47 protein-coding genes and 1 tRNA gene (2 of these 48 cut by a window edge) are annotated in these 57,671 nt (G+C 64.3%); 19 read left to right on the forward strand and 29 right to left on the reverse strand.

Annotation, left to right across the window (positions count from 1 at the left end):
• A protein-coding gene (locus tag AB7Z56_RS35485) for a CHASE2 domain-containing protein (protein ID WP_441256750.1) crosses the window boundary here: on the forward strand, positions 1–1,474 show its 3' portion. It extends 677 nt beyond the left edge of the window; 1,474 of the gene's 2,151 nt are visible here — the last part of the coding sequence; its start codon lies off the left edge, out of view; the stop codon is at positions 1,472–1,474.
• Between the two features lie 26 nt (positions 1,475–1,500).
• Here AB7Z56_RS35485 and AB7Z56_RS35490 read toward each other — a convergent pair whose 3' ends face one another.
• Positions 1,501–2,565: an SDR family oxidoreductase gene (locus tag AB7Z56_RS35490; protein ID WP_063985249.1), complete on the reverse strand. Its 1,065-nt coding sequence runs from the start codon at positions 2,563–2,565 to the stop codon at positions 1,501–1,503.
• Between the two features lie 177 nt (positions 2,566–2,742).
• A complete protein-coding gene (pobA, locus tag AB7Z56_RS35495; protein ID WP_231144289.1) occupies positions 2,743–3,915 on the reverse strand; it encodes a 4-hydroxybenzoate 3-monooxygenase in 1,173 nt (390 codons plus the stop codon).
• A 51-nt stretch (positions 3,916–3,966) separates the two neighbouring features.
• On the opposite strand from pobA, the gene AB7Z56_RS35500 reads away from it, so the two are divergent.
• Both AB7Z56_RS35500 and AB7Z56_RS35505 read left to right on the forward strand, forming a co-directional pair.
• Positions 3,967–4,872 (forward strand): helix-turn-helix domain-containing protein, encoded by a 906-nt coding sequence (locus AB7Z56_RS35500; RefSeq protein ID WP_063986646.1) that lies wholly within the window; start codon positions 3,967–3,969, stop codon positions 4,870–4,872.
• Positions 4,873–5,272: 400 nt separating this feature from the next.
• Complete coding sequence (locus AB7Z56_RS35505) at positions 5,273–5,887, forward strand: LabA-like NYN domain-containing protein (RefSeq protein ID WP_063985251.1); 615 nt, start codon at positions 5,273–5,275, stop codon at positions 5,885–5,887.
• Between the two features lie 24 nt (positions 5,888–5,911).
• Here AB7Z56_RS35505 and pcaG read toward each other — a convergent pair whose 3' ends face one another.
• Entirely contained in the window at positions 5,912–6,538 is a 627-nt protein-coding gene (pcaG, locus tag AB7Z56_RS35510; protein WP_063985252.1) for a protocatechuate 3,4-dioxygenase subunit alpha, read from the reverse strand.
• Positions 6,539–6,542: 4 nt separating this feature from the next.
• Complete coding sequence (gene pcaH / locus AB7Z56_RS35515) at positions 6,543–7,325, reverse strand: protocatechuate 3,4-dioxygenase subunit beta (RefSeq protein ID WP_063985253.1); 783 nt, start codon at positions 7,323–7,325, stop codon at positions 6,543–6,545.
• 95 nt (positions 7,326–7,420) lie between these two features.
• On the opposite strand from pcaH, the gene AB7Z56_RS35520 reads away from it, so the two are divergent.
• The 4 genes from AB7Z56_RS35520 to AB7Z56_RS35535 all read left to right on the forward strand — a co-directional run bounded on the left by AB7Z56_RS35520 (position 7,421) and on the right by AB7Z56_RS35535 (position 14,195).
• Positions 7,421–8,350 carry a LysR family transcriptional regulator gene (locus tag AB7Z56_RS35520; RefSeq protein ID WP_063985254.1) on the forward strand — a complete coding sequence of 310 codons (930 nt, stop codon included), beginning with the start codon at positions 7,421–7,423 and terminating at the stop codon, positions 8,348–8,350.
• A gap of 80 nt (positions 8,351–8,430) precedes the next feature.
• Positions 8,431–9,735: a nicotinate phosphoribosyltransferase gene (pncB, locus tag AB7Z56_RS35525; protein ID WP_028159033.1), complete on the forward strand. Its 1,305-nt coding sequence runs from the start codon at positions 8,431–8,433 to the stop codon at positions 9,733–9,735.
• Between the two features lie 246 nt (positions 9,736–9,981).
• A complete protein-coding gene (locus AB7Z56_RS35530; protein ID WP_041955081.1) occupies positions 9,982–11,295 on the forward strand; it encodes a GGDEF domain-containing protein in 1,314 nt (437 codons plus the stop codon).
• Between the two features lie 311 nt (positions 11,296–11,606).
• Positions 11,607–14,195 (forward strand): autotransporter outer membrane beta-barrel domain-containing protein, encoded by a 2,589-nt coding sequence (locus AB7Z56_RS35535; RefSeq protein WP_231144288.1) that lies wholly within the window; start codon positions 11,607–11,609, stop codon positions 14,193–14,195.
• 13 nt (positions 14,196–14,208) lie between these two features.
• On the opposite strand, the gene AB7Z56_RS35540 is transcribed toward AB7Z56_RS35535, so the two are convergent.
• Positions 14,209–14,841 (reverse strand): TetR/AcrR family transcriptional regulator, encoded by a 633-nt coding sequence (locus AB7Z56_RS35540; protein ID WP_283018848.1) that lies wholly within the window; start codon positions 14,839–14,841, stop codon positions 14,209–14,211.
• 51 nt (positions 14,842–14,892) lie between these two features.
• Here AB7Z56_RS35540 and AB7Z56_RS35545 point away from each other — a divergent pair, with 51 nt between their 5' ends.
• The 3 genes from AB7Z56_RS35545 (at position 14,893) to AB7Z56_RS35555 (ending at position 19,613) form a co-directional block, all read left to right on the forward strand.
• On the forward strand, positions 14,893–15,159 hold the full coding sequence (locus AB7Z56_RS35545) for a hypothetical protein (RefSeq protein WP_063985255.1): 267 nt from the start codon (positions 14,893–14,895) through the stop codon (positions 15,157–15,159).
• 361 nt (positions 15,160–15,520) lie between these two features.
• Positions 15,521–18,925: an acyl-[ACP]--phospholipid O-acyltransferase gene (locus AB7Z56_RS35550; protein ID WP_063985256.1), complete on the forward strand. Its 3,405-nt coding sequence runs from the start codon at positions 15,521–15,523 to the stop codon at positions 18,923–18,925.
• Positions 18,918–19,613 (forward strand): esterase/lipase family protein, encoded by a 696-nt coding sequence (locus AB7Z56_RS35555; RefSeq protein WP_063985257.1) that lies wholly within the window; start codon positions 18,918–18,920, stop codon positions 19,611–19,613. The genes AB7Z56_RS35550 and AB7Z56_RS35555 overlap by 8 nt, the downstream gene beginning before the upstream one ends.
• On the opposite strand, the gene AB7Z56_RS35560 is transcribed toward AB7Z56_RS35555, so the two are convergent.
• From AB7Z56_RS35560 to tcuA, 4 genes are all read right to left on the reverse strand, one after another.
• Complete coding sequence (locus AB7Z56_RS35560) at positions 19,606–20,172, reverse strand: disulfide bond formation protein B (protein ID WP_063985258.1); 567 nt, start codon at positions 20,170–20,172, stop codon at positions 19,606–19,608. The two genes, AB7Z56_RS35555 and AB7Z56_RS35560, sit on opposite strands and share 8 nt — an antisense overlap.
• Positions 20,173–20,182: 10 nt before the next feature.
• Positions 20,183–20,341: a DUF5993 family protein gene (locus tag AB7Z56_RS35565; RefSeq protein ID WP_187387802.1), complete on the reverse strand. Its 159-nt coding sequence runs from the start codon at positions 20,339–20,341 to the stop codon at positions 20,183–20,185.
• Between the two features lie 71 nt (positions 20,342–20,412).
• The gene (tcuB, locus tag AB7Z56_RS35570; RefSeq protein ID WP_063985259.1) at positions 20,413–21,519 is read right to left on the reverse strand and encodes a tricarballylate utilization 4Fe-4S protein TcuB; all 1,107 of its coding nucleotides are present in this window, start codon (positions 21,517–21,519) and stop codon (positions 20,413–20,415) included.
• Complete coding sequence (gene tcuA / locus AB7Z56_RS35575) at positions 21,506–22,897, reverse strand: FAD-dependent tricarballylate dehydrogenase TcuA (protein WP_063985260.1); 1,392 nt, start codon at positions 22,895–22,897, stop codon at positions 21,506–21,508. Before tcuA ends, tcuB begins: the two co-directional genes overlap by 14 nt.
• 150 nt (positions 22,898–23,047) lie before the next feature.
• Here tcuA and AB7Z56_RS35580 point away from each other — a divergent pair, with 150 nt between their 5' ends.
• The gene (locus tag AB7Z56_RS35580; RefSeq protein WP_063985261.1) at positions 23,048–23,731 is read left to right on the forward strand and encodes a GntR family transcriptional regulator; all 684 of its coding nucleotides are present in this window, start codon (positions 23,048–23,050) and stop codon (positions 23,729–23,731) included.
• 10 nt (positions 23,732–23,741) lie between these two features.
• Here AB7Z56_RS35580 and ybaK read toward each other — a convergent pair whose 3' ends face one another.
• The 8 genes from ybaK to mobB form a co-directional block, all read right to left on the reverse strand.
• Entirely contained in the window at positions 23,742–24,215 is a 474-nt protein-coding gene (ybaK, locus tag AB7Z56_RS35585) for a Cys-tRNA(Pro) deacylase (protein ID WP_063985262.1), read from the reverse strand.
• A 246-nt stretch (positions 24,216–24,461) separates the two neighbouring features.
• Positions 24,462–27,230 carry a formate dehydrogenase subunit alpha gene (gene fdhF, locus AB7Z56_RS35590; protein ID WP_063985263.1) on the reverse strand — a complete coding sequence of 923 codons (2,769 nt, stop codon included), beginning with the start codon at positions 27,228–27,230 and terminating at the stop codon, positions 24,462–24,464.
• Positions 27,227–28,930 carry an NADH-ubiquinone oxidoreductase-F iron-sulfur binding region domain-containing protein gene (locus AB7Z56_RS35595; RefSeq protein ID WP_063985264.1) on the reverse strand — a complete coding sequence of 568 codons (1,704 nt, stop codon included), beginning with the start codon at positions 28,928–28,930 and terminating at the stop codon, positions 27,227–27,229. The genes fdhF and AB7Z56_RS35595 overlap by 4 nt, the downstream gene beginning before the upstream one ends.
• Positions 28,931–29,082: 152 nt before the next feature.
• Positions 29,083–29,355, reverse strand: coding sequence for a hypothetical protein (locus tag AB7Z56_RS35600; protein WP_063985265.1), 273 nt, complete (start codon positions 29,353–29,355; stop codon positions 29,083–29,085).
• Between the two features lie 110 nt (positions 29,356–29,465).
• Positions 29,466–31,121, reverse strand: coding sequence for an OFA family MFS transporter (locus AB7Z56_RS35605; RefSeq protein ID WP_063985266.1), 1,656 nt, complete (start codon positions 31,119–31,121; stop codon positions 29,466–29,468).
• Positions 31,122–31,442: 321 nt separating this feature from the next.
• Positions 31,443–31,706, reverse strand: coding sequence for a sulfurtransferase TusA family protein (locus tag AB7Z56_RS35610; RefSeq protein ID WP_014497569.1), 264 nt, complete (start codon positions 31,704–31,706; stop codon positions 31,443–31,445).
• Between the two features lie 43 nt (positions 31,707–31,749).
• Positions 31,750–33,006 carry a molybdopterin molybdotransferase MoeA gene (locus AB7Z56_RS35615; RefSeq protein WP_063985267.1) on the reverse strand — a complete coding sequence of 419 codons (1,257 nt, stop codon included), beginning with the start codon at positions 33,004–33,006 and terminating at the stop codon, positions 31,750–31,752.
• Between the two features lie 9 nt (positions 33,007–33,015).
• Positions 33,016–33,543, reverse strand: a complete 528-nt coding sequence (mobB, locus tag AB7Z56_RS35620) for a molybdopterin-guanine dinucleotide biosynthesis protein B (protein WP_063985268.1) — start codon at positions 33,541–33,543, stop codon at positions 33,016–33,018.
• A gap of 107 nt (positions 33,544–33,650) precedes the next feature.
• Here mobB and fdhD point away from each other — a divergent pair, with 107 nt between their 5' ends.
• Together fdhD and mobA are read left to right on the forward strand one after the other, a co-directional pair.
• On the forward strand, positions 33,651–34,541 hold the full coding sequence (fdhD, locus tag AB7Z56_RS35625) for a formate dehydrogenase accessory sulfurtransferase FdhD (protein WP_063985269.1): 891 nt from the start codon (positions 33,651–33,653) through the stop codon (positions 34,539–34,541).
• Positions 34,528–35,163, forward strand: coding sequence for a molybdenum cofactor guanylyltransferase MobA (gene mobA, locus AB7Z56_RS35630; protein ID WP_063986649.1), 636 nt, complete (start codon positions 34,528–34,530; stop codon positions 35,161–35,163). The genes fdhD and mobA overlap by 14 nt, the downstream gene beginning before the upstream one ends.
• Positions 35,164–35,196: 33 nt before the next feature.
• On the opposite strand, the gene AB7Z56_RS35635 is transcribed toward mobA, so the two are convergent.
• The 4 genes from AB7Z56_RS35635 to AB7Z56_RS35650 are packed head-to-tail and all read right to left on the reverse strand — an operon-like array spanning position 35,197 to position 40,342.
• Entirely contained in the window at positions 35,197–36,327 is a 1,131-nt protein-coding gene (locus AB7Z56_RS35635) for an FAD-dependent monooxygenase (RefSeq protein WP_063986650.1), read from the reverse strand.
• Positions 36,328–36,373: 46 nt separating this feature from the next.
• On the reverse strand, positions 36,374–38,323 hold the full coding sequence (locus AB7Z56_RS35640; protein ID WP_063985270.1) for a molybdopterin biosynthesis protein: 1,950 nt from the start codon (positions 38,321–38,323) through the stop codon (positions 36,374–36,376).
• A gap of 12 nt (positions 38,324–38,335) precedes the next feature.
• Entirely contained in the window at positions 38,336–39,454 is a 1,119-nt protein-coding gene (locus tag AB7Z56_RS35645; protein ID WP_063985271.1) for a molybdopterin-binding protein, read from the reverse strand.
• A 54-nt stretch (positions 39,455–39,508) separates the two neighbouring features.
• Positions 39,509–40,342 carry a substrate-binding domain-containing protein gene (locus tag AB7Z56_RS35650; RefSeq protein WP_063985272.1) on the reverse strand — a complete coding sequence of 278 codons (834 nt, stop codon included), beginning with the start codon at positions 40,340–40,342 and terminating at the stop codon, positions 39,509–39,511.
• A 323-nt stretch (positions 40,343–40,665) separates the two neighbouring features.
• On the opposite strand from AB7Z56_RS35650, the gene AB7Z56_RS35655 reads away from it, so the two are divergent.
• Together AB7Z56_RS35655 and AB7Z56_RS35660 are read left to right on the forward strand one after the other, a co-directional pair.
• Complete coding sequence (locus AB7Z56_RS35655; RefSeq protein WP_063985273.1) at positions 40,666–41,559, forward strand: helix-turn-helix transcriptional regulator; 894 nt, start codon at positions 40,666–40,668, stop codon at positions 41,557–41,559.
• Positions 41,560–41,657: 98 nt separating this feature from the next.
• Positions 41,658–42,887 carry an ABC transporter substrate-binding protein gene (locus tag AB7Z56_RS35660; protein WP_063985274.1) on the forward strand — a complete coding sequence of 410 codons (1,230 nt, stop codon included), beginning with the start codon at positions 41,658–41,660 and terminating at the stop codon, positions 42,885–42,887.
• A 125-nt stretch (positions 42,888–43,012) separates the two neighbouring features.
• Here the strand turns inward: AB7Z56_RS35660 and AB7Z56_RS35665 are convergent, their stop codons facing one another.
• Positions 43,013–43,990, reverse strand: coding sequence for a TAXI family TRAP transporter solute-binding subunit (locus tag AB7Z56_RS35665; RefSeq protein WP_063985275.1), 978 nt, complete (start codon positions 43,988–43,990; stop codon positions 43,013–43,015).
• A 107-nt stretch (positions 43,991–44,097) separates the two neighbouring features.
• Between AB7Z56_RS35665 and AB7Z56_RS35670 the strand changes: the two genes are divergently transcribed.
• From AB7Z56_RS35670 to AB7Z56_RS35680, 3 genes are all read left to right on the forward strand, one after another.
• Positions 44,098–45,075, forward strand: coding sequence for a Bug family tripartite tricarboxylate transporter substrate binding protein (locus AB7Z56_RS35670; RefSeq protein WP_063986651.1), 978 nt, complete (start codon positions 44,098–44,100; stop codon positions 45,073–45,075).
• 343 nt (positions 45,076–45,418) lie between these two features.
• Positions 45,419–45,494 (forward strand) — tRNA-Ile (locus AB7Z56_RS35675).
• 420 nt (positions 45,495–45,914) lie between these two features.
• Positions 45,915–47,237 carry an epoxide hydrolase family protein gene (locus AB7Z56_RS35680; protein WP_231144285.1) on the forward strand — a complete coding sequence of 441 codons (1,323 nt, stop codon included), beginning with the start codon at positions 45,915–45,917 and terminating at the stop codon, positions 47,235–47,237.
• Here AB7Z56_RS35680 and AB7Z56_RS35685 read toward each other — a convergent pair.
• The gene (locus AB7Z56_RS35685) at positions 47,218–47,766 is read right to left on the reverse strand and encodes a hypothetical protein (RefSeq protein ID WP_187387803.1); all 549 of its coding nucleotides are present in this window, start codon (positions 47,764–47,766) and stop codon (positions 47,218–47,220) included. The two genes, AB7Z56_RS35680 and AB7Z56_RS35685, sit on opposite strands and share 20 nt — an antisense overlap.
• A gap of 261 nt (positions 47,767–48,027) precedes the next feature.
• Here AB7Z56_RS35685 and AB7Z56_RS35690 point away from each other — a divergent pair, with 261 nt between their 5' ends.
• Positions 48,028–51,411: an adenylate/guanylate cyclase domain-containing protein gene (locus tag AB7Z56_RS35690; RefSeq protein ID WP_084795286.1), complete on the forward strand. Its 3,384-nt coding sequence runs from the start codon at positions 48,028–48,030 to the stop codon at positions 51,409–51,411.
• On the opposite strand, the gene AB7Z56_RS35695 is transcribed toward AB7Z56_RS35690, so the two are convergent.
• From AB7Z56_RS35695 to AB7Z56_RS35720, 6 genes are all read right to left on the reverse strand, one after another.
• A complete protein-coding gene (locus tag AB7Z56_RS35695) occupies positions 51,401–51,655 on the reverse strand; it encodes a hypothetical protein (protein WP_231144284.1) in 255 nt (84 codons plus the stop codon). The genes AB7Z56_RS35690 and AB7Z56_RS35695 overlap by 11 nt on opposite strands.
• A 9-nt stretch (positions 51,656–51,664) precedes the next feature.
• Positions 51,665–52,363, reverse strand: a complete 699-nt coding sequence (locus AB7Z56_RS35700) for a VOC family protein (RefSeq protein WP_063985278.1) — start codon at positions 52,361–52,363, stop codon at positions 51,665–51,667.
• Between the two features lie 188 nt (positions 52,364–52,551).
• Complete coding sequence (locus tag AB7Z56_RS35705; protein ID WP_354233807.1) at positions 52,552–55,527, reverse strand: FAD-dependent oxidoreductase; 2,976 nt, start codon at positions 55,525–55,527, stop codon at positions 52,552–52,554.
• Positions 55,528–55,713: 186 nt separating this feature from the next.
• A complete protein-coding gene (locus tag AB7Z56_RS35710) occupies positions 55,714–56,181 on the reverse strand; it encodes a hypothetical protein (RefSeq protein WP_187387804.1) in 468 nt (155 codons plus the stop codon).
• A gap of 126 nt (positions 56,182–56,307) precedes the next feature.
• Positions 56,308–57,213 carry an encapsulin gene (locus AB7Z56_RS35715; RefSeq protein WP_063985281.1) on the reverse strand — a complete coding sequence of 302 codons (906 nt, stop codon included), beginning with the start codon at positions 57,211–57,213 and terminating at the stop codon, positions 56,308–56,310.
• 126 nt (positions 57,214–57,339) lie between these two features.
• Positions 57,340–57,671: the 3' portion of a DUF3237 domain-containing protein gene (locus AB7Z56_RS35720; protein WP_084795288.1), read on the reverse strand. It continues 751 nt past the right edge of the window; the window shows 332 of its 1,083 coding nt (coding positions 752–1,083); its start codon lies off the right edge, out of view; its stop codon occupies positions 57,340–57,342.

Genomic DNA, 57,671 nt, shown 5'->3' on the forward strand with positions numbered 1-57,671 from the left:
CGGCTACACGATCCCGAGCGCGGTCCCCAACACGTTGACGCTCAACTACCGTGGCATGGGCCGCGACGTCCCGGCCTATTCTTTCGCCGACCTGCGTGCCTGCGTCGAGAAAGGCGACCGCGATTTCTTCCGCCGCGCCTTCGACGGCAAGGTTGTGCTGCTCGGCACCGTCCTGAACTTCGAGGACCGCAAGCTCACCTCGATGCGGCTTTCCGGCGGATATGACGGCTCGCCCGCACCGCGTTGCGCCCTGCCCGCCCCGGCCGGCACCGCGCAGAAGGCCCGCAGCGACATCGCCGGCGTGTTCGTGCATGCTACCGTCGTGCGAAACCTGATCGAGCGCGACGCCGTGACGGAGCTCGGCTTTCCGGCGCGGACCGTCCTCACGATTGCGTTCGCGGCGATCATCGCCTGCGCGGCCTGCATGCTCGCACCCGGCGGCGCGGTGATCGCCTGGCTCGCCCTCACCGCCGTTTACGCCGCCGTGGCGGTCGGCGCGTTCGTGCATGCCCTGGCGCTGCCCTTGACAGAGCCCGCGCTCGCGAGCCTGGCGGCGCTCGCGATGATGATCGGCTACCGCTTCATGCTGGCCGATCGCGACGAGCGTTTTCTGCGCAAGAGCTTCGCCTTTTATCTCGCGCCCGAAGTGATCAACACCATGGTTGCCTCCGGCAAGATGCCGGCGCTCGGCGGCGAGATGCGCAACGTCACCATGTTCTTCTCCGACCTCAGCGGCTTCTCCTCGATCGCAGAGACGATGACGCCGGGCGAGCTGGTGACCCTGATGAACGAATATCTCTCGGCCATGACCGACATCATCGAGAGCCATGGCGGCTATGTCGACAAATATATCGGCGATTCCATCGTCGCGATGTTCGGCGCGCCGGCCGACGATCCGGCCCACGCGCGCAACGCGGTTCACGCCGCGCTGAAGTGCCACGAGAAGCTCGCGGAATTGAACGCCAGCAATCCCGCCTTCGCAGGCCACGGCCTGTCGCACCGCATCGGGCTCAACAGCGGCGAAGCCGTGGTCGGCAATATCGGCTCGCGCCGCCGTTTCAACTACACCGTGATGAGCGACACCGTGAACGTCGCCTCGCGCCTCGAGGGCGCCAACAAATATTACGGCACCGCCATCATGGCCTCGGAAACGACGATGGCGCAGACCGGCGACACTTTCGCCTGGCGTGAGCTCGATGCGATCAGGGTGCTCGGCCGCGGCGAGGCGATCCAGGTGTTCGAGCCGCTCGCGGACAAGGGCGCGGAGAGCGCCGAGCAGACGAAGGTGGCCAGAGCGTATGCGGAGGGGCTGGCGTGCTGGCGGGCAAGGGAGTTTGCGAAGGCGGCCGAGGCGTTCGACGGCGTCGCGAAGATCGACCCGGCGTCGGCGCTGTTCGCCAAGCGCGCAAAAGCCCTCGCCGCAAATCCACCATCGCCAGAGTGGACGCCAGTCAATACGCTGGAAGGAAAGTAGCGGTTGTTTACTCTTCGTCAGAAGGCTCAAGGAATGACGTTCGCGGCACGCAACCTGCTGAAGAGATCGAAAAAACTGTCGTCCGTCGCCTGATATTCAAGGAAACCGAGCTTACGGCTCTTGCTCATATCGGTGACGACTTCGATAGGTCGGCCCAAGTCGGCATCGGTGTGCCATGCCGACGAAAGGACGGAGAGGTCTCTTTCGACGAGATCATACTTGAGCGCGATATCAGCCCATATACGACCTGAATCGGCAAGCTGACGCTCAAGCGGCGAAATTTCCTCTGGAAAGGGGGCAGGCTGCAACCCGAACCAGCCGGCCAGTCGCGCCCACATCCAGCTCCATCGGAAGACATCGCCATTTACGACGTTGAATGCCTGGTCTCGCGCGACCGTCGTCGTCGCGGCCCATTCCAGGTGCCGCGCCAGCAATCTGGCATCCGTCATATCCGTCAAGCCGGTCCATTGCATCGCCGAGCCTGGAAAGAGAAATGGCCGCCCCGTTTCTCGACAGATCGTCGCGTAGACGGCAAGCGTCGTTCCCATGTTCATGGCGTTGCCTATCGCATAACCGATGATCGTGTGCGGGCGGTGAATGCTCCAGCTGAAACCACCGCGCCTGGCCGCATCGAATAGTTCGTCCTCCTGAGCGTAGTAGAAGTTCTCGACATCGAGCCGCGGTTGCTCCTCGCGGAATGGCGTCGCGGGCAGCCTGCCTTTACCGTAGGACTCGAACGGTCCCAGGTAATGCTTTAGCCCGGTGACCAGCGCGACATGAGAAAGCGTATCTGCGCCGGAAAGTGCCCCCAGCACGTTGCGCACCATCGCAGCGTTAACGCGGATATTTTCCGCCTCGGTTGGCTGACGTAGCCATGTGGCGAGAAACACGTGAGTGGGACGAAGGCTCGCCAGGATGTCGCGAAGCGAGGCCGGATCCTGCAGATCGGCCGCGATGGGACGAACACCATCGAGGCCGCTTGGTGGGCGCCTTGCGAGCCCAAGCACCTGCCAGCCGCGATCGCTGAGATGGCGGGCGAGATTGCTGCCGACAATACCGCTGGCGCCGACCACAAGCGCTGTGTTCGTCATCGCTACGCCCTCCTGTTCGGTTGAGGAGGTAGGAACGATCGCACGAGGCAACAGAGCATTTCGGCGTCCGTCACCACTTATTGAAAGGGAACCGGCCTGACAGGCGAACTCGCCTCGTGCCGCGAGGAGAGCTCCCCTTTGGAGCGGCAACGTCAGCTGAGCGGTCACAAACCGTCGCTAAAACGGCAATCCCACATAATTCTCCGCGAGCAGCCGCTGCGCCGTCTCGGACGAGAGCAGGTACTCGAGCTCCGTCTGCTGAAGCCGGTCCTCGTATTCGGAACGGTCGGGAAAACGATGCAGCAGCATCGTCATCCACCACGAAAAACGCTGCGCTTTCCATATCCGCGCAAGCGCCTTGGCGGAATAGCCCGCAAGGCCGGAATCGTCGCCGTGCTGATAATGCGCAAGCATGGCGTGGTAGAGATAGTAGATGTCGGAGGCGGCGCTGTTGAGCCCGCGCGCGCCGGTCGGTGGCACGATGTGGGCGGCATCGCCGGCGAGGAACAGGCGGCCGTAGCTCATCGGCTCGGCGACGAAGCTGCGCAGGGGCGCGATGCTCTTCTCGATCGAGGGCCCGGTGATCAGGTGGCCGGCGACCTCGTCCGGCAGGCGACGCTTCAGCTCCGTCCAGAACGCATCGTCGCTCCAGTCCTCCACCTTGTCGGTCAACGGCACCTGGACGTAGTAGCGGCTCAGCACTTGTGAGCGCAGCGAGCAGAGCGCAAAGCCGCGTTCATGCTTCACATAGATCAGCTCGGGCGACACCGGTTTCGTGCGCGACAGCACGCCGAGCCAGCCGAACGGATAGACCTTCTCGTATTCGCGCAGCACGTCCTTCGGGATGGACCTGCGGCTGACGCCGTGAAAGCCGTCGGCGCCAACGACGTAGTCGCAATCGATGCGGACGATCTCGTCGTTCGATCGATAGGTCACGTAGGGCCGGTCCGACGTCAGATCGTGTGGCGTCACGTCCTCGGCGTTGTGCACGACCTTGCCGCCGAGGCGATCGCGCGCCTCGTAGAGGTCGCGCGTCAGCTCGGTCTGGCCGTAGACCAGCACCGAATTGCCGCCGGAATGCTTGTGCAGGTCGATGTGGGAGAGCACGCCGTCATGCGCGATCTCGAAACCGTTGTGGATCTCGCCCTCGCGGTCCATCCGCTCGCCGCACTGCGCCTCGCGCATCAACCTGGCGAAGCCGTGCTCGAGCACGCCGGCACGGATGCGGGCGAGAACGTGGTCGCGGCTGTATTTCTCCAGCACGACCGTATCGATGCCCTTCAGGTGCAGAAGCTGGGACAACAGCAGCCCGGACGGCCCACCGCCGATGATGCAGACCTGAACTTTCATTTTTACGTCCTCCCGTCGCTGCGTTTTTTGCAGATCCGCCGCCGCAAACCGATGGAGGGTTTCGTCTTTGTCTTGTACTATTCGAACATGAAAAGCGCAGCCTCAGCCCCGGCAATCCGGGTCTACAACCTCTTCGGCGAGTCCGGCGATCTGCCCGACGTCGTGCATTGCGAGACGATCGCGTCACGCTCGGTGCTGCACGACTGGACGCTGGCCGTGCACCGCCATGCCCGGCTGCACCAGGTGCTGCTGATCGAGCGCGGTGGTGGCGAGGCGACGCTCGACGGGCGCGTGGTGCCGCTCCGGCCAATGCAGGTCGTCAATGTGCCGGTCGGCCATGTCCACGGCTTCCGCTTCGAGCCCGATACCCAGGGCTGGGTGCTGACCATCGCTGCGGAAATTCTGGACGAGGCACTGCTTGCCTCGGAAGGACTGCGCGGCGCCCTGTCCCGATCGGCCGTGGTGCGCGGCACGCCGCAGATCCGCACCACCATGAAGCAGATCTTCGCCGAGCACGCCGCGCGCGATTTCGGCCGCGCGCACGTGCTGCGTGCACTGTCGGCGGCCATGATCGGGCTGGTGGCCCGCGCGCTCACCAGCGAGAGCGGCGGCAACGGCACGGCGGAAAGCGGGTTGTTCCGCCGCTTCGAGGCGCTGTTGGAACAGCATCATCTGGAACGCTGGAGCGTTGCGGACTATGCCGGCGCGCTGTCGATCACGCCGACCCATCTCAACCGGCTGACGCGGGCGGCGACCGGCGACACCGCCTCCCACCTGATCCTCAACCGGCTGATCCGCGAGGCGCGTCGCAACCTCGTCTACACCAATTTGCCGGTCTCGACGATCGCCTACGCGCTCGGCTTCGAGGATCCCGCCTATTTCAGCCGCGTCTATGCCGCGGCCACGGGCCTGTCGCCGCGCGCCTTTCGCGCCCAACTCCATGGCGGCGAGGCTTGAGGCCATCCCACGTCGATGATCCGGTCCTCGGGTGCGCGCAACAATCCAGACATCGACGTGCGGCGCGCATTTGCGGCCGGTCGTATCCGCGATCGCGCCGGGCTGTCGAGATCCGAACCAGCGCGCCACTTACCTTCGTATAGAGCATCCAACCCTTTGGATACGCGCCGTTTACCTCCGTACAATTGAGCGTGGCATGCGCACGCATTAACGTGACTGCATTCGGAATCCTGGCGCTGATAGCAGCAACCTCCCTTAACTGGCGCGGGACGGCCCCCCCTCCGGCCGTCTGCGCCGCCTTTTTCCGCGGGCCATCGGCGACTTCGACGTTTTCCGGCCGGCACACAGCCCTGGCGGCTGAACCTGCCGGCTTCAATGCGGAACTGGGGATTAGTGCATAATGTCTTCGTTTGAGAAGATTGCGGTCTTCATCGATGGCCCCAATCTCTATGCCGCCACCAAGGCGCTCGGTTTCGATATCGACTACAGGCGCCTGCTCGGCGAATTTCACGGCCGAGGTACGTTGCTGCGAGCCTTCTACTACACGACCGTGAGCGAGGATCAGGAATACTCGTCAATCCGCCCATTGATCGATTGGCTCGACTATAACGGGTACACCGTCGTCACCAAGCTCGCCAAGGAGTTCGTTGACGCCACGACCGGCCGCCGCAAGATGAGGGGCAGCATGGATGTGGAACTCGCCGTGAACGCCATGGAACTCGCCGAGCACGTCAATCAGATCGTGCTGTTCTCGGGCGATGGGGATTTTCGTTCACTGGTGGAAGCCGTGCAACGCCGCGGCGTCCGCGTGACGGTCGTCTCCACGCTTGCGAGCCAGCCTCCCATGGTTGCCGACGAACTGCGCCGGCAGGCCGACGTCTTCATCGATTTGACAGAGCTGAAGCCAAGAGTGGGGCGCGCCCCGGCCGAGCGGCCGGGATCGCGCGAGATGCGCCCGCAACCACCGCAAGCCACCACGCGCGGATCGATCAATCGAGGCGACCAGGTGGAATGATCCTGCGGGGCGATCGGCGGATCGTCAGACGTCGAAGAACACCGTCTCCTCCGCCCCCTGCAGATTGATCGTGAAGGAGTACACGACCTTGCCGGCGCGCTCACCGCGCGTGGCGATCAGCGTCGCGCGCCGCACCGGCGGCTCGACCAGGTTGAGCACGGGGTCGGCGGCATTCGCGGCTTCTTCGTCGGAGAAATAGAGCCGCGTATTGAGACCGATGTTGATGCCGCGCGCGACGATCCAGATATTGACGTACGGCGCGCCTTTGCGGCCTGCCTTGTCCGTGATCGCGCCCGGCTTGATGGTCTCGAACGTCACCAACCCGCTCTCGAAATCGGAGCCGGCGCGGCCCCAGCCGCGAAACTCCTCGTCCACCGGGCCGGCCGGGCGATCGGCCGGATGGTTATAGCGGCCGGTTGCGTTGGCCTGCCAGATTTCGAGCAGCACATCGCGCAGCGGCGTGCCGCTGCCGTCGAACACCTTGCCCTCCAGCGTGATGCGCTCGCCTGGCGTGTTCGGCGTCACCAGCACGTTAGAAAAGTTCTTCTTAAAAATGTCGAAGCCGGCCATGGCCGGGATCAGGCCGATATGGACGTAGGGCCCGGCGGTCTGCGAGGCGGTTTCCTTGAGATAGTCGAGCGGCTGCGGCATTGGCTCAGTTCCCCGCGGTGCGATTTTCGAAATAGGTGGAACGCTGGCCGCGCAGCACGATGTCGAAGCGGTAGGCGAGCGAGTCGAACGGCGTCGAGGCGTTGAGGTCGAGCGGCGCCACGAGGCGGTCGAGCGCGTCCTTGTCCGGGATCGTCGTCAGGATCGGGCAGACCGGGATCAGGGGATCGCCCTCAAAATACATCTGGGTGATCAGCCGCTGCGCAAAGCCCGAGCCGAACACCGAGAAGTGGATGTGGGCGGGACGCCAGCTGTTGACGAAGTTGCGCCAGGGATAGGGACCCGGCTTCACGGTGCGGAAATAATAGTAGCCGGTGTCGTCGCTCAGCGCGCGGCCGCAGCCGCCGAAATTCGGATCGATCGGGGCGAGATAGGTGTCCTTCTTGTGCCGGTAGCGACCGCCGGCATTGGCCTGCCAGAACTCGACCAGCGTGTTCGGCACGCCGCGGCCGGTCTCGTCCAGCACGCGGCCATGGACTATGATGCGCTCGCCGACGGGATCGCCATCCTTGGCGTAGTTGCGGATCAGATCATTGTCGAGCGGGCCGAGATCGTTGTGGCCGAACACCGGACCCGTGATCTCCGAGACCGAGTTCTCGATCGACAGCAGCGGCTGGCGCGGCGAGCGCAGCACCGAGGATTTGTAGCCGGGCGCATGTGCCGGTGGATGGATCGAGCGGTCGCGCTGGAAGAAGCCGCCGTCGCGAAGGCTGAACGGCTCGGGTCGGTTGAGGCGGGGATCCTGCAAGGCTGGCGCCTGGACGTTCATCGGCGTTGTCTCTCCCTGTGGCGCCCGGGTCCGGGGGCGCGGCTTATCGGGAGATCATGGGACGATCTATTCTCAAGATAAATAGATCGATTATAATGAATTACATGAAGGAAATCGATCATTTGGCGCTCGACGGCCACGCCCTCGAACTGTTCCTTGCCGTGCTGGAGGAAGGCTCGGTCACGGCGGCAGCGACGCGGCTTGGTCTGACGCAATCGGCGGTCAGTCACGGGCTGAACAAGTTGCGGCGGATCGCGGGCGATCCGCTGTTTGCCAAATCCGGCCGCGGCATCGTCGCCACCGCCCATGCCCAGGCCTTGGCTGCGAAAGCGCGGGCGCTGATCGACGAGATGCGCAGCTTTGCCGGCGGCGTCACCTTCGAGCCGGCGCGCGCGCAGCTTTCGCTGACGATCGCCGCCAATGATTTCCAGCGCGATCTGCTGTTGCCGCGGTTCTTCGATCATGTCGCGGGACAGGTCAGGAGCCTGAACCTGCGCGTGATCCCCTCGCAATCGCCGTCGCCCGCGATGCTGCGCGAAAACCGCTGCGATCTCATGGTCACGCCGCTGCCGCCATCCGGCGTGGACATCGTGCAGAAGCGGCTGCTCAGCGATCACTACGTCTGCTACTTCGATCCCAAGGCGCGCACCGCGCCGGCCGGCCGCAGCGCCTATCTCGCAGCACGCCACATCACGGTGGTCTATACCGACAACGAGCGGCTCGACTTCGACCGCCGGCTGGCGGCGAACGGCTTTCTTCGTGACATCGCCATCTCCGTGCCGAGCTTTTCCGGCGTGCCGCCCTTCCTGCACGGCTCGCAGATGCTGGCCAGCATGCCGAGCCTGCTCGCCTCCGGTGTGATGCGCGGCTTTGCGCATGTACCGATTCCGCTGGCGTCGCGGACAAAGACGCTGGCCGAGCTGCCGATGTTCATGGTCTGGCATCAGCGCTATCAGAAAGACCCGGCCCATCGCTGGATCCGCGGCCAGCTCGAAACCGTGGCGGCAACGGCGGCCGGAGACTGAGCCTCGGTTACGGTTTCAGGGAAGTCTGCCCTTCGCCAAACCCACTGGTTGCGCGAGGGCCGCCACGCTAGAATTGTCCCATGACAGTGACCGATATTGCGAGCCGGACCTACAATCATAGCTGGCGGCTGGACCCCATCATCCGCAGCCTGCTGGATACCGACTTCTACAAGCTATTGATGTTGCAGATGATTCGGGAGGACTATCCGAATCAGCAGGTGACCTTCTCGGTCATCAACCGCTCGCGCCATGTGCGGCTGGCCGAGATCATCGACGAGGGCGAGCTGCGCGCCCAGCTCGACCACGCCCGCACCATCCGCTTCGCCAAGAAAGAGCTGATCTGGCTTGCCGGTAACACCTTCTACGGCAAGACCCACATGTTCTCGGCGGACTTCATCCGCTGGCTGGCCGAATTCCGGCTGCCCGAATACGAGCTGCGCAAGGTCGAGGGCCAGTACGAGCTGCATTTCCACGGCCCCTGGACCCACACCACGATGTGGGAAATTCCGGCGCTCGCCATCCTCAACGAGTTGCGGTCGCGCGCCGCGATGAAGGGCCGCGGCCGCTTCGAGCTCGACGTGCTCTATGCCCGCGCCAAGGCCAAGCTGTGGACCAAGGTCGAGCGGCTGCGCCAGCTCGAGAATTTGCGGCTCTCCGACTTCGGCACCCGCCGCCGCCACGGCTTCCTCTGGCAGCGCTGGTGCGTCGAGGCGGTGAAGGAAGGCCTGGGCCCGTCCTTCATCGGCACCTCCAACGTGCTGCTGGCGATGGACAATGATCTCGAAGCCATCGGCACCAATGCGCATGAGCTGCCGATGGTCGCGGCTGCGCTTGCCAAGGACGACGAGGAGTTGCGCTGGGCGCCCTATCGCATTCTCGACCAATGGCGCCAGACCTATGGCGGCAATCTCCTGATCGCGCTGCCCGACGCCTTCGGCACCAAATCCTTCCTGCGCGATGCGCCGGAATGGGTCGCCGACTGGACCGGCTTCCGCCCCGACAGCGCGCCACCGATCCAGGCCGGCGAGGAGATCATCGCCTGGTGGGAAAAGAAGGGCCGCAACCCCAAGGACAAGCTGCTCGTCTTCTCCGATGCGATGGATGTCGGCTCGATTGAGGAGACCTATCACCACTTCTCCGGTCGCTCGCGGCTCTCGTTCGGCTGGGGCACCAACCTCACCAATGATTTCGTCGGCTGCCCGCCGGACGGCTCGTTCAATCTCGATCCCATCTCGCTGGTCTGCAAGGTGTCGTCGGTTGACGGCCACCCGGCCGTCAAGCTCTCGGACAATCCGGAGAAGGCGACCGGCATGCCCTCCGAGATCGAACGCTATTTGCGCGTGTTCGGCGACGCTGGCCGGGTGCGCAAGCCGGTGCTGGTCTAGCGCCGGACCAAACTCTCTCGATCAGGTAAACCGCGCAGGACGAATGCGAGGCATTGGTTCGCCACGACCGCATCGGTTCCGGTTGGTCGGCATTTGCAACGATCTGCGGGCATCCGCTTCACGACGCTTTCACCCTGCAGTGCAGTCGCCTGCGTCCTTGGGGTCGAGTTAAGCAACTTTCCCCTCTACTTGGCGTTGCAGGCGCGACGCTCCGGTGGGGTCGTTGATCGATTTGGGGAATGCAGGGTGTTTCGCAGAACAGCGACGTCGACGAAGGGGCGTAGTTTCCTTCACGTCATCAAACTTGTCTCGCCATTCGTGATGGTCGTCGTGCTCCAGGCAACGATCGCGGGATTCAGCCTCGAGGTGATGTCATCGGTCCGCGCCTATGTCGCGGGCGAAGCGATGTGGTCGCGGTCACAGAAGAACGCGGTCTATTTCCTCAATCTCTATCTGCATTCAGGCGAACCGAGCCAGTTCACCCACTACCAGGCGTCCCTCGCCGTTCCCATCGGCGATGAGTTCGCGCGCTGGGCACTCGAGCGCGATCCGGTCGACGTCGAGGCCGCCCGCGTCGGGTTTCTGCAAGGCGGCAACCATCCCGATGACGTTCCGGGATTGATCTGGCTGTTCCGCTATTTCAACCGCGTCAGCTTCCTCCAGGAAGCGATCCACGAGTGGGCGGCCACCGATCCCATGTTGCTGGAGCTCAGCGTCTTCGGCGAGGTCATCCGGTCCGAGTTGGCGCACGGACCCATTGAGGACCGCGACCGCCTGCGGCTGCTGTCGTCGCGGCTCTCGGAACTCAACACGCAGTTCACGGTGCATGCAAAGCGGTTCTCGACCGTCCTCGGCGAAGGCTCGCGCGCCATCAAGGTCACGCTGACGTGCATCAACATCGTGGCGGCCGCGACGCTGATCCTGCTCCTGATCTGGCACACGCGGCGCTTGATGCTGCAACGACAGGCGTTCGAGGATGCTTTGCATGCCGAGAAGGAGCGCCTGGCATGGCAGGCATCGCACGACTGGTTGACCGGCCTGTCCAACCGCCGCGCCTTCGAGGCGCGCCTGCAAAGCGTGCTGGACACCACCGCGGCGGGTTCGCTGGGCCTGATCCTGCTCGACCTCGACCAGTTCAAGAGCGTCAACGACACCTGCGGCCACCTCGCCGGCGACCGCCTGCTCTGCCAGGTCTCGCGCCTGCTGCAACAGGACCGGGGGCCGCATGATCTGGTGGCCCGGCTCGGCGGCGACGAATTCGGCCTGATCCTGCCGCAGTGCTCGCCCTCGACCACCGTCGATATCGCCGAACGCCTGCGCAGATCGCTCGAGCTGTTCACCTTCGCCTGGGACGATCGTTGCTTCGCGGTGACTGCCAGCATCGGCGTCGCCTGTATCGCGGACGGCAACACCACGCTCGAGGACGCCATGCGGCGCGCGGATGCCGCCTGCTACCGCGCCAAGGAAAAGGGGCGCAACCGGGTACAGGTCGACAATGGCAGACCGGACGTCGTCGTCGTTGCAGCCCGTCCGCGCGAGGCCGTCGCAGCGCGAGGTTGACAGGCGCCGGCGCCCTCTCAACCCCGGCATCCGATTGCAGACATCGTCCAACGGCGTCGCAGCGGCGCGGCTATGTGACGCCGCGGCCACATTGCTCCCAAAAAACTGCGTCTTTCGCTTTCCGCCACACCGCCTTGCGCGCTGATCCACGATGGCCAGAACCTCCCTCGCTAAGCATGGCACCAGCCAACGTTGCGGTCCGAATTCCGCCCGGACCGTGCCGAAAGAGGAGTTTGCAGGTGCCCTGGAATGGTTTGTTGCCCCCGCCCCGGATCCGTCGCGCGAAGACGTGTCGGCGGCGTGCGTTTCTCTTGAGCACCGCGATCGGCGCTGTTGCCGCAGGTGGTGCGCTGCCGTGGCTCGCGACGCCGGCAGAGGCGGCCTGTGTGGTGACTGGAAGCGGCGCGCAGGCAGCGCTGCAGTCAGGCGATTCGATCACCTGCACCGGAGCGGGCAACACCCAGATCAAGACGGCGCCCGTGGTCAGCGGTGTCACCGTCAACATTGGAGACGGCACCGCGACCTCTCTGAATGACCCGACCTTTGCCAGCGTTGTCCTCGAGGCGGCATCCAATAGCGCGGCCAAGGTCTTCGGCAACGCAACGGTCACATCCGCCAACAGCGACGGCATTGCAGTGATCGGCGGCGGCGGCAACACCATCACCGTGGATGCCGGCGCCATGGTTGGGTCATCGAGCCTCGGCACGTCGGGGCTCGCACTGGCCAATTCGAGCAACAACATCATCGTGATCGGAGGTACGGTCGGAAACGGCGTCACCGGAGCCATCAGCATCAGCATCGGTGCCGGGTCGGCGAACAATCAGGCGAACATCCTGTCGAGCGGCTTTGTCCATGCCATCAATGTCGCGGCCGTCGATCTGAGCGGCGCGGCCGACGGCAACGTCGTCAGCAACGCCGGCACGATCTCGAGTGCCTCGGGCACGGCAATCATCGGCTCGGCCAATCAGGACACCATCATCAACTCAGGCACGATCATCAGCGGTGGCGTCAGCACGGCTGTCGACCTGAAGGGAGGCAACGACGTCTTCGAGTTGCGAGCGGGATCGAGCATCACGGGATGGGTCCTCGGCGGCAACGGAACGGACACGCTGCGCCTGGGCGGGGCCACCAACGCAGCGTTCAATCTCAGCATATTCGGCGCGGCCGGTCAGTTCCGGGAATTCGAGGTGCTGGAAAAGACCGGCAGCTCCACCTGGACGATGAACGGCTCGACGACGGAGATCGCGACCATGAATGTCCTGGCCGGCACCGTCGAGGTGAACGGCTCGATGCCCAACATCGCGACGACCGTCAGCGCGGGCATCCTCAGCGGTAACGGCGCGATCGGCAATATCACGGTGCTATCGGGCGGCACGGTCTTGCCCGGCAATCTCGGTACGCTGACGAGCTCCGGCAATGTCACATTCAACGCCGGCTCGACCTACGCGATCTCCGTCACCGCTACCGGACAATCCGAGAAGATCCTCGCGGTCAGCGCAGCGTTGAACGGCGGCACCGTCGCAGTCAACACGATCGCCGGCGCCTATAACCCCTCGACGCAATACACGATCCTGAGCACGACGACTGGCGTCACCGGCAGCTTCTCGGGCGTGACTGTCAGCGGATACAATCCGCTGCTCTTCGCTTCCTCCCTCAGCTATGACGGGTTCAGCGTCTTCCTGACGCTCAACTACAACAACGCCGCATTCCTCTCCCTCGCCCAGACGCAGAACCAGAAGGCCGTGGCCGGCGCCTTGAGCGCGTTCGGTCCCAACCTGCCTTTCCTCTCCTCCTTCGCAGGCCAGAGCGACGCCCAACTCCGTTACAGTCTGGACCAGCTTTCGGGTGAAGCCGCCACCGGCGCCCAGCAGGGCGCCTTCCAGTTCACGAGCCAATTCCTCGGCCTCATGCTTGATCCGTTCGTAGGTGGACGCAGTGGCATGAGCACCGGCGACACGGCGCTTGGTTTCAGCCCCGAACGCGCCGCGCTGCCGGACGATATCGCCCTCGCCTACAACAAGGTGCTGGGGACGCCTGCCATGAAAGCGCCGGTCTTTGCGGAGCGCTGGACGGCTTGGGGCACGGCGTTCGGCGGTACCAACCGCACCAGCGGCGACCCCGTCGTGATCGGCAGTCACGACCTCGGCGCGCGCACCGGCGGCGTCGCGGCCGGCGCCGATTATCATTTCGGCCGCGATGCGCTGGTCGGTTTCGCGCTGTCGGGCGGCGGCACCAAATGGGACCTCGCGCAGGCGATCGGCGGCGGCAAGAGCGATGCAATCCAGGCCGGCGTCTACACCGCCGTGCGTACAGGGCCGGCCTATTTCGCCGCCTCTCTCGCCGTGGCCAATCATTGGATGTCGACAGACCGGCTCGCTCCGTTCGGCAACCAGCTCACCGCCAAATTCGACGCGCAAACCGTCGGAGGCCGCATCGAGGGCGGCTATCGCTTCGCCACGCCGATTGGCGGCTTCACGCCGTACGTGGCGGCGCAGGCGCAGGCTTTTCGCACACCGACTTATACCGAGGCCGATCTGGCCGGCAGCGGCTTTGGCCTGACCTATCAGGGACGCACGGCCTCCGACACACGGAGTGAGCTCGGCGCGCGCTTCGATCGCGCGACGCTGGTCACGCCGAACTCGGTCCTCACGTTGCGCGGCCGCGCGGCCTGGGCCCATGATTGGGTGAGCGATCCGACGCTCGTCGCCGCATTCCAGACGCTGCCCGGCGCGAGCTTCATCGTCAATGGCGCAACGCCGGCCAAGAACACCGCGCTCGCATCTGCCGGTGCCGAGCTGAAGTTTTCGAACGGCGTTGCCCTGTCGGCGAAGTTCGACGGCGAGTTCGCGGCGCGCAGCACCACTTATTCCGGCACCGCGAGCCTGCGATACGCTTGGTAGCCGCTTGGCCTCCTCAAGGCGACCGTGCGCCGACCGGCACGATCCCGAGGCCGGCGAGATGCGTATCGACGAATTGCTCGACCTGCTGGCGCAGCATCTGGGGCGGCACCGCCACCATGCGCTCCTCGAGGCCGAGCGAGATGATTCCGTGCACGGCGGAAAACAGCGTGCGCGACAGCAGCGCGATCCGCACGTCGTCCGCAGCCGGTAGCAGCTGCACCAGGGGTGGATGCATCAGCGCGAAAGCGTCCATCACCATCTGAAGGATGTCGTCGGGATAAGGACGGTCGTCCTCCATCCGATGCTCGAACAACGAGCGCAGCAGGTTTGCGTGCTCGGCGAAAAATTCGAGATAGGTCGCGGCCAGCCCGTAGAGCTGGCGAACGGGATCTTCCCCCGGGACCTCGCCAAGCCGCACCGTGAGCGCCTGAACCGTCTCCCGATTGACCGTCAGGATCACCCCGTCGAAGTCGCCGAACTCGTTATAGACGCTGCCCACCGAGCAGCCGGCAGCCTCCGCAACGTCACGAACCTTCAATGATCTCAGCCCCTTAGCTGAAATAATGTCGCGGGCGATCTCCAGGATCTGGAGCCTCCGCCGATTTTTTTTCTGGTCGCGTGGCGATTCTTCTTGAACATTGTTCATTTTCAAGCTACTCATGTGAACATTGTTCAAATTAACCCGGAGATCTGCAAAATGCAAACCCTCGCTGTTGATATCGCCACCACCTTCGTCGACGACGCCGCAGCTCTCGTGGCCGGCCTTGGCCGGGCCGTCCTCAAGTTCGCGATGCAACCGATCGATCGCATCGCAAATGCCTGCGACATCGCTGGCGTGCTCACCGAGCGCCGCGCGACCTTTCGGATGTGGCGGGCGAGCCGCGCCCGTAGCCGTCACGCGGGCCGTCGGTTCAGCCTGCTCGGCCGCCTCTCGCCCTTTCGCCACCTCGCTCATCTCACCTGAGGCGTGCGCACCCGGGACGTTCCGGTCGGCTCGAATGCAAGACCCGGTTGCAAGGAAGGACTTACCATGTCCCGACATTCGCAACCGATGTCGCGGCCTTTGGCGATGCGGTTCAACTTTTCCTCATCGCTCCGCGCGGTATCCGGAAAAGCGCGGCCAGTCCGTCCGAACCACGGCTGCGACCAGATATTTGCGAACCTAACGAGACCATTTGGAGACCAACAGGATCGGAAGGGTCGAGGGGACAGAGCAGGCCGGCGACCGTCGTCATCCAGCCATCGTTCGTCCCGTAAGCTTCCGGTCGTGACGCCTCACCGACAACGTAACAATCTCAGGCTGCCTTCCCAAAACAGGACTTGTCATGATCAGGGAATTGATGTCGTCACGCCGCTTTGCGCCGCTGTTCTGGGCGCAATTTTTCTCGGCGCTCAATGACAACGTGCTCAAGAACGCACTCGTCATCATCCTGCTTTACAGTGCCGCGACCGGCCACGGCGACGCGCTGGTGACGGTCGCAGGCGCCGTCTTCATCTTCCCCTATTTCATCCTGTCGGGGCTCGGCGGCCAGCTCGCCGACAAATACGTCAAATCCGTCGTTGCTCGGCGGCTCAAATTCGCGGAGATCTTTGCGGCGGCCTTTGCCGCCGCCGGCTTCTTCCTGCACTCGGTGCCGCTGCTGTTCACGGCGCTCGCGCTGTTCGGCGTCATCGCCGCCCTGTTCGGTCCCGTGAAATACGCCATGCTGCCGGACCAGCTCGAGCTCGGTGAGCTCGCAACCGGCAACGCGCTGGTCGAAGGCGCCACCTTCATGGCCATCCTGCTCGGCACCGTCGCCGGCGGCCAGTTCGTGGCCGGCTCCGCGCATATGGGCTGGGTTGCATCGGCCGTGGTCCTGCTGGCCCTGCTGTCCTGGGCCTTCGCCTCCCGCATTCCGCAGACGACGCCATCCGCCCCCGACCTGCCCGTCACCGCCAATCCCTGGACCTCGACGGTCGGCCTGTTGAAGACGCTCTACGCGGACAAGCGGCTGTGGGACGGCACCGTGATCGTCTCGTGGTTCTGGCTGGTCGGCGCCATCGTGCTGTCGCTGCTGCCGGCGCTGGTCAAGGAGGTCGTCGGTGGCACCGAAGGCGTGGTGACGCTGTGTCTTGCGACCTTCGCGATCGGCATCGCCATCGGCTCGCTGTTCGCGGCCAGCCTGAGCCACGTCCGCCCGAACCTCGCGCTGGTGCCGATCGGCGCGATCATCATGGGGTTTGCCGGCCTTGATCTCGCCTGGGCCATCGGTGTGACCGCCAAGGGGCAGGACATCGCCGCGGTCGACTTCGCAACCTCGTTCGCCGGCCTGCGCATGCTGATCGACTTCGTCGCCTTCGCATTCGGCGGTGGCCTGTTCGTCGTTCCGTCCTTTGCTGCCGTCCAGGCCTGGTCGCAACCGACCGAGCGCGCTCGCATCATCGCCGCCGGCAACGTGCTGCAGGCTGCCTTCATGGTGGTCGGCTCGCTGTTCGTCGCACTGCTCCAGGCAGCTGGCCTCCATATCGGCTGGATCTTCTTCGGCCTCGGCGTCGCCAGCTTCGGCGCGGTGTGGTTCGTGCTGACCAAGTGGGGCAAGGAAGGCGTACGCGATTTCGGCGGGCTGCTGTTCCGCGCGCTGTTCCGTACCGAGGTTCGTGGCCTCGAGAACCTGCCGCCTCCGGGCACGCGCATGCTGATCGCACCGAACCATGTCAGCCTGATCGATGGCCCGCTGCTGCACGCCGTGCTCCCGATCGATGCCAGCTTCGCGGTCGATACCGGCATCTCCAAGGCCTGGTGGGCCAAGCCGTTCCTGCGGGTGGTCAAGCACTACACCATGGACCCGACCAAGCCGCTGGCCGCACGCGACCTGATCAAGCTCGTCGCCGCCGGCGAGCCGGTGGTCATCTTCCCGGAGGGACGCATCACCGTCTCCGGCTCGCTGATGAAGGTCTATGACGGCACCGCGATGATCGCGGACAAGGCCGACGCGGTGGTCGTGCCCATTCGCATCGAGGGCGCGCAGCGCTCGCATCTCAGCTATCTCAACGGCAGCCAGATCAAGCGCTCGTGGTTTCCGCGGGTGACGGTTACGATCCTGCCGCCGGTCAAGCTTCCGGTCGATCCGTCGCTGAAGGGCAAGGCACGCCGCAATGCCGCGGGCGCCGCGCTCCAGGACGTGATGATCGACGCCATGGTCAAGAACGCCATGCTCGATCACACGCTGTTCGAAGCGCTCGGACATGCTTATCGCGACCGCGATACCGGCAAGGTCATCATCGAGGACGCGCTCGGCACCAAGCTGACCTATCGCAAGCTGATCCTCGGCGCGCAGGTCTTGAGCCGCAAGCTCGAAGCCGGCACGGTAGCCGGCGAGAATGTCGGCGTGCTGCTGCCGAATTCCGCGGGCGTCGCCGTCGTCTTCATGGCGCTGCAAAACATCGGCCGCGTCCCGGCGATGCTCAACTTCTCCGCCGGCCCGGTCAACGTCCTCGCCGCCATGAAGGCCGCGCAGGTCAAGACCGTGCTGACCTCGAAAGCGTTCATCGAGAAGGGCAAGCTCGACAAGCTGATGGCCGCGATCTCCGCGGAAGCCCGCGTCGTCTATCTCGAGGATGTCCGCGCTTCGATCGGTACGGCCGACAAGATCAAGGGGTTGCTCGCAGGCACCGCGCCGCGTGTCGCTCGCGAGGCGAATGATCCGGCCGTCGTGCTGTTCACGTCGGGCTCGGAAGGCACGCCCAAGGGCGTGGTGCTGTCCCACCGCAATATCCTCGCAAACGCCGCACAGGCGCTGGCGCGAGTCGACGCCAACGCCAATGACAAGGTGTTCAACGTGCTACCGGTGTTCCACTCGTTCGGGCTCACCGGCGGAATGATGATGCCGCTGCTCGCTGGCATTCCGATCTACATGTACCCCTCGCCGCTGCACTACCGCATCGTGCCAGAGCTGATCTACCAGACCGGCGCCACGATCCTGTTCGGCACCGATACGTTCCTCACCGGCTATGCGCGCTCGGCGCACGCCTACGACTTCCGCACGCTGCGCCTGGTGATCGCCGGCGCGGAGGCGGTGAAGGATCGCACACGTCAGGTGTTCATGGAGCGCTACGGCATCCGCATCCTGGAAGGCTATGGTGTCACCGAGACCGCGCCGGTGCTGGCGATGAACACGCCGATGGCCAATCGCCCCGGCACCGTCGGCCGCCTCTCGCCGCTGATGGAAAGCCGCCTCGATCCGGTCCCCGGCATCGAGGAAGGTGGACGCCTCTCGGTGCGCGGACCGAACGTGATGCTCGGTTACCTCAGGGCCGAAAACCCCGGCGTGCTCGAACCGCTCGCCGAGGGCTGGCACGACACCGGCGACATCGTGGCGATCGACGCGGCCGGCTTCATCACCATCAAGGGACGCGCCAAGCGCTTCGCCAAGATCGCGGGCGAAATGGTCTCGCTGTCGGCGGTCGAGAGCATCGCGACGACGCTGTGGCCGCAAGCCGCCTCGGTCGCCGTGTCGATCCCCGACCAGCGCAAGGGCGAGCGCATCGTGCTGCTGACGACGGAGAAGACCGCCGAGCGCAGTGCGATGCAGGGCCAGGCCAAGGCGATTGGCGCGTCCGAGCTGACCGTGCCCGCGGCGATCATGGTGGTCGACAAGGTGCCGTTGCTCGGCACCGGCAAGACCGACTATGTCACGGCAACGACGATGGCCCGTGAGCAGGCGTCCTCGCCGGAGCGCGAGGTTGCGTAAAGACGACAAGTCCACGGCCGTCGCTCCGGCGGAAGCCCGGTGCGACGGCGTCGTCCTGCTTCACGGCATCGGCGTCGGTGCCTGGACGCTGAAGAGGCTGGATCGGGCGTTGCAGCGTCACGGCTTCGCCACGCTCAATCTCGGCTACCCCAGCCGCAAGAAGCCGCTCGAGGAGCTTGCGGAAGACATCCACGCGCCGGTCGCCGCGTTTGCAGCGCAATGCGACGGCGCTATCCACTTCGTCGCCCATTCCATGGGCGGGCTACTCGCCCGGGTTTACATCGCGAGATATCGTCCGGTGCGGCTCGGCCGTGTCGTGATGCTGGGCACGCCCAACGGCGGCAGCGAAGTCGCCGATCTCCTGAAGGACCTTTCGCTCTACCGCGCTGTTTTCGGTCCGGCCGGCTCGCAGCTTTCGACAGCCCAGCCCCCTGTGCTCGCCGCCCTGCCGTCGCCCGATTATGCGATCGGCGTCATCGCGGGATGCCGCACCACCGCGCCAATCACCTCGGCCTTTGTCCTGCCGCGGCCCAATGACGGACGCGTTTCCGTCGAAAGCGCGAAATTGGCCGACATGGCCGACCACATCGTCGTCAAGGCATCGCACACCGGACTTCCACGAAATGCCGTCGCGATCGAGCAGACGATCGCGTTCCTGCACGAAGGCCGCTTCAATCCGATCACTTGAGCAGGAGATAGCGAACCGGGTTGTCGTCGCACTGCCCCGCGCCGCACTCCAGCACGGTGGACAAGAGATTGGCGGCGACCAGCAACGCAAAGATCGCGAAGACCGTGTTCGATGCCGCACCGTTCAAAGGCGCGTCCCCGTCTCGCTTGCCGGTCACATCCTTCAGGATGAAGACGAGCGCGACATAACACACGATCCCGATCGCCGCGATCAGCGCCCAGGTGTAGAAATGCAGCCCGAACAGCGCCGAGCCGTATCCGGGATCGCCGAGCGCAAGATGCAGCGATACCTGCCGCATCGAGATGAAGCCGGTGACGAGGCTGGCCACGAGGATCATCGCGTAATGAGACCCGCGTTCGCCGAGGCGCAGGTTGAACAGGAACCCCATGCCGACCGCGATGAACCCGGCCCTTTGCAACAGGCAAAGCGGGCAAGGCAGCTCGCCGAGCGCAAGCTGATAGGCGAACGCCACCGTCAGGATCAACGAGATCCCAAGCAGCCCAAGCATGTTCAGGACCGCGCCGACCGGCCGTTGCTCGCTCAGCTCTGCAGGGCTCATCTCGACACCGTCAGAACGAGAATTTGAGCGGATCGGTCGCGTGGTGGAAGAACCATGCGACCGTGACCACGATTGTTGCGCTCCAGAGCGCATAGCTCAGTCCCGCACGCGAACGCCAGGCACTCGCGCAGCCCGCGAGCGCCAGCAGGAAAGGCAGAAACATGTACATGAGCGCGGGCTCCCTAAGCGATTCGCGCTGTGCGCGAACGGCCCAAGAAATACGTCAGCCGCGCATGCCTCTCAAGAGCCGGCTTCGCTGCGCCGTTCCTGCGCATAACGCACCAGCGCCGCGAAGCGATAGATGCCGTGCACGAACTTGCCATAGGGCATGGTGATGAACAGCGCGAACACTGCGCCGAGATGCAGGGCCAGCAACGGCCCCATGGCCGCGGTCTCGCGCAGGACTAGCAGCGCCATGCCGGTGAAGCCGGTCAGGAACAGCATGGCGATGAAGCCGACGTCCATGCCGTAGCGCTGCTCGTCGAGCAACTCCGGTGCACGCCGCGTTTTCGCAACGAACAGGCCGATCGGACCGACGATGAGACCGATGCCGCCGAGTGTCCCCAGCACCACGGGCAAATCCCACCACGGATACGGCGCCTCCCGGCTCCAGAGGTAGTGATAGAGCGTCGCCACCGACGTCGCGGCGAAGCACAGCAGAAAACCGTAGAACGTCAGGTGGTGGAAAAGCTTGCGCCGGTCGGTCGGCTTGTCGTCCTCGTTGTAGCAGCCGACGCCGCCGCCGTGGAGATAGCGCAGTTCCCCGGCATCGCGGATCGCCTGGAAGATCGAGCCGCCGTCGGCGCGACCGCCAATGGGGGTGCCGATGTCGCGCCAGAAGGCACGCACGCTCATGACCAGCGCGAGGATCGCGTAGAGGAAGGCGGCGCTGAACAATGCGGCCATCGCGTTGTGCGGCATCAGCTTGTAGAAGGCACCAGGGCCGGTGTGCACACCGAACAACACGCTGTGGTCGTTGAGGGCGGCAAAGCCGAGGATGAAGGCGGCCATGCTGAGCGCGGCGATGACGCTGATGACGAACCCGTTGCGGGCGAAGGCACCGGACAACGCCAGCGGCCAGGCATAGGCCGCATAGGACTCGGCACGCGCAACCGCAAGCGTCTTCGGAACGTTGACGTTGAACTCGTGCGGCGGCGAGAACTGGCAATCGACGTAGCAGGCGCCGCAGGAATGGCAGAGGTTTGCGAGATAGTTGAGATCTCCATCGGAGAAGGCGCGCCGCATCTCCATGGCGGGAAATACCGCGCAAAGACCCTCGCAGTAGCGGCAGGAATTACAGACCGTCATCAGACGGTCGGCTTCGTCCAGAATTCTAGTTCCGTGCATGTTTCGCCGCTTCCCGTCCCGCGATCCGCCCGAACACGCTGCCGATGGTCATGCCCATGCCGGCCGCGTAGCCCTTGCCGAGCACGTTGCCCGCCATGATCTCGCCGGCCGCGAACATGTTGGCGGACGGCTTGCCGTCAGCCATCAGCATCCGCGCCTCCTTGTTCACGCGCGTGCCGAGATAGGTGAAGGTGATGCCGGGCCGCACCGGATAAGCGAGATAGGGCGGCGTCTCGATCCGCCTTGCCCAGTGCGTCTTGGGCGGCGTGATGCCTTCAGTCACGCAATCGTCCAGGATGGTGTGATCGAAGGTGCCGGGCCGCACGGCCGCATTGAACTCGGTGATGGTCTTTTCCAGCGCGGCCGGATCGAGCTCGAGCTTGCCGGCCAGCTCGGCGACGGTCTGCCCGGCGATCGGCGGGAACAGCGTCGGCATGAAGCTGGTGACGACGGTCGAGTCGAAAATGATATAGGCGATCTGGTCGGGCTGCGCCGCGACCAGCCGGCCCCAGATCGCGTAGCGCTTCGGCCAGATGTCCTCGCCTTCGTCGTAGAATCGCTGGGCATGCTTGTTGACGACGATGCCGAACACGACGGAGTCGTGGCGGGTGATGATGCCGCCGTCGAATTTCGGCGCACGGGCGTCGATCGCGACCGCATGGCATTGGGTGGGATCGCCGACCTCCTGCACGCCCTTGTCGAGCAGCATCTTCAGGATCGAGCCGCGATTATAGGGCGTGCCGCGGATCAGGAAGTTGTCAGCGGCCTCGCCCCAATATTGCTTCAACCATTCGATGTTGGCCTCGAACCCGCCGGCAGCGGCGACCAGCGACGTCGCGCGGATCTCGGTCTCGCCCTTGATCGGCCGCTTGAGACGCGCGGCGAGGAACATGCCGTCCTCGATCACGAGATCGGTGACCTCGGCGTCGTATTCGACGTCGACGCCGAGCCGCTCGGCGGTGAGATAGAGCGCGTTCAACATCGCGCGGCCGCCGCCGAGAAAGAAGGAGTTGGTGCGGCCAAGGCTCAGCGTGCCGCCGAGCGAGGGCTGCCAGCGCACGCCCTGCTCCACGATCCAGTTCAGGATGTCCTTGGACTCCCGGATCATGTGGCGCGCGAGGTCCTCGTCGGTCTGGCCGCCCGTCACCAGCAGCAGATCTTGCCAGAACTCCTCCTCGGTGTAGGGACCGGTCAGGATCTCAGTCGCAGCATCGTGGGCGCAGCGCATGTTGCGGGTGTGACGCGTGTTGCCGCCGCGATAGAATTTTGGCGCGCCCTCCAGCACGAGCACCGAGGCCCCGCCGCGGCGCGCCGAGATCGCCGCGCACAGTGCCGCATTGCCGCCGCCGATCACCAGCACGTCGTATTTGCTGCTCATCCCGTCTGCCCGATGCGACGAAGTTAGAGACATTCTGCCGCCGAGGACCCCGATCGACCCAGGGCAGCCATTGCGTACGTTTGTATACAAAGATATACATCGGTACTGCAAGTGCCATCTCTGCATGGGCAGGATGCGCCGTGAGGAAACATGGCCAAGCGCGCGGCAAAGTCAGGCGGATCGATCGCACGCGGCGGCGGCGTGGCACTGGGCGAAGCCGTGTTCCGCTCGCTGTGCGAGGCGCTTCAGGCCGGCAGTTACCGCGCCGGCGACCGGCTGCGCGAGGAAGAGGTCGCGCAGCGGCTCAAGGTCAGCCGCACGCCGGTCCGGGAGGCGCTTGGCCGTCTCGCGGCCCGCGGCTTCGTCGAGCCCGCCGGCGGCCGCGGGCTGATCGTGCGCGACCTCGACATTTCCGAGGTGCTCGAGCTCTACGCCATGCGCGAGATCATGGAAGGTGCTGCAGCGCGCCTGGCCGCCGAGCACGCCTCAGCGCCCGAAGTCCACGCGCTCAGGGATATCGAGCAAGCCTTTATCGAGGCGTCGGCGCCAGACGCTGCCGAGATGGCGCGGCTCAACCGCGCCTTCCACGAAGCCATCTGCCGCGCCGCGCGCAACCGCTATCTCGACAACGCCTCGCGCGAATTGCAGGACTGGATTGCGCTGCTGGGCCCGACCACCTTCACGGTGACAGGCCGACCCTCGACCAGCCACGGCGAGCATCAGGCCCTCATCGACGCCATCGCCGCGCGCGACGGCGACAAGGCCGAACAGCTTGCGCGGGCGCATATCCGCGAGGCATTGCGCTGCCGGCTCAAGTTGCTGCAGAAGCAGTAACGCGCGGCGCTCACGCGACCACATCCGCGACGACCGCTTTCAGGACATCCCGCACGTCGCCCGGCTTCAGCCGAACCTGCAAGCCGCGCTGGCCGCCGTTGAGATAGACCTGATCATGCGCGAGCGCGCTCTGCTCGATCACGGTGCGCACCGGCTTGCGCTGCCCGAACGGGCTGATGCCACCGACCTTGTAGCCGGTGACGCGCTCGGCCTCCGGCGGCTTCATCATCTGCGCCGACTTGCCGCTCGCGGCAGCGGCGAGCTTTTTCATGGAGACTTCCTGGTCGGACGGGACGACGACGCAGATCGGCTTGCCGTCCACCAGCGCCATCAGCGTCTTCAGCACGCGCGACGGATTTTCACCGAGGGCCGACGCCGCCTGGAGCCCGATGCTCTCGGCGTCAGGATCGTAGTCGTAGGTGTGGACAGTGAAGGCAACGCCGGCGGCTGCAAGCGCGCGCGTGGCTGGGGTGACTTTGGACATGCACGATGTTTACCACCGTCATTGCGAGGAGCGAAGCCATGGCAAGGAGGATGTCTATACGCGCCACACCTTCAGTGTCGTCCCGGCGAACGCCGGGACCCATAACCACAGGAAGGAGTTTGGCGAAGCCTAGTCGTTAGGGGCTGCGACCGTCCGCAATCGCGAGATCACGCGGTATGGGTCCCGGCGTTCGCCGGGACGACAGTGGGCGTTGACGGTGCTACGCCGCCCAACGACGGCGGAGTATTACTCCGCCGCGTCCCGCATCTCCGCACGCTCGGCCCTGGCCGCGCAGAACTTGAACTCCGGGATCTTGCCGAAGGGATCAAGCGCCGGGTTGGTCAACAAGTTGGCCGCCGCCTCCGCGTAGCAGAACGGCATGAACACCATGTTCTCGGGCACATCGCGATCGGAGCGGACCTTGACCTCGACCGCACCGCGGCGGGTCTCCAGCCGGATGAAATCGCCGGGCGCGAGCTTCTTCCGGTGCATGTCCTTCGGGGACATGAATGCGACCGCCTCCGGCTCGATCTGGTCAAGCACCTGCGCGCGGCGCGTCATCGAGCCGGTGTGCCAATGCTCGAGCACGCGGCCGGTCGAGAGCACCATCGGATATTCGGCGTCGGGCAGCTCATCCGGCGGGATGACCTTGGCCGGCACGATCTTGCCGCGGCCGCTCGCGGTCGGGAAGCCCGTGGTGAAGATGATCTCGTTGCCGGGCTTGTTCGGATCGTCGGCCGGATAGGTCACGGCACCTTCGCGCACCAGCCGCTCCCAGCTGATGTTCTTGAGCGAGGGCATCAACTCCGCCATCTCGGTGTAGACGTCGCCGGGGCCGGAATAATTCCAGGGCAGGCCCATCCGCTTGCCGATCTCCTGGATGATCCAGAGATCCTGCCGCGCATCGCCCGGCGGCTTGATCACCTGGCGCGCGAGCTGCACGCGGCGATCGGTGTTGGTGAACGAGCCGTCCTTTTCGGCAAAGGCCGAGGCCGGCAGGATGACGTCGGCATGGAACGCGGTCTCGGTGACGAAGAGATCCTGCACGACGAGATGATCGAGCATGGCGAGCGCCTGGCGCGCATGCTGGAGATCGGGATCGGACATCGCGGGATTCTCGCCCTCGATATACATGCCCGTGATCTCGCCGGCATGGATCGCGTTCATGATCTCGACCACGGTCAGGCCGCGGACGGGATCGAGATCCTGGTGCCACAGTTTTTCGAACGCGCCGCGCAGATCGTCGCGGCTCACCGGCTGATAGTCCGGCAGGAACATCGGGATCAGGCCGGCATCGGAGGCGCCCTGCACGTTGTTCTGGCCGCGCAGCGGATGCAGACCTGTGCCGGGACGGCCGACCTGGCCGGTGATCAGCGCGAGCGCGATCAGGCAGCGCGCATTGTCGGTGCCGTGGACGTGCTGGCTGATGCCCATGCCCCAGAAGATGATCGACGACTTTGCCCGCGCGTAGGTCCGCGCGACCTCGCGCAGCGTCTGCGCCGGGATGCCGCAGATCGCCTCCATCTTCTCCGGCGTGAATTCCTTGATCTTCTCCTTGAGGTCCTCAAATCCTTCGGTGTAGCCGGCGATATACTGGTCGTCGGTCAGACCCTCGGTGATGATCGTGTTGATCATCGCATTCAGCATGGCGACGTCGGAGCCCGGCTTGAATTGCAGATGCTTGGTCGCATGGCGCGACAGCGTCTGCCGGCGCGGATCCATCACGAACAGCTTTGCGTCATTCTGCTTGACCGCGTTCTTGATGAAGGTCGCGGCGACCGGATGGTTCACGGTCGGGTTGGCGCCGATCACGATGATGACTTCGGCATCCATCGCAGCCGAGAACGGCGCCGACACCGCGCCCGAGCTCAGGCCTTCGAACAGCGCCGCCACCGACGAGGCGTGGCAGAGCCGCGTACAGTGATCGACATTGTTCGAGCCGAAGCCGGTGCGCACCAGCTTCTGGAACAGATAGGCCTCTTCGTTCGAGCCCTTGGCCGAGCCGAAGCCGGCCAGCGCCTTCACGCCCTTCTCATCGCGGATCCTGACGAGGCCCTTGGCTGCGATGTCGAGCGCTTCTTCCCAGCTCGCTTCGCGGAAATGCGTGAAGGGATTGGCGGGGTCGACCTGGTCGTTGGAATCCTTCTTCGCATTCGGCAGCCGAACCAGCGGCTTGGTCAGACGATGCGGATGGTGGATGTAGTCGAAGCCGAAGCGGCCCTTGACGCAGAGACGATTGTGATTGGCGGGGCCGTCGCGGCCTTCCGCGTAGATCACCTTCTCGTCCTTGACCTCGTAGGTCACCTGGCAGCCGACGCCGCAGAACGGGCAGAGCGAATCCACCTTCTTGTCGGCGTAGACGACACGGGTCTGCTTCTCGTCGAGCATGACGGCCGGCATCAGCGCGCCGGTCGGGCAGGCCTGCACGCACTCGCCGCAGGCGACGCAGGTGGACTCGCCCATGGGATCGTCGAAGTCGAACACGATCTTCGAACCATGGCTGCGATACGCCATGCCGATGACGTCGTTGACCTGGACCTCGCGGCAGGCGCGCACGCAGAGGCCGCACTGGATGCAGGCATCGAGATTGACGCGCATCGCCGGATGGCTGTCGTCGGTCGCCCAGCGCTCGGCTGCGGGGAAGCGGCTCTCGGTGACGCCTGTGGTCTCGGCCCAGTGCCAGAACTTCGAATCCGGATCGTGCGAGGTCTCGCGCGCCGGCTGGTCGGCGACGAGCAGCTCCATCACCATCTTTTGCGCCGACACCGCACGCGCGGACTCGGTCTTCACCTTCATGCCGACCGACGGGGTGCGCTTGCAGGACGCGGCGAGCACGCGCTCGCCCTCGATCTCGACCATGCAGGCGCGGCAATTGCCGTCGGGGCGGTAGTCGGGCGCCGGCGAATAGCACAGATGCGGAATCTCGCGGCCTTGGCGTTTTGCAACTTGCCAGATCGTCTCGCCGGGTTTGGCCTCGACCTGCTTGCCGTCGAGCTCGAACGTAATTTTGGTCATTCGGCCGCTTCCTTGAACTCGTCAGGGAAATATTTGATCACGGTAGACAGCGGATTCGATGCCGCCTGTCCGAGCCCGCAGATCGAGGCATCGCGCATCGCCTGGCTCAATTCTTCCAGAAGTGCGCGGTTCCAGACCGGCTTCTGCATCAGCTGCGCCGCCTTCTGGGTTCCGACACGGCACGGCGTGCACTGGCCGCAGCTCTCGTCCTCGAAGAACTTCATCAGGTTCAGCGCCGCCGCGCGCACGCTGTCCTTTTGCGACAGGATCACGATCGCGGCCGAACCGATGAAGCAGCCGTATTTCTCCAGCGTGCCGAAATCGAGCGGGATGTCGTCCATGGACGCCGGCAGGATGCCGCCCGACGCGCCGCCCGGCAGGTACGCATAGAACTGGTGCCCGTCGGCCATGCCGCCGCAATATTCGTCGATCAATTCGCGCACGGTGATGCCGGCGGGTGCCAGCTTCATGCCGGGGTTCTTGACGCGGCCCGAGACCGAGAAGCTGCGCAGGCCGTGACGCTCATGGCGACCGTTGCCCTTCCACCAGTCCGCGCCCTTCTCGACGATGTCGCGCACCCACCACAGCGTCTCGATGTTGTTGATCAACGTCGGCAGGCCGAACAGGCCGACTTGGAACGGATAAGGCGGCTTGTGCCGGGGCAATCCGCGCTTGCCCTCGATGCTTTCGAGCAGCGAGGATTCCTCGCCGCAGATATAGGCGCCGGCGCCACGGCGCATGTGCAGCGTCGGACCGCCTGGCGGAAGCTTTGCGATCTCGCGCTCGAGGATCTCGCGCGATGCCGGATATTCGTCGCGCAGATAAATGTAGACGTCGGAGGCCTGCACGACATGCGCGCCGAGCAGCATACCTTCGATGAAGCGATGCGGATCGCTTTCGAGATAGACGCGGTCCTTGAACGTGCCAGGCTCGCCCTCGTCGCCATTGATCGCCATCAGCCGCGGGCCGGGTTCGCCAAGCACCGCGCGCCATTTCCGGCCCGTGGGGAAGCCGGCGCCGCCGAGGCCGCGCAGCGAGGCGTCGTCGAGCGCCTTCAGCAGATCGTCCTTCGGCAATTCGCCCGAGCGCACGCGATTGAGCAGCTTGTAGCCGCCGCCGGCGACATAGGCGTCGTAGTCAACGTACTCAGGCAGATGCGCGTGGGTGTCGCCGCCCTTCGCCGCCGCCATCACATTGGCCACGGTCGCGTGATCGACGAAGTTGTGACCGACCTCAGCCGCCGGCGCGGTATCGCAGCGGCCGACGCAGGGCGCGCGCACGACGCGGATGCCCGGACCCGATGTGCTCTGCAGGTCGGCGAGCAGCTTCTCGCCGCCCAGCATCGCGCAGGTCAGAGAATCGCAAACGCGGATCGTCAGCGGCGCGATATCAGGCTCGCCTTCCTTCACCACGTCGAAATGCGCGTAGAAGGTCGCGGTCTCGAACACCTCGGCGAAGGCGAGCTTCATCTCGTCGGCGAGCGCGGCGAGATGCGCGGCCGAGATCTGGTGATATTTGTCCTGGATCAGGTGCAGATATTCGATCAAGAGATCGCGCCGCCGCGGCTTGTCGCCGAGCAGCTGCTCGATTTCGTGCGCGGCGGTGGGATCGACCTGCCGCCCCTTGGGCGTGGCCTTGGCTCGCTTCCGTCCCTCGCCCGGATGTTCGAACGGGCGGACCTCGTGCACGTCGTGACTCATCGATGCGTCTCGTATCTCTTCTTTAGAACGAGTCCAACTCTAGCCCCTGGCATACCAGATGCCAAGAGAATTCATGCGTTCCGATAAGCATTTAAGGGGCATGCAGCCGCCCAGCTTCATGCCCCTTCATCGACCCGATTTGCGGCGCGGCCTCACGTCTTGCTCATGCACTCTTCGATGTAGAACCAGCGGTCGTCGCCAGCGAGGCCCTTGGACTTCACGTCGGCGCGGCAGGCCTTGAGCTTCGGCTTGTTGGCCGCCCATTTCGCCTTCATGTCCTTCAGCTTCTGCATGGTGAGCTTGATCTTGCCCGGCTTGGCTTCGGTCGTTGCGGCAGGCGCCGCCGGCGGCGTCGTCTGCGCGGATGCGGCATGAAGGCCGGCGACAAGCAACACGGCCACAAGGCAAATTCGGGTGCGAAGCATTTCAATCCCCCTAAGTCCCACTCTTGATTAAGTCCGACTCTCGATGATGTCTAAAAGGCGAACGCCGCGGGACGCCGATGATCAGCATCCCGCGGCAGTCTCGACGGCGATCAGAAGATCTTGACCGCGCTCTCCAGTGTCTTCCAGACACCCCAAAGCAGGGGCACGCCGACGAAGGCCCAGAACAGCGCCGCCTTGACGTCAAGCCCGCCAAATCCGATGCCGTAGGAGCCGTGCGGCCCCGCGGCAGCGGCGCTGGCGCTCGCCGCTTGCAGCTTGGCGACGTCGGCGTCCTTCATGTGCCACTTCGAATCGACCGGCTTGATCAGGTAGTTGCAGATCAGGCCCGCGATCAGCATCGCGCACAGGATGTACATGGTCGTGTTGTAGAGCTGATCGCGCGGCACGCCCGCCGCGAGCTGGAACTCGCGGATGTAGTTCACCACGACGGGACCGATGATGCCCGCGGTGGACCACGCCGTCAGCAGCCGGCCGTGGATGGCGCCCACGAACTGGGTCCCGAACATGTCGGCAAGATAGGCCGGCACGGTGGCGAACCCGCCGCCATACATCGACAGGATGATGCCGAAGCCGAGCACGAACAGGAGCTTCGAGCCCATCGCTGCAAACGTCGGCGCCAGCGCGTAGAGCACGATGCCGAGGATGAAGAACGTGTAATAGGTGTTCTTGCGCCCGATCTTATCCGACAGCGATGCCCAGAAGAAGCGGCCGCCGATGTTGAACAGCGACAGCAATCCGGCGAAGCCCGCGGCGATCGCGGCGATCTGCGCCTTCTGCCCGGCGTCCAGCGCGTTGAAGCCGACGTCCGGCAGGCCGATCAGCTTGCCGGCGAAGATTTCCTGGAGCATCGGCGAGGCCATGCCGATCACGCCGATGCCGGCCGACACGTTCAGGCACAGCACCCACCAGATCAGCCAGAACTGCGGCGTCTTGTGCGCGTCGTTGAGATGGACGTTGCTCTTCGAGATCATCGCGTTGGCCTTGGACGGCGGGGTCCAGCCCTCGGGCTGCCAGCCGGGCGGCGGCAAGCGATAGCGGAACGCGCCGATCATCATGAACACGAAGTAGATGACGCCCATCGCGACGAAGGTCTCCCAGACGCCGACCGAGGTCGGGGTCTTGAAGTAGTTCATCAACAGGTTCGCCAGCGGCGCGCCGATCATGGCGCCACCGCCGAAGCCCATGATGGCCATGCCGGTCGCCATGCCGCGGCGGTCCGGAAACCACTTCACCAGCGTCGACACCGGCGAGATATAGCCAAGGCCGAGACCGATGCCGCCGATCACGCCCGAACCCAGCCACAACAGCCAGAGCTGATGGGTGTAGACCCCGATCGCACCGAGGAAGAGGCCGCCGCACCAGCACAGCGCCGAGACGAAGCCGGCCTTGCGCGGACCGACGCGCTCCAGCCAGCCGCCCCAAACCGCGGCCGCGATACCGAGCAACACGAAGAACAGCGTGTACATCCACCCCATGCTGGCGACCTTCCAGTCGCAGCTGGTCGTGAACAGCTCCTGAAACAGCGACATGTCTGCGCACGCCTTCGGCGCGGTCACCCCGATCGCGCGCGACAGCGGCAGCCAGAACACCGAGAAGCCGTAGGCCATGCCGATGCAGAGATGGATGCAGAGCGCAGCCGGCGGCACCAGCCAGCGATTGAAGCCGGCGGTCGCGATGGTTCGCTCGCGATCCAGAAAACCTGCGCCGGCACCCGAAAGTGTTCCAGCGCTCTCGATTGTTGCCATGTAGTCCTCCCCTGCAGTTGCCCTTCTGAGCAAGCCTGCCGCTGCAATCCTGGTCCTCAGCCCTCGCGACGCAGCCAACGGTCCCTGCTGCTCCGCACAATCATTCGACGCGCGCCAGGATCGTCACGCGCGTCCGAGTCGTTAACCCCTCGAGCGGGGCTCTATGCCGATACACCGTGCAGGCTTCGTGAGCTTGGCCCGTTCATCCGCGTATCGCAGACAAGACTCAACCTCCGCGCCTGCACGGAGGTTGTCAATTGGGGCAGAAGCCACGATTGATGTCGATAGACAAAAGGTAGGTATCAGCAGAGTGACCGTGCACTACGAACGCAGCGCACCATTGGTTTTCTCTATCGATCCATTGATCTTTTCTATCAAGAACACGATGCGCGCCTCGTTGCGCTCGGTGATCTCCACCGTGTCGCCGGTCTCGCGGATCAGGTTCGGAATGTCAATCACCGACAAGGGGTCGGTGCAGTGCACTTCGAGCTGATCACCCGGCTGTAACGGTTTGAGCGCCTTGCGCGTCTTCAGGGCAGGTAGCGGGCATTTCAACCCGGTGAGATCGAGCGTGGTTCTGGTCATGGGCGCAACATGGCGGGGTGAGGCGATGGCGTCAACGCGAGGCTCAGAGCAAATCCGCATAGGACAAGAAACCCACGCTCTGGCCCGGCTCGACACGCGTGATGTCGTCGCCGAGTTCGATGAGGCCATCGGTCTCGACCAGCGACGACAACAGGCCTGCGCCTTCGCGCGGAAACTTGACCGCTTCCAACGCACCGTCCTCTCCGCGTCGCAACGAGCTGCGAACATATTCGCGGCGGCCGATCTTCTTCTTGTAGGTGAACGCGGCACGCACCGGGATCGGCAACAGCGGCTCCGGCAGACTGCCCGCAAGCGCCAGCACCGTCGGCCGCACCACATGGACGAAGGTGACAAAACTGGCGACGGGATTGCCGGGCAAGCCGATCAGCGGCGTGCCGCCGATGATGCCCATCGCAACGGGACGGCCGGGCTTGATCGCCATCCGCCACAGCACCAGCGAGCCGATGCTCTCGACAGCCGCCTTGACGTGGTCCTCCTCGCCGGTCGAGACGCCGCCGGTAGTGAGGATCAGATCGTGGCTGCCTGCAACCTGCTTCAATCCATCCGCGAGCGCATTGCGCTCGTCGCGCAAGATGCCGAGGTCGGAGACCTCGCAGCCGAGCCGGCGCAGCATCGCCATCAGCATGAAGCGGTTGGAATCGAACAGCTGTGAGGCCGCGCGCGGCTCGCCGGGCGAAGCCAGCTCGTCGCCGGTCGAGAACACGGCGACGCGGATGCGCCTGACGACGTCGAGCCGGGTCAGGCCGAATGCTGCAGCAAGCGCGACATGCTGCGGCCGCAGCCGCTGGCCGGCCCGCAGCGCGACGTGTCCTTGCGGAATGTCCTCGCCCGCAGGGCGGACATTCGCGCCGGGCTTCAGCCCCGGCGGCAGCACGATTCTGCCGGCCTCATCGAGGCGAACGTCTTCCTGCATGAAGACGGTCTCCGCGTCGGGCGGCATCGGCGCGCCCGTGAAGATGCGCGCAGTGTGGCCGGCCTTGATCGGCGCCTGCGCAAGGCCGCCGGCCTGGATGCGGCCGTCGAGCGGGAATGCCCGTTCCGCGCTTTCCGGAAGGTCGGCGTTGCGCACGGCGTAACCGTCGACGGCGGAGTTCGTGAAGGGCGGCAGCGGCAGGGGCGCCGCGATATCGTGCGCGAGCACGCGTCCGTCCGCGTCAATGAGTGCCACGGTCTCGATATCGGCGATCGCATTGACGCGCGTGGTGATCAGACCAACGGCCTCGTCGACCGACATCATCGGTCCGCCGAAGGCAAAGCAATCGTCCGACAGTTGCGCCATGGTGCCTCGTCAGCGTATCGCGGCGCTTTTTGCCACCGCTTCCTCGACCGGCATCGCCGCACGCAGCAGCAACGCCGCGGCAGCCTCGATATCATCGAGATGGACGGTCGGCAGGCGGGTTTCAATGGCGATGTCGGTCGCGATCCCGACAATCCCGGGATCATCGGGAAACAGCAGCGGCTTGCCGTTGGCGGCGCGATGCACCTCGATCTTGCGGTGCGGCTCGCGCTTGAAGCCCTCGACCACGACGAGATCGACGCTTGACAGCTTGCCCAGGAGCTCCGGCAGCCGCGGTTCCTCGGCGCCACGCAATTCATGCATCAGGGCCCAGCGGTTCGATGACGCAACCAGCACCTCGGCCGCGCCGGCCTCGCGGTGGCGCCAGGAATCCTTGCCGGGCACGTCGACGTCGAACTGGTGATGGGCATGCTTGATGACGGAGACGCGCAGGCCTTGCGCGTTGAAATGCGGGATCAGCCGCGTCAACAGCGTGGTCTTGCCCGCACCGCTCCAGCCCGCAAGGCCGATGACTTTCATCGCAACTCGATCTCCGCCAGCCGTGTCATGCGGCCGGAACCGCCTTCTCCATCGTCGTGAGCATGCTTATATCGGCTTGACCCGAATGTCATGCTAACGTCGCGGCCATGATGAAGATCGACAAAGCCCCGGTGCCCCTGATCGTTCCGAACCCTGACGACCCGCGCCTGACAGAGCGCGTGACCGGCACCGACCAGACCGGCGCCAAGGTCGAGATCAAGGTGCCGATGGAACGGCCGCTGACGCTCTACCTGAATTCGCAGGAGATCGTCACCATGATGACGATCGGCGACTACCCGGAATATCTGGCGCTGGGTTATCTGCTCAACCAGAACATGCTGAAATATAATGACGAGGTCACCGAGGTCGAATACGACGACGACCTCCAGGTCGTGGTGGTGCGCACCTCACATCACACCAATTTCGAAGCCAAGCTGAAGAAGCGAACCCAGACCTCGGGCTGCGCGCAGGGCACCGCGTTCGGCGACCTGTTAGAGGCGGTCGAGAGCGTCGCGTTGCCGAAGGCAGAGCTGCGCACCTCCTGGCTCTACCAGATGACGCAGACCATCAACACCATGCCCTCGCTCTATCTGGAGGCCGGCGCGATCCACGGCTGCGTGCTGTGCAGAGAGGGCGAACCGCTCTGCTACACCGAGGACGTCGGCCGTCACAACGCGGTCGACAAGATCGCGGGCTGGATGTACCGCCACGGCGTCGATGCCTCCGACAAGATCCTCTACACCACGGGACGCCTGACCTCGGAAATGGTGATCAAGACCGTGCGCATGGGCATTCCGATCCTGGTATCGCGGTCCGGCTTCACCGCCTGGGGCGTTGATCTCGCTCGCCAGGTCGGACTGACGCTGGTCGGCCGCACGCGCGGAAAGCGCTTCATCGTGCTCGCGGGCGAAGAGCGGATCGTCTACGACCAGAACCTTGCTTACGTCGAGGAGGAATCGGCGAAGCACAAGCGCAAGGGTGAAGGTGGTGACGACTGACATTCCAGCCACGCAGGGCGTGCTGCTCGCAGGCGGCCTCGCGCGGCGCATGGGAGGCGGCGACAAGCCGATGCGGACCATCGGCGGCCGCACCATCCTTGAGCGCGTGATCGCGCGATTGACGCCGCAATGCAGCGGATTGATCCTCAACGCGAATGGCGATCCCGCACGCTTCGCGGCGTTCGGTCTGCCCGTTGTCGCCGATGACGTACCCGGCTTCCCCGGGCCCCTCGCCGGCATCCTTGCCGCGCTCGACTGGACGGCGGCGAACCGGCCTGACATCGAATGGGTACTGAGCGCCGCAGGCGACTGCCCGTTCCTGCCGCGCGATCTCGTGGCGCAGTTGCACGAGGCGCGGGAGCGCGAGAACGCCCAGCTCGCGGTCGCCGCATCAGGCGACCAGTCGCATCCGGTGATCGGTCTGTGGCGCGTCGCCTTGCGCGACGAGCTGCGTCACGCGCTGGTCGTCGAGGACCTCCGCAAGATCGACCGCTGGACCGCGCGCTATCCGCTCGCGACGGTGACGTGGCCGACCGCGCCGCTCGATCCATTCTTCAACGCCAACACGGTCGAGGACATCGCCGAAGCCGAGCGGCTGGCCGCGCTGGATGCCGCCTCCTGACAAGAAACGTCGGCGCAAGCGCGAGCAGGCAGTTCAAGCCGCCAGCGGCACCGACCAGGCGTCGTAACCGTAGACCCAGCTCGTATCGGTCCTCTCCTTGAGCCAGATGTTGGCGCGCGAGGTCTCCTGCACCTGCGTCGTGCGCACCTTGCGGGTTGCCTCGAAGCGGCGGAACGCATTGGCGACGCCGTCGCGGCCGACACCGTCGAGGCAGCGCGACAGCACGGCGGCGTCTTCGATCGCCATGGCCGCACCCTGCGCCATGTAGGGCGTCATCGGATGGCAGGCATCGCCGAGCAGCGTCACCTTGCCGTCGGCCCAGTGCTCCAGCGCGTCGCGGTCCATGATCGCCCATTTGTGCACGTCAGGACATGCCGCGAGCACCCGAGTGACCTGCGGATGAAAGCCTTCGAATGATGCGCGCAGGTCGCGCACGTCGCCCTTCGCCGACCAGGACTCGATGCGAAAGTCCGGCTCGGGCTGGCTGGTGACGAGATAGACCTCGCTGCGATCAGGCTTGACGTAATAGATCACGATGTGGCGGTCCTCGCCCCACCATTTGGTGCAGTCGTCGATCCCTGCGCCGCCGAGCAGCGCGGCAGGATAGGTGGTGCGATAGGCGATGCGGCCGGTGAATTTGGCCGGCGAGGTGTCGAACAGGAGATCGCGGACCGTCGAATGGACGCCGTCCGCGCCGACCACGGCATCGGCGATGGCACGCGTGCCATCGGCAAAGCTCAGCCGGACACCATCGCCGGTCTCGTCGAGGCCAACGAGCTTGTGATTGAGCCGCACAAATTCGTTCGACACCACGCTCGCCAGCGCCGCATGGAGATCGCCGCGATGGGCCAGCAGATAGGGCGCGCCGAACTTCTCTTCCGCGCTCTCGCCAAAAATCATGTCGAACTTGATGTCGCCGCTCTTCCAGTCGCGGTTGTTCCAGGAGCGTGGATAGAACGAGTGCTCGCGCATCCGCGCCTCCAGCCCCAGTTCGCGCAACACCTTCATCGCGTTGCAGCCGATCTGGATGCCGGCGCCGATGCGGGCGAACTGGGAGGCCTGCTCGTAGACCATCACATCGATACCGACGCGCCGAAGCGCCGCAGCAGTCGCAAGCCCGCCCATGCCGGCACCGACGATCGCAACCGAAAGCGGCCTCGCCATCGCGTCCCCCACCCTGTCGCGCGGCTTGAACGCCGCGTCGTCGCCTCTACGCAGGCCGGAAGCCCGCCCGCTCCAGCGCAGTACGCGCTTCATCCGAGCCGAGTGCGTCGAGAAAGGCCTGCACCGCCGGCCGCTGCTTGCGCGCCGTCACCAGCGCGAAATCATAATGCTCTTCCGCGAACGGAATGAAACCGAGGCCGACCGCATGGGCGACCGGCGCAATGGTCATGCCCCAGTCGGCACGGTGCTGCGCGACAGCCGCAGCCACGGCATTGTGCGAGCGCGGCTGGTTCCAGTAACCTTCCGGGCGCGCACCGCCGAGCAGCCGGTCGATCAGGATGCGCGTGCCGGCGCCCTGGTTGCGGTTGACCATGATGCAGGCGGGGTCCGCGAGCGCGGCGGCAACGGCTTCCTTCGCACCGAGCCCCTCGAAACGCTTGTCGCCCTTCCGGAACACGATGCCCTGCATCCGCCGCCAGCCGGGGACGAGCTCGAGCCCCTCAACGAGGTAAGGCGTGTTGTAGGTCTCGCTCTTGTCGTCGAACAGATGGATCGGCGCGAGATCGCATTCGCCGCGCTTCGCCGCCGCAAGTCCGCCGAGGCTGCCGACCGCGATCGAGCGCACGGTCAGCCCCGCATGCGCGAGCCGTGCGGTGACGAGATCGAGGCCGGTGCAATGGCTGCCGACGATGACGAGATCGGGCACCCGCACATGCGGCGTGAACAGCGTCACCTCGGCGTCGGTCCCGGCCGGCATCTGGTCGGCGAGCGCGTCGATGCGCAGAAAACCGTCGGCCTGCGCGAACGACGTGATCGCACCGGACCCCTTGCCGGAGGGATAGGCGATCAGGCCGTCCTTGCCGCCGACCAGCGAGACCATGACGAACTCGGTGCGGCCGAGCTCGGAGACGATGCGCACCGGCACGGTCGCGTTCACCTTGGCATCGGAGCGCGGCGGCAGCCCGGCCATCCTGCGCAGCACCGGCACGATCATGTCGTGGAAGGTGAACATCGCCGAGGTCGGGAAGCCCGGCAGGATCACCACCGGCTTGCCGTCGCACACCGCAAGGCACAGCGGCTTGCCGGGTTTAAGTGCGACGCCATGCGCGAGGATGCCGGGCTGGCCGAGCCGGCCGATGATGCGATGGGACACGTCGCCGGCGCCCTTCGAGGTGCCGCCCGAGAGCACCAGCATGTCGGCGTCCGCCAGCGCGCGGCGCATGGCGGCTTCGAGTTTTGCCTCATCGTCGGGAATGGCGCCGAGGAACACGGCCTCGCCGCCGTTCTCGTCGATCGCGGCGGCGACGATGGCGCCGTTGGTGTCGTAGATCGCAGCCGGCGCGAGCGCCTCGCCGGGCTGAACCAATTCGTCACCGGTGGAGATCACGGCAACACGCGGCTTGCGCGCGACGGTCACCTCGGCGATGCCGCAGGCCGCCAGCATGCCGATCTCGCGCGAGCCGATGATCGTGCCGGCGCGCAGCAGCGCCTCGCCGCGCGCGATGTCGGAGCCTGCGTAGGACACGAACTGTCCCGGCGAAACGGCTCGCCGGACGTCGATCGCATCGGATCCGGCGGGCTGGGTATGCTCGACCATGACGACGGCGTCGGCGCCGCGCGGTAGCGGCCCGCCGGTTGCGATCGGCGTTGCGGTTCCCGTCGCCACCTGCAGCTTCGGCGCGGTGCCGCAGTGAATGGTCTCGCCGTTCAGCGCAAGGCGAACGGGCGCGCCTTCGCCGGCCGCGGCGAGATCGGCCGAGCGCACGGCAAAGCCGTCAACGTTGGAACGGTCGAACGGCGGAACGTCGAGGGGCGCCGTGATGTCTTCGGCCAGCGCCGCGCCGAGCGCATCGGCAAGCTTGCGCGTCTCGCTCGGGACCGCGCGCGGGAACAACGCAGCTTCAAAGCGCGCCAGCGCGTCCTCGCGCGAGAGGATCTTGAGGAACTGCTCCTGTTCGAGCGTGCTACGGTCTTGGGATTGCGGGATCATCGTCATGCCAAACTCATATCACTCCCGCATCAGATAGGCATCGACCGGCGTTCCTGCCGCAAATCCCTCGTGGCTGGCGGGAACGAGCAGCCATGCATCGGCCCGGGCAATGGCCTGAAGCGGCCATTCCCCCACCGCAAGCGGGAGCCACGCATGATGTTCCTCGGCCAGCAGGGCGATTTCGGCGATGCCGACACTGGATGCGATTTTTCGCGCAAGCGGCAAGGTCATGCGTCGGCGTAACTGCCGCGCCGACAGCCGATCGACGAGCGGCAGCGCGAGCGCGAGCCAGGCGGCAAGCGCATGATCGGGCGAGCCGGGCAAGGCGACGATTGGAACCGGTCCGAGCCGCCCGACCGCGGCGGTGCGTCCGGGCTGGAGCGCGAGGCCATGGGCGAGCACGTCACCATGCCGGGCCAGCGCGCTGACCGCGGCATCCCGGCGGCCGGCGCCGCTGCCGCCGATCGTCACGACGAGATCGCAAGTGAGATCGCAAGTGAGATCGCCGAGCGCTTCCGCGATCGATGCCGCATCTCGCGCGGCAGCTTCGCGCGCTTGCACCTGCAGCCCTGCCGCGCGCGCGATCTCGGCAATCATGTGCGCCGTCAAAGCCGCACCCGGGACGTTGACGATGCCCAGCCGCGGCTGCCGTACGCTTAGCTTTTCAACACCGGCGGTGCGCGCGAGCAGCAGTGTGGCAGGATGGATCAAATGCCCTTCCGCCACGGCGGGCGCCCGCCCGGCGATGTCGCTTCCGGCGCGCCTGACGCCCTGTCCGGGCACGCCCTCCGCCAGCACCTGGGCGAGTGGACCCGACACCTCGACTGCGTCGGCATCGAGCACACAATCACATCCCGGCGGCATCGCGTCGCCGGCATCGACCCAAACGGGCGCCGTCGTCAGAGGCAGCGGCGAATAGGCGGACGCACCGACAATATCGTTGGCGCAGAGCGCCCAGCCGTCCGCAGCGGCGATGTCGCACGACGGACAGGCCGCAAGCGGCGGCGTCCCTGCCGCGATGCAGCCGGCGGCCTCCGTCAGGGGCAACTCGATCGTCGCGATCGGATCAACGCCTCGCAGCAACGCGGCGAGCGCAGTGTCGAGCGGCGTCAGTGCTGGCGGCAGGCGCTGGGTCATGCGCCATGATGGACCATGCATCGTCCGGTTTGGCAACCGCTGGCAACGCGAAGCTCAGCCGCCGGACTTGGCCGCATTGGGGAAGAACAGCTGCTGTCCGTCGACCTTGTAGCCGGCGATCGCCGCCTGCCCCTCCGGCGAAATCAGCCAGTCGATGAAGGTCTGCCCCAGCTCCTTCTTCACGTCCGGAAACTTTTCCGGATTCACCAGCATCGCGCCGTACTGATTAAGCAGCCGCTTGTCGCCTTCGACGACGATGTCGAGATCGCCGCGATCCTTGAAGGCGATCCAGCTGCCGCGGTCGGACAGCACATAGGCGTTCGCCGTGCGCGCCGCGTCGAGGGCTGCGTCCATCCCTTGCTTGACTTCGCGATACCATGCGCCCTTGGCGGCGGCGATATCGATGCCGGCGACGATCCAGAGCGCGAGCTCCGCGCCATGGGTGCCCGACCGGTCACCGCGCGTCACGAACGGCGCGCCCTTGGCCTCGATCGCCTTCAGCGCGGTGGCGATGTCCTTGCCTTTCACGGCGGCGGGATCGCTCTTCGGTCCGATCAGCACATAGTCGTTGTACATCACGTCAAAGCGCTTCACGCCAAAACCGTCAGCGACGAACTTCTCTTCCTGCGGCCGTGCGTGCATCAGCACGACGTCGACTTCGCCCCTGCGCGCGCCGTCGAGCACTTCATCTGCACGCCGCGCGATCACCGTCACCTCGATGCCGGTCTTCTCGCGGAAGATCGGCAGCAGATGATCGAGCAGGCCGGACTCCTGTGTCGCCGTGGTCGAGGCCAGCACGATCGCGCGGTCCTCCGCAAATGACGCCGCCACGCCCGCGGCGAGGCCGCAGAGAAGCGCGAGTGCAACGGACAGGCGGCGGACGACCATGATCGGGTTCCCATTGGCTATGACGCAATCATGATGATCGATTGCGCCACACTCGTGACGCGTTTGCGCGTTGCGCTCCCCACTCGGGATATTTCGGCAATGCGGCCCGCGCGGTGCGCCCATTGCAATTGCGAGCGCGATGGCCGCAAGGCCCGCGCCACCCGGGTGCTTCAGGATCGTTCACCAAAGCAGAGATCGCGCGTGAGGATGTGTTGCAAAGCAGCGAGATGATCGGGCATGGTCCTGGCGGACGTAAATTGAAATGCAGAATTCCACCTGCGTCGAACGCCAAAAAGAAGCAAGAATTTGCATAGGAATGCAGGATGGAATTCCTGACGACCAGCGAAGCCGCCGACTACCTTCGGCTCGGCGAACGCAAGCTCTACGAACTCGTCACCACCGGCGCGATTCCCTGCACCAAGGTGACCGGGAAGTGGCTCTTCCCGCGGCACGAGCTCGACCTCTGGGTCCTGTCGGGACTGGCGCGTCCGGCCGGCATGCTGACTGCGGAGCCGCCGCCGGTCGTGGGCGGCAGCCAGGACGAGCTTTTGGACTGGAGCCTGCGTGAATCCGGCTCGGGCCTGGGATCGATGAGCGAGGGCAGCGCGCGCGGGCTCGAGCGCTTGCAACGCGACGAGGTGATGGCGGCGGCGGTGCACTTCCACAGCCTGGAGGCCGACGGCAATCTTGCTTCCGACGCCAGTGCGACGACGCTGCGTGACGCGCCTGACCTGCATGATGCGGTGCTGGTCGCATTCGTGCGCCGCGAGCAGGGTCTCGTGCTGCCGCCGGGCAATCCGAAACGGCTGCGCGGCCTCTCCGACGTGCTTGCGCTCGGTGTCAGGATGGCGATGCGACAACAGGGCACAGGCGCGCAGATGCTGCTCGACGTGCTGTTGAAGCGCGCCGGCGCCTCGACCCGCGATCTGCGCCGGATCGAGACGCCGGCCCTCACCGGGCCGGATCTCGCCGAGATCGTCCGCGCCGGACAGGCCGATTGCGGAATCGCGACGCGTGCGGCGGCGCGCTCGGCCGGGCTCGATTTCGTGCCGCTGGTCTGGGAGAATTTTGATCTCGCAATGCGGCAGCGCAGCTATTTCCGCCCGCCGATGCAGGCCCTGATCCGGTTCCTCAGCGAAAGGCGGCTGCGACAGCGCGCCGAGGAACTGACCGGCTACGATCCCTCGCCGGCGGGACAGATCCGCTTCGCGGCCTGACGTTGACGCCCGACCCCAAATAGTTGCAAAAGAAACCAATTCAGCCGGGCCATACCCGGGCAACACCGGCCAACGAGCCGGATCAGGGGAGGACAAGCGTGAATCCAACGAGATTTGGACTGCCGGTTGCGGCCGGCTTTGCAGCGACGTTCTTGGCGGCGGCGCTGCTGCCGGGTACGGCGTCGGCGCAGGTTTCCGACGACATCGTCAAGATCGGCGTGCTCACCGACATGAACGGCCCCGCCTCCGCGCCGACCGGCCAGGGATCGGTGACGGCGGCGCAGATGGCGATCGACGATTTCGGCGGCAAGGTGCTCGGCAAGCCGATCAGCATCGTGATCGGCGACCACCAGCTCAAGGCCGATATCGGCGGCGGCATCGCGCGGCGCTGGTATGACGTTGATCAGGTCGACCTGATCGTCGACGTGCCGGTCTCCGCGGTCGGGCTCGCGGTACAGAACATCGCCAACGAGAAGAAGCGGCTGTTCATCACCCACTCGACCGGCACGGCGGATTTCCACGGCAAGTTCTGCTCGCCCTACGCGATCCAGTGGGTGTTCGACACCCGCGCGCTCGCGGTCGGCACCGCGGATGCGGTGGTCAAGCGCGGCGGCGACAGCTGGTTCTTCATCACCGACGACTACGCCTTCGGCCATTCGCTGGAGCGCGACGCCTCCAGCGTCGTCACCGCCAATGGCGGCAAGGTGCTGGGCTCGGTGCGGCCGCCGCTGGCAACCCCCGACCTCTCCTCCTTCGTGCTGCAGGCGCAGGCCTCCAAGGCCAAGATCATCGGCATTGCCGCAGGTCCCCCGAACAACATGAACGAGATCAAGACCGGCTCGGAGTTCGGCGTGTTCAAGGGCGGCCAGCAGATGGCGGCGCTGCTGGCGCTAATCACCGACATCCACGGCCTCGGCCTGCAGGCCGCCCAAGGGCTGTTGCTGACGACGTCGTTCTATTGGGACATGGACGACAAGACCCGCGAATGGTCGAAGCGCTATTTCGCCAAGATGAACAAGATGCCGTCGATGTGGCAGGCCGGCGTCTATTCGAGCGTGATGCACTATCTCAACGCCATCAAGGAGACCGGCACCGACGATCCGCTCAAGGTCGCGGCGAAGATGCGGGAAAAGCCGATCGAGGATTTCTTCGCCCGCAACGGCAAACTGCGCGAGGACAATCTGATGGTGCACGACCTCTGGTTGGTGCAGGTGAAGACGCCGGAGGAGAGCAAATATCCGTGGGACTATTACAAGATCCTCACGACCATCTCGGGCGAGAAGGCGTTTGGTCCACCGGACCCGGCGTGTCCGCTGGTGAAGAAGTGATGCTGTAGCGAGAGGTCGTCGTCATGGCCGGGCTTGTCCCGGCCATCCACGATCTTTCGTACGGCGCCAAGAACGTGGATGCCCGGGACAAGCCCGGGCACGACGATTGTCGATGCAGTCGTGTCCTATTTCATGACACCAATTTCGCGGAAGTATTTTTTCACGCCTGGATGGATCAGCTCCGGCTTCGGCGCCGCCGCGACCGTGTTCGACGCCGTGGTCTCGCAGGCCTGCGCGAGCTGCTTGCAGAACGCCGCCTCGGCGCCGTGCAGCGTCTTGGCGAGACGATAGGCGACGTCATCGGGCAGGTCTTCGCGCGTGAGGACGAAACTCCACGAGCCGAGCGAGGCGATCGGCTCGGCCTGCTTCGGATAGGAGCCGGCCGGCACGGTGAGCGGCTTCAGGAACGCATGCTTGGCGCGAATGCGCGTGATCTCCTCAGCGGTCGGCGCAATGAAGCGCGCGCCTGACGCACTCGATGCCACCGCGGCAAAGCCGGGCCAGCCGATGCCGGCACCCCACAACGCGGCGACGCGGCCATCCTCGACCATCGCGGGGCCATCGCCGGCGCGGTCGAGATAGATCGCCTTGAAATCCTCGTCCTGCTTCAGGCCGAGGCCATCGAGCACGTAGCGCGCCAGGATCGGCAGGCCCGAGCCTTTGGCGCCGAACGCGACGGGCTGGCCGACGAGATCGCGAATGGTCTTGTACGGACTGTCCGCCTGCACCACGAACATGCCGGGGTTGGAATAGATCGCGGTGAGTATCTTCAACCGCACAGGCACGCGGCCGATGCCGGCAAACGCCTCATAGGCCGGCTCGCCCGCGACCAGTGCGAGATCGAGCTTGCCCGTCTCCAGCAGCGGAATGTTCTCGTTGCTGCCCTTGGTGTTGCGGGGCGCGATGGTGATTTGCGGATCGGCCGCGTTCATCGCTTCCGCAAAGGCGTTGCCATAGAGCGGAAAGCCGCCGCCGGGCGTCGCGGTGCCCAGGCTGAGTGTGGTGGTCGGAATGGCCTTGCCTCCGGTTTGAGCATCGGCGGGGCTTGCGAGTGGATTTGCGAGCAGCGCCGCGCCGAGAAGAATTGTGATTGCGAATCTCATGATGAGTCCCGGCCGCCCCGCGTCAACATCGACTTGCGGCGATGTAGGCAGCGGGCGGTTTTTGTGAAAGCATGCAGCCCAACGACAATAGAACAATGGGAGACGTCATGTTGCGAATTTTGCGTAACACTGTTTTTGGGCTGCTGTTTCTTTCAACTCTCCTCAACGCCTCCCCTCCCGCCTCCGCCGCCGGCTACCCCGACCGCCCCGTGCACTGGATGATCGGCTTCGCCGCCGGCGGCCCCGTTGACATCGTGGCGCGGATCATGGCGCAAGCGCTCTCGGATCGCCTCGGCCAGCAATTCATCGTCGAGAACCGCGCCGGCTCCGGCGGCAACATCGCGGCCGCCGCCGCGATCAACGCGGCCCCCGACGGCTATACGCTGTTGTTCGTCGCGCCCAACAACGCGATCTCGACCTCGCTCTACAAGAAGCTGCCTTACGACTTCCTGCGCGACACCGTGCCGGTCGCGAGCATCATGCAGCTCACCAACATGCTGGTCGTCTCCAATGCGATGCCGGTGAAGACGGTTCAGGAGTTCATCGACTACTGCAAGGCCAATCCCGGCAAGATCTCCTTTGCCTCGTCCGGCAACGGCACCTCGGTGCACATGTCGGCGGAGCTGTTCAAGGTGATGACCAAATGCGACATGGTGCACGTGCCCTATCGCGGCTCCGCGATCGCCTTCCCCGACATCATCTCCAACAAGGTGCAGCTGATCTTCGACAACCTCCCCTCCGCGCTCGAGCAGTCGCGCGGCGGCACTGTCCGCGCCCTCGGCGTCACCTCGCCGCAGCGCTGGCCAACCGTGCCCGACGTGCCGGCGATCGCCGAGACCGTGCCGGGCTTCGAATCGGTCGGCTTCTACGGCATCTCCGCGCCGAAGGGCACGCCGCCCGAAGTGATCGAGATCCTCAACAAGGCCGTCGGCGAAGTCCTCAAGGACCCGAAGGTCATCGCGCGGCTGACCGAGAACGGCGGCATCCCGAAGCCGATGACATCAGCCGAGTTCGGCAAGCTGGTCGCCGACGAGACCGAGAAGTGGAAGAAGGTGGTGGAGTTCGCCGGGGTTTCGGTGGACTAGGGGTGGCCCTGCGCGGCGCCCGTAGCGCGCCAGCAAAGCATTCGGAGGGACCTGCAGGCCCCTCCGGAATCACAATGTGCGAAAACAACCCCATGCACAGTAGAAAAGCCACGTAATCACAATGGGTTACGGAAGCGAAAAAAGGGCCTTCGCGAGCCGATTTGACTCGTCGGGCAAAACAGGAGCATAAGGGCACCATCGTCAATTTCGGTAATTCAAAAATCACCGGCAATGCTGCGCCAGGGGTTTCCGTCCGCCGGAGCCAGCATTGCACCCCCGCCTCCATCCCTGTAAACGAACCGCGCACCGTTGCTGGCCGCACATCCGCGGCCGTCCCGCGGCGGGGCCTGTAGCTCAATGGTTAGAGCCGGCCGCTCATAACGGTCTGGTTGCAGGTTCGAGTCCTGCCGGGCCCACCAGCCTTCGCTCGCTTTGTCGCGCCAAATTGGGTCCGATTCGATTCCAGGGCTTCGCGTTCGGGCCAATACCGACCGTGAGTTCACTTTCGCTGACTACCATGCCGACGAACCTGGGGCATCACAGGGAGGTCGCGCGCTAATCGCGGATCACTTCGATGGCCGAGCGCTGGGGCCCTGGTTCAACAAGCTGCGCCGAGCAAGGATCGCTGAATTTGGCGGCGTGCCGTTCGCAAGTAGAGTAAAATCGTCAAGGCGAGCGGCAAACATCAGGCGTTAGAGCCCTGTGCGTGAGTGGGTTCGAGAGTTCCGCGACTATGTGCGAGCCTACCGGGCCTATGTCTCGGCCAACCTTTTGTGGGTCAGAGCGACGCATCGCAGTTCACTAGTCTAGGAGCGGGCTTGTAAACAAGGAGGCCGAACATGACTGCAATCTCCTCTTCACCCACCCGGCGCAGCCTCCTCGCAGGGTCAGTCGCAACTGGTGCCGTCAGCTTGCTGCCAATACATTTCGTCGCCGCACGCGCGCAATCGAAGCAAGGAGGGTCCCCGTTTGGTACGACCAAAGCCGACGCAATTCTTCCCTTCCGCGTCAATGTCCGGGGTGAAGACCTCGCTAATCTCCGCCGGCGCCTCGCGTCCACGCGCTGGCCCACCAAAGAGCTCGTTGAGGATCGGTCGCAGGGTGTGCAACTGGCGACGCTGCGGGCGCTCGCCCGCTACTGGTCGACTGAGTACGACTGGCGCAAGTGCGAGGCACGGCTGAACGCGTTGCCACAGTTCACGACCGTGATCGACGGGGTGAAGATCCATTTCATCCACGTCAAGTCCCGGCATGAGAACGCGCTGCCGCTGATCATGACGCACGGCTGGCCTGGCTCGGTCATCGAACTCCTCGATACCGTCGGTCCCCTGACTGACCCGACCAAGTATGGTGGCACTCCCGACGATGCATTCCACCTGGTGCTGCCGTCCTTGCCAGGCTACGGCTTCTCGGGTGAGCCGACCGAACTCGGATGGGACGCCGCGCGCATCGCGCGTGCGTGGACGGGGCTAATGGATCGCCTCGGCTACACGCGCTACGTCGCCCAGGGTGGCGACGTAGGAGCGGCAGTAACGGATGCGATGGGGCGCCAGGCACCCAAGGGACTTCTCGGCATCCACGTCAACTTGCTCGCGGGTGTGGCGGCAATGTCCGACAAGCTGCCCGCAGAATCCGAGAAGGAACGCGCGGCGCAGAAGGCGGCCGCGACGTTTAGGGCGAGTGGCTTTGGCTACTTCCTAGAGCAGTCGACGCGGCCACAGACGATCGGCTACTCCCTGCTGAATTCACCCCTCGGGCTCGCGAGCTGGATGCTCGACCATGACACGGACAGCTACTACAAGATTTCCCAAGCGTTCGTGGAGGGTAAGCCCGCGGGCAATCTCACCCGGGACAGCATCCTCGACAACATCACGCTGTACTGGCTGACGGGCACTGGGGCCTCGGCCGCACGGTGGTACTGGGAGGCCGGACAGGCCGCAGCCCGTGCGGCCGGCAAGTCTCCTCCTGCGGTCGCGGTTCCCGTGGGATTTTCGACGTTCCCCGGCGAAATCTTTGCTGCGCCCCGAAGTTGGGTCGAGATTATGTACCCCGGCCTCGCCTACTTCAGCGAGGTCGAACGTGGCGGACATTTCGCCGCCTGGGAGGAGCCGAAGCTGTTTTCAGATGAGGTACGCGCAGCCTTCAGATCATTGCGCAAATAACGGACCAGAGGCTCGACGGCTCGGGGTATTGCGACGAGACGCCAGCGCCCGGTCGAACCGGATGGTGCGTGCGAACAGCTTTGGTGCCATTCCGACTTGCGTCGCAAACCGGCGCTGGAATTGACTGGCTAAGGCCGGATTTTGCAACACAGTCCTTGATCCGCGCGCGGCCGCCGGCGGCGACCATCATCCGGGACGAGAGGCCGATCGCGCAGTCCTGCGTGCCGCTTTCGAGCATCGACCCGACCCAGCGCTCGACAATGTCGACGCGCTGAGCAAAATCACTTGCCATCCGCACCGCATCGCCAAGCGCCTCGGCGGATTTGCCTAGTCTAGCGGGCAACATGTTCGCTACTGCGGCGGGTGTGGGCGGACGCAGTTGCGCTCTTGGATCGATGCGGTGTTCATCTGCATCGACTGCGTGAAGCAAGGTCGTCGACTTCCAGAGAACGGTCCGGTGCCCCGAGCGGCAAATCAATTTTGCCGGGGGGCCCGGGCAGGCGATCTTCGCCAGCGCATCGATCAGCAATTCGCTGGTCCGAGGTCCGCGCGGGCACGGATTCGACAAACTGTCGGAATAGCGCCCGGGCCTGCTCCATGTCGAGCGTCGGTACGTCATGCATTGATTTGTTGGTCCTCTATACCAATCGCTAGCGCACAGGGCGGGCATTCAGGGCTCGATTGGTATCGCGATTCCGCGCCCGTGAGGACGTGCTTTCGCGGTCTTTCTTGTGTAATCTCTTTCTGTAGTCGTCGGGCCAACACTTAGATAGGCGACGCACGGATCACGGTGACCGCGGTGCAACAAATTGCGGACTGGCTCAAAAAGCTCGGCATGTCCGAGTATGCGCAGAGGTTCGCCGAGAACGACATTGATATGGCCGTTCTCCCCGACTTGACCGACCAACATCTCAAAGACCTTGGCGTTTCGCTCGGCCACCGGTTGAAAATGCTGCATGCGATCCGCGATCTCAGCAACGTCTCGGCTGCCGTAACGGCACCTTCTGCACTCGTGGATATCGAGCCAACTCGGCGAGACGACGCCGAGCGTCGCCAACTGACGGTGATGTTCACCGACCTCGTTGGCTCGACCGCGCTCTCGACCACGCTCGACCCAGAGGATCTGCGTTCGGTAATCGGCGCTTATCATAAGTGCGTCGCGGAGACGGTCGCCCGGTTCGACGGCTTCGTGGCCAGGTACATGGGCGATGGGGTGCTCATCTATTTCGGCTATCCCCACGCTCATGAGGATGATGCCGAGCGTGCCGTCCGCGCAGGACTGGCGATCATCGAGGCGATCGGCAATCTGGGTATCCAGGAGCCGCTCCGGGTGCGTATCGGGGTCGCGACAGGCTTGGTCGTGGTTGGCGATCTCGTTGGTGCCGGCGAGGCCCAGGAACGCGGGGTGGTGGGCGAGACGCCGAACCTGGCGTCTCGTCTGCAGGGGATCGCTGAGCCGAGCACGGTTGTCATCGCCGAAGGCACCCGAAGGCTGCTCGGAAACCTCTTCGAGCTACAAGACCTCCGGCCGCAGGACCTCAAGGGCATCGCCGCGCCAACGCGGGCCTGGGTGGCGTTGCGGGCGAGCTCCGTGGAGAGCCGCTTCGAGGCGCTACACGCAACTGGCCTGACTGCCCTCGTCGGGCGGGAGGAAGAACTCGAATTGCTTCTACAGCGTTGGGCCAGGGCAAAGACAGGTGAAGGCCAGGCGGTCCTGATCGCCGGTGAGGCTGGGATCGGCAAGTCGCGTCTCACTGCCGCGCTTCTGGAACGACTCGCCGGAGAGCCGCATACGCGTTTGCGCTATGTCTGCTCGCCGCAGCACACCGACAGCGCGCTATATCCGATCATCGGGCAGATGGAACGTGCCGCCGGGCTGGCGCACGACGATACACTGCACGCGAGGCTCGACAAGCTTGATACCCTGCTCGCTCAGACCTCGACCTCGATCGGGGACGCTTCGCTCTTTGCCGAGATGCTGTCGCTTCCGAATGATGGACGCTATCCCGCCCTCAAATTGACCCCGCAGCAGCACAGGCAGCGAACATTCGAAGCGCTCATCTCACAATTAGAAGCGCTTACACGGCAAAGCCCAGTCTTGATAATCTTTGAGGATGCGCATTGGACCGATCCTACGAGCCTAGAAGCTTTCGGCCGGATCGTGGCCAGGATTGAGACCCTTCGCGCGCTAATGATTGTGATATTCCGCCCGGAATTCGATCCGCCCTGGATCGGGCGGCAGCACGTGACCGCCATGACGATCAATCGGCTGACGAAACACCAAGTCGGCGCCATGATCGACGGCGTAGTCGGCAGCAAGCTGCTGCCGGCGGGCATCAGGCAGGACATCATCGAACGTACCGATGGCGTCCCCCTGTTCGTGGAGGAGATGACGAAGGCAGTGCTGGAGGCGGAGGGCCACGGCGCAGTCGAACGCACGATTGCCGTCATTCCGTCCCCGGCCTGGGCAGTCCCCGCAAGTTTGCACGCCTCATTGATGTCGCGGCTCGACCGGCTCGGCCCCGCCAAAGAAGTGGCACAGATTGGCGCGGCGATCGGCCGGGAGTTTTCGCATGCTCTCCTGGCGGCGGTGGTGCGCGTGCCAGCGGCGGAACTGGGATCAGTGCTGAACCGTCTCATAAAGGCTGGTTTGCTTTTCAGGTTAGGCTCGCCGCCGAATGCAACTTACCTATTCAAGCATGCTTTGGTGCGGGACGCGTCCTATAGCACGTTGCTGCGCCAGCCCCGCCGCGCGCTCCATGCACGCATTGCCGAAGCAATTGAAAGCCAATTCGCCGAAACAGCCGAGAGCCAGCCGGAACGGCTAGCACATCACTGCACTGAGGCCGGGCTGATCGAGAGGGCGGCGGCCTTATGGGGCAAGGCGGGACAGCGGTCGCTAGCGCGTTCAGCGCTAGTAGAGGCGACGGTTCAGCTAATCCGCGCTCTTTCACAGATTGCGACGCTGCCGGGCACACCAGCGCTGCGTGGCGACCAGATCAAACTGGAGGTCGCGCTTGTGAATGCCTTGATGAACACCAAGGGCCACGCGGCCCCTGAGACTATCGCATCTCTCGATCGAGCCCGCGCCTTCATCGAGCAAGCGGAGTCACTCGGAGAGCCCCCTGAAGACCCGTTGCTCCTGTTTTCAGTCCTCTATGGGTTCTGGGTCACGAACTATATAAAGTTCAAAAGCGACGCTCTCCTCGACCTTGCGACAGAGTGCTTGGCGCTTGCCGAGAAGCAGGGAACGATGGTTCCGCTCATGCTTGGGCATCGTATTATGGCTACGTCTCTGACGTGTACGGGCGTCCTTGCAGAAAGTCTGGCACATTACGATCAGGCGATCGCGATCTACGAACCCGCCGAGCATCGTACGCTGGCGGCTCGATTTGGCCAGGACATTAGGGTCGCAGCCCTATCCTATCGGTCCTGGGCTCTATGGCTTCTTGGCTTCCCCGAGGCTGCAGGCAGAGACGCTGAACAGGCGCTCAAGGAAGCGCGCGAGATCGGCCAAGCAGCCACTTTGATGTATGCCCTGTTCCATACATCCTTTACCCATATCTGCTGCGGAAACTATGCGGCAGCAAGCGCCGAAGCTAATGAACTTGTCCCCCTGGCAGACGAGAGAGGTTCATTGTTTTGGGGGTCGCTCGGAATGGTGGTCCAAGGTTGCGTCTTGGCCCTCACTGGGAAGGCCTCAGACGCGGTCCATGTGATCGACTCGGGTATCAGAGCACGTCGGTCAACGGCGGCAACAGCGCTAGTGCCATTCTGCTTGTCGTATCTGGCGGGCGCTCATGCTGAACTCGACCACTTCGATGATGCACGGGACTGCATTCGCGAAGCGATGACCCAGGTAGAAACAACCAAGGAAAGTTGGTTTGAGGCCGAGATCAAGCGCATGGCAGGCGAAATCGAGCTATCGTCGCCCAACCCAAACGCAACGAAAGCGGAAGAATATTTCGAACATGCGCTGGCGGTCGCTCGTCAGCAGCAGGCAAAGTCCTGGGAACTGCGTGCGGCTGTGAGCATGGCGCGGCTGTGGTACGATCAGGGCAAACGACAGCAGGCCCACGATATTCTCGCCCCGGTCTATGGTTGGTTCACCGAGGGTTTCGACACGCTGGACTTGAAGGAGGCCAAATCGCTGCTGGAGCAGCTCAAGGCATGAGCGAGAGCAGCGAAACGTCGCGCAATTGATCGCTCGAACAGGCGCGCGCATCGACGCCGCCATGACCGCAACCATCGATTTCAAAGGATCGCCGCGCGATGTCGGCGGATCGAGCTTGGCCGCCAAGCCTCGCAAACCGGCCGCGCTCGTTCGGCGTGATGCCGGTGCAGCGGATCGCGATCAAGGCCAATGCGCCGCCGTCAAAGGCGAGCATGCCGCCACATACCGTGCGTCGCGCCGCCACGAAAATACATCACCGGAATCGCATAGTTCGGAGCAAGTGCGAACCGATTGCTGCCTTTGCGACAGGCCCTATCAGGTGACGAACGGGCCTGGCCTTGCCGTCCCAAGTGGCCGCTGCTTGCGTAACTTTTGCGAACATCTCGCGGATACGGGGCTGGAACTCGATCAGTTCTACGATCTCGCACCCCCCCGCGATGGAATTGCGCACTGCATTAGCTTTTTCAGGCGCCACCTCTCCAAGACGAATTCGTTCCATCAGAGGACCGGCGCGAGCAGGCAGGGAAAAATAGGTGAAGCGGGCGCCCGAAAAAGACATCATCTGCTGGATCGTCGCGCCACACGCCTTGGTCTGCGCGACGGACCGCTGATAATCGTGCGGCTCGACGCAAAAACCGCAGTGCTGAAGACCGCTCCTTCCGGCCGCAAGGAAGGCGCGCCAGCTTGACGGCTCATTGTCGAGCGGCTGAATAAGCTCCAGCTGCACCCCGCCGACCTGGCAGAATCCGAACATGATCAGCGGGCGTGAGGGCCTCTCCAGATACTTGTTATCAGTGACCACCACCGGACCAACCGTGAGCCAGGGCCCGATACCCTGGTCTATCCAGCTCTTGATGGCTTGCTCAAGATCGGGCACCACATAGCCGAGCTGATCAGCGCTTTTCTCAAGCAACGGGATGTCCGCATCGATTGGCTTGCTGAGGCGCTCCATACGATTCTCCGGTGCTGCCGAACGTTGTCGCGCAGACGTTCCGCGACAACCTACTATAACCCTGGAAAATTGCAGTAGGACGGCTGTGCCGCGGTCGCGCGCAGATGCAGCTTTCCTGGCGGGACTCAATCAAGGGATCTAAGAGCAATCGGGTTACGATGTCCCCATTCATTCCAACCTGAACCCGATTACGCGTCGCGCTGGGTCAGGAAGTTTATGCAAGTGCGCAGCCATTCGAGGTCTGGACCTGCAGGCACACCGGCGAACGCCGAGTTGTGGAATTCGCGCGCTGCAGCCTCTGCAAATTCGGCTGCCGCTCGCTGCGCCCATGGGATGCTCCCGCCCTCCGCGATGATCTGATGTAGCCTCAGCACTTCACGCGGCAAACGTCGCTCGCGGGGCCGCGCCAGAAAGGTGCTAATCCACGCACGGTCAGTGGGATTCGCCCGACCCAGGGCGTGCGCGAGCAGAAGCGTCCGTTTGCCTTCCCAGAGATCTCCGTCGATCTCCTTGCCGTAACGCCCAATGTCGCCAACCAGGTTAAGAACATCGTCGGTGATCTGGAAAGCCAGTCCAAGCAGATAGCCAAACCGATCAAATCGACCGAGATTCTGGTCCTCGCCGTTGGCAACGAGTGCACCAATCCGCATGGGGTGAATGAAGCTGTACCAGGCCGTTTTCTTGAGCACGAGCCGCAGATAATCGTCTGTCGTAACTGTGAGATCATTGTCTCGTACCCATCCTAGTTCGTTGGCCTGCCCCTCCAAGGTCTCGACGACCATGTGATCGACTTCGTCGAAGATGCGCAGCGCCGTCACCGGGCCGAGCCGCTCGCCGGTCTTGCGGAAAAGGCGCATAGCGAGTGCGTTCATGGAATCGCCAGTGTTCACGGCAATTGGAATCCCGGCACGACGATGCATTGTCGCAACGCCACGCCGCCAGTCGCTACCGTCTTCAATATCGTCGTGCACGAGAAATGCATTGTGCAGCATTTCCAGGCCGGCGGCGGCAGGAAACGCATCCTCCGCGCGGCCGCCCAGCGCTCTCGCGGTCGCGATGCAGAGGGCAGGACGAAGGCCCTTGCCTGACCGGCCCATGAAATCCGTCACGAGCCCATACAGGTGGCGCTGCGGTTCCCACGTCGGTACACCTTCTGTGAGCATATCGGCCAGCATGTCGCGATACCACACCAGGCGGTCCAGAAAGCCGGCCGGGCCTACGATCTCGCCGGCCAATGGCACAGTATCCGCGACCTTGATCAACGCATCCTGCAGGGTGGGCACATCAACCAAGCGGCGCGCCATCGTCGCCGGGTCGACCGCATCAAGCGCGCCGACATCATCCGCGGCGGCACTGTGCGAGTCGAGCGTGTCGGCGACGGCATGGGTGAACGGCGATACCTGCTCGAGCAGGGAGCTCGCCAGCTCCAGCAGCGGCGACGCACCGCGTAAGGCGTGGGCAGCTACCTGCGCGAGTGAAGCGTCCCACGGCAGGCCGGCCTGGTATCGCGCAGCATCGTGCAGCCGCCATGGCAGGAGGATTTCAGGTTCGTGCAGCGGCCACAGCTCACAGCGGCTTCCGTCGAATTTCACGGCGTCAAGCAGGCCATTCACTGCGCGCCGAGCTGCCTCATTGGCTGCCTCCATCGTCGCGAGGTCGGTATGCGTGCGAACGTAGTCCGACGCCAGAAAAAGGTTTGGAATGGCGGTGGTCGCCTCGGGACGCAAGGCCCAGGTTTCGACTTGGTTCACCAGAAGCGGCTCGGAATTCCGTAGCCAGCCCGGGCGTGCGGGATCGTTCTCAATGTTTGCGCTGAGGAACCACGAATGCAAATCCTCATCGCGCAGCACCTCATCACCGGCATCATTGAGCGAGCGCTTGAGTTGATTCCATGTCTCGCGCACCACCTCTTCACGCGAGCACCGCATGGCTGGGCGTCCGTCCGATCCCGGCGCCGTCCAATCAGAAAGATCGACCGAGAGGATGCCGTGCACATCGCTGTCTCGGAACAGCTCAGACGGCACATCACGCCAGAACTGAAGCTGCGAGATGCTCGTGAGCGCCCATTCGGTGTCGATGTGAATCGCGTGCCCGTGCGCCGACGGCACCGCGCGGTGCAGATAGAACTGCACGCCGTTCATCCACTCCAGGTTCGGAGCCAGCGCGCGCAGGTTGGCGAGCGTCGGGTCGGCTGCCGCCAGGCGGTCGCTCACCAGGGGGGCGATGTCCTCGAGCGGGAGCGCCGCCACGTAGTGGTCGCCATGCACCATGATGCGCTGACCTTGCTGGCCCTGCTGGCGAGCGACGACGCCGGTGATCCGTCCGTTCTCGTAAAGGATCTCCTCGACCCGCGCGTTCTTGACGTACCGCACCCCTCTCGATTCGAGATACGCAAGCCACGGGTCGATCCAGACGAGATTCGTTGGCCCATCGAGCACGCGATCAGTCGATCCCGCGATCGGGTTCAGGATCGTGAGCACCAGCTGCACAAAGATGTCGCCGATGGTGCGCGCGCTGGCCTTGCGCGCTTTGGACGCCACCAGCGAGCGCGTAATGCCGGTGGCGAGGAACTTCTGGTATGACTCCGACCGCTGCTCGGCGCCGACGAACTCCCACCAGCTCGTGCGCTCGTATTCTGCGAGCCGGCGCTGGTGGCACGAAGTGAGTATCTGCCAGACGCGCGCACCGAAGAATGCCAGATCGTCGGGTGTGAGGCCAGTGGAGTGTTCGAACAACAGCAGGATGTCCCGCAACATGGTGCCGGCATCGCGGGGCGAGAGCGGAAAGCCGGCGGGTACGACGAACGGGGGCTCGTCGTATTGCGTGAACTCCAGTCGCGTGGTCGGCACCAGGTGATCCGCAACCTTGCTCCCGTCAAACGACGGTATGCGGCGCATTGTCTCGATTACGTGCTTGTAGAAACCTGGGAAGAATCGAAACCCATGCTCGCCGGGCACCCGATGCTGAACCGAACTCCCAGCGCCATCGGCGACCTGATGTCCGCTGGTGTCCTCGCCCTCGTGGAAGACGGGAATGCTGCGGGCCTTGCCTCCCGCAATATCGCCACTCTCGAGCACCACGACATCAAAGCCGCGCTCGACCAACTCGTGCGCGGCACTCATGCCGGCGACACCACCGCCCAAGACGATAACCCTAGTAGGCATGCTTCACCGAGCCATGACCACTTAGTCCGACTTTTAGCCAGCTTTGGAGGCGTCACCGAGCGCGCGGGACGCGATACATCGGATCAGTTTCGACGATCTCCCGAGCCCTTTCAAGCATGAGCTTCATTCACCCAAAGTTGCCAAACGTACGTCAGCAGCCATCTGTATTTGACCAAGTAGAAAAGCTCACGGTTTCTTGGCTGCGGCTTCCTCGGTCTCGATCTTCTCAAGCTGAGCCTTTGCCAGGTCGGCGTAGAACCCCTTGGGATGATGTTTCAAAAACGCTGTGACCGCAGTCCTGTTACCGATCTGCAGCGCGAGCCCAAGGTCGCGCCCTGGATCGGCCTGCGGATTGGCCTTAGCGGAAGCCGCGGGTTTGGGGTCTGGCTCAAGTTGACGGAATTTTCCTGTTTTCAGATCAACTGCGAGGGGAGTGATGATCCCCCCGTGCTCGTCAAGTAAATTAATGACCGATACACCGTCACTGCGGTTGGTCGACGCTTCCACAGTGAACTCGTCTTTCTGGCGCTTCGATACGATTGGAGGTTCATCATCGACGCTCACTGCTTTGGTTTGATTAATTTTCTGCTGGGCGGCCTCGTCATCGATCCGAAGGACAGATTTCAAAACTTCAATGTCTATTGGGATTTTCATTTGCATCTCCTCCCTAGTCTTTTGCCGAGGTGAAGTAGCGATCAAGCGACCCCGAGACATTTCTCCGTACACGCCGCGATCATCGGAAAATCTCAATCGCTACGGTGCCTCGAAATTTCGTGGCGCCTATGCCGTCAGCCGTATGATCGCATCGGGTTCCTTGATGCGCAGCGCCATCTTCTCGCACACACGGAAGACGAAATTCGGCTCGGCTGTGACCTGCAGGAACTGGACGCATAAATCTGTGGCGATGACTAGCTCGACTGGCTCGCCGCCAAGCGCCACAACCACGCCGGACCGCAGACCGGGAGCGACGTCAAGCGTGGACGAGCGGAGCAGCGGACCGCCGCCCAGGAACGGGAGGATGCGATCTTGCGGCAATACAAGAGCTTCCGTTGGCGACTGAGCGACGAGAAACATCTGCTGGTCAAGAACCACCGCGAACGGTCCGAAGTGGCCCCGCTCTTCCAGGCGGCCAATGGCGTCGGCTATCCCGGCCACCAGCCGCGCGTCTCTGTCTGGCTGCTGCAATTGAATATTAACCTGCTGCGCCTGAACGGCGGCTGAGTTTGTCCAAAGTCCACGGCTTACCCCCCCGCCGGTGATTTCCCAGAGCCTTTGCCGTGGGCCGACATTTATGGGAGGGGCAAACCTATCCTGTCCCAGGAATGCCGGGTCTGGCACCAATCCCCTGAAGACGACGGCGTCCTCAAGACGAGCCAGTACGTTGGCAGCGCGCCGGAATAAGGCCAGCACGCTGGTCATCTCCGGATCGGCCATCTGCGCACCCCGCACGGACACTCTTACCTGTAAGGTCGCCAACTGGATGACATCCCTGTCCTGGATACGTAATGGCCGCGGAGCAACCTGGACAACTTCCTCCCTCACGAAGTCGGTATCTCCGGGCAGCGGTCCAAGCAGCGGAAGGAACGTCGCCGCGATCCGTACGCGGCTAGCTTCCTCTTGAACGACTTTGTTGACGCGAGCCCACTGCTCGTCGGTCCAAGGCACTTGCGGGTTATCGGTTGTCATCTCAAAGGCCCCCCTAATTTAATACATCGGGAACGAGATGTCGTTCGTCCTTGCGCACGAACGCAAATATCTTGAGCTCAGAACACCGTTGGCGCGCACTCCACGAGTGCGGCTTCTATTGAGTCTTCACTCCACATGTTTTGCGGCCCCCGCTGTTACGACGTATATGTCGTACGCGGCGCGCAGCTTCTTCATGTCCACCCTGCCAACGCCAATACACTGGGCGCGGTTGAGCCAAGCGAGTTCTTTGTCAGCGGTCGCGTAGGTCGGAGCAAGAACGAACGGCGGCAGTATACCGAAGTCGCCGCGGATGGCACGTGCGTAGCCGTCCGCACCCAGGTCGAGGATGCCATCATACAAGCAGTCGATCCGCGCACCAGACCGCGTCTGCAGACACTCCGTCACATTGACTATTCCAACACCGTCCTTGCGGATGCGCAGCCAGTTGATCCCGCCGG

The sequence above is a fragment of the Bradyrhizobium sp. 482_C4_N1_8 genome (assembly GCF_052075965.1).
Classification (GTDB): Bacteria; Pseudomonadota; Alphaproteobacteria; order Rhizobiales; family Xanthobacteraceae; genus Bradyrhizobium; species Bradyrhizobium barranii.

Bases quoted from the DNA above. Each gene is read 5' to 3' on its own strand.
- pcaG (WP_063985252.1), bottom strand. From the start codon at position 6,538: ATGCCGCAGCCGCTCGACTATCTCAAGGAAACCGCCTCGCAGACCGCC.
- mobB (WP_063985268.1), bottom strand. From the start codon at position 33,543: ATGAAAGTCATCGGCCTTGCGGGCTGGAGCGGTGCGGGCAAGACCACG.
- AB7Z56_RS35505 (WP_063985251.1), top strand. From the start codon at position 5,273: ATGTCTTCGTTTGAGAAGATTGCGGTCTTCATCGATGGCCCCAATCTC.
- pcaH (WP_063985253.1), bottom strand. From the start codon at position 7,325: ATGAACGTCCAGGCGCCAGCCTTGCAGGATCCCCGCCTCAACCGACCC.
- AB7Z56_RS35560 (WP_063985258.1), bottom strand. From the start codon at position 20,172: ATGAGCCCTGCAGAGCTGAGCGAGCAACGGCCGGTCGGCGCGGTCCTG.
- pobA (WP_231144289.1), bottom strand. From the start codon at position 3,915: ATGAAAGTTCAGGTCTGCATCATCGGCGGTGGGCCGTCCGGGCTGCTG.
- tcuA (WP_063985260.1), bottom strand. From the start codon at position 22,897: ATGAGCAGCAAATACGACGTGCTGGTGATCGGCGGCGGCAATGCGGCA.
- AB7Z56_RS35670 (WP_063986651.1), top strand. From the start codon at position 44,098: ATGTTGCGAATTTTGCGTAACACTGTTTTTGGGCTGCTGTTTCTTTCA.
- AB7Z56_RS35655 (WP_063985273.1), top strand. From the start codon at position 40,666: ATGGAATTCCTGACGACCAGCGAAGCCGCCGACTACCTTCGGCTCGGC.
- AB7Z56_RS35680 (WP_231144285.1), top strand. From the start codon at position 45,915: ATGACTGCAATCTCCTCTTCACCCACCCGGCGCAGCCTCCTCGCAGGG.
- pncB (WP_028159033.1), top strand. From the start codon at position 8,431: ATGACAGTGACCGATATTGCGAGCCGGACCTACAATCATAGCTGGCGG.
- AB7Z56_RS35635 (WP_063986650.1), bottom strand. From the start codon at position 36,327: ATGGCGAGGCCGCTTTCGGTTGCGATCGTCGGTGCCGGCATGGGCGGG.
- AB7Z56_RS35700 (WP_063985278.1), bottom strand. From the start codon at position 52,363: ATGGAGCGCCTCAGCAAGCCAATCGATGCGGACATCCCGTTGCTTGAG.
- AB7Z56_RS35500 (WP_063986646.1), top strand. From the start codon at position 3,967: ATGGAGGGTTTCGTCTTTGTCTTGTACTATTCGAACATGAAAAGCGCA.
- AB7Z56_RS35490 (WP_063985249.1), bottom strand. From the start codon at position 2,565: ATGACGAACACAGCGCTTGTGGTCGGCGCCAGCGGTATTGTCGGCAGC.
- AB7Z56_RS35595 (WP_063985264.1), bottom strand. From the start codon at position 28,930: ATGAGTCACGACGTGCACGAGGTCCGCCCGTTCGAACATCCGGGCGAG.
- AB7Z56_RS35615 (WP_063985267.1), bottom strand. From the start codon at position 33,006: ATGGCGCAACTGTCGGACGATTGCTTTGCCTTCGGCGGACCGATGATG.
- AB7Z56_RS35665 (WP_063985275.1), bottom strand. From the start codon at position 43,990: ATGAGATTCGCAATCACAATTCTTCTCGGCGCGGCGCTGCTCGCAAAT.
- AB7Z56_RS35610 (WP_014497569.1), bottom strand. From the start codon at position 31,706: ATGACCAGAACCACGCTCGATCTCACCGGGTTGAAATGCCCGCTACCT.
- AB7Z56_RS35550 (WP_063985256.1), top strand. From the start codon at position 15,521: ATGATCAGGGAATTGATGTCGTCACGCCGCTTTGCGCCGCTGTTCTGG.
- AB7Z56_RS35645 (WP_063985271.1), bottom strand. From the start codon at position 39,454: ATGACCCAGCGCCTGCCGCCAGCACTGACGCCGCTCGACACTGCGCTC.
- AB7Z56_RS35650 (WP_063985272.1), bottom strand. From the start codon at position 40,342: ATGGTCGTCCGCCGCCTGTCCGTTGCACTCGCGCTTCTCTGCGGCCTC.
- AB7Z56_RS35580 (WP_063985261.1), top strand. From the start codon at position 23,048: ATGGCCAAGCGCGCGGCAAAGTCAGGCGGATCGATCGCACGCGGCGGC.
- tcuB (WP_063985259.1), bottom strand. From the start codon at position 21,519: ATGCACGGAACTAGAATTCTGGACGAAGCCGACCGTCTGATGACGGTC.
- AB7Z56_RS35565 (WP_187387802.1), bottom strand. From the start codon at position 20,341: ATGTACATGTTTCTGCCTTTCCTGCTGGCGCTCGCGGGCTGCGCGAGT.
- AB7Z56_RS35710 (WP_187387804.1), bottom strand. From the start codon at position 56,181: ATGAAAATCCCAATAGACATTGAAGTTTTGAAATCTGTCCTTCGGATC.
- AB7Z56_RS35600 (WP_063985265.1), bottom strand. From the start codon at position 29,355: ATGCTTCGCACCCGAATTTGCCTTGTGGCCGTGTTGCTTGTCGCCGGC.
- AB7Z56_RS35705 (WP_354233807.1), bottom strand. From the start codon at position 55,527: ATGCCTACTAGGGTTATCGTCTTGGGCGGTGGTGTCGCCGGCATGAGT.
- fdhD (WP_063985269.1), top strand. From the start codon at position 33,651: ATGATGAAGATCGACAAAGCCCCGGTGCCCCTGATCGTTCCGAACCCT.
- ybaK (WP_063985262.1), bottom strand. From the start codon at position 24,215: ATGTCCAAAGTCACCCCAGCCACGCGCGCGCTTGCAGCCGCCGGCGTT.
- AB7Z56_RS35605 (WP_063985266.1), bottom strand. From the start codon at position 31,121: ATGGCAACAATCGAGAGCGCTGGAACACTTTCGGGTGCCGGCGCAGGT.
- AB7Z56_RS35545 (WP_063985255.1), top strand. From the start codon at position 14,893: ATGCAAACCCTCGCTGTTGATATCGCCACCACCTTCGTCGACGACGCC.
- AB7Z56_RS35540 (WP_283018848.1), bottom strand. From the start codon at position 14,841: ATGAACAATGTTCAAGAAGAATCGCCACGCGACCAGAAAAAAAATCGG.
- AB7Z56_RS35640 (WP_063985270.1), bottom strand. From the start codon at position 38,323: ATGACGATGATCCCGCAATCCCAAGACCGTAGCACGCTCGAACAGGAG.
- fdhF (WP_063985263.1), bottom strand. From the start codon at position 27,230: ATGACCAAAATTACGTTCGAGCTCGACGGCAAGCAGGTCGAGGCCAAA.
- AB7Z56_RS35520 (WP_063985254.1), top strand. From the start codon at position 7,421: ATGAATTACATGAAGGAAATCGATCATTTGGCGCTCGACGGCCACGCC.
- AB7Z56_RS35715 (WP_063985281.1), bottom strand. From the start codon at position 57,213: ATGACAACCGATAACCCGCAAGTGCCTTGGACCGACGAGCAGTGGGCT.